We start from the raw sequence: 46,409 nt of genomic DNA, 5'->3' as shown, positions 1-46,409 counted from the left end.
CAGCCCCCCCTGGCCCCACAGGCCCCGACCGCACCGGTACGTCTCGCCCCCGCCCAAGAAAGGCTCAGCCATGACCCAGCACGGCAGCGCACTCAACTTCCGTGACTTCGTAGAGGAGCTGCTCGCGGCGGGTGATGCGGTGGACGTCCGCACACCGGTCAGCCCCACGCTGGAGGCCGCGGCCGTCACGCGGCGCGTCTACGAGACGAAGAGCCCCGCCCCCCTCTTCAGCAACCTGACCGGCAGTGAGCCGGGGTTCCGGATCCTCGGCGCGCCCGCCGGCCTGAGCAGGGTGCAGGGGGGCACCTACGGCCGGCTCGCGGCACATTTCGGCCTGCCGCGCGACACCACGCCGCGTGACCTCCTGGAAAAGCTGATCACCGCCATGCACGCGGACCCGGTGGCCCCCCGGGTGGTGGAGACCGGACCCTGCAAGGAGAACATCCTCACCGGCGACGACGTCGACCTGGAACGGTTCCCCGTCCCGCTGTTGCACGAGCAGGACGGCGGGCGGTACTTCGGGACCTACGGCTTCCACGTGGTGCGCACCCCCGACGAACGCTGGACGAGCTGGTCGGTCAGCCGCACCATGCTCCGCGACCGCACCACGCTGGTCGGCCCGTGCATGCCCCAGCAGCACCTCGGCATGATCCACCGGATGTGGCGCGAGAAGGGCGAGCGCACGCCCTGGGCCATGGTGTTCGGGGCCCCGCCCGCCGCCCTGGCCGCGGCCGGCATGCCGCTGCCCGCCGAGGTGAACGAGGACGGCTACGTCGGCGCTCTCACCGGCAGCCCCGTCGAGGTGGTCCGCACCGAGACCAACGGCCTGTACGTGCCGGCCAACGCCGAGATCGTACTGGAGGGCTACATCAGCCCCGACGAGACCGCCCCCGAGGGGCCGATGGGCGAGTACCACGGCTACCAGTTCGCCGAGAGCAAGCTCCAGCCCGTCTTCCATGTCGAGGCCGTCACCTACCGCGACGACCCGATCCTGCCGATCTGTGTCGCGGGCCTGCCCCCCGAGGAGAACCACACCGTCTGGGGCACCATGATCTCCGCCACCAGCCTGGACCAGCTGCGCTCCAGCGGCCTTCCCGTCGAGATGGCCTGGTGCTCCTACGAGGCCGCGACCTGCTGGATCGTCGTGTCCGTCGACACCCGCCGCCTGGCCGGGACGGGCATGAGCGAACGGCAGCTGTGCGACGCCGTCGCCGACGTCCTCTTCGGCTCGCACACCGGATGGCTGGTGCCGAAGGTCATCCTGGTCGCCGACGACATCGACATCACCGACATCGACCAGGTGGTGTGGGCCATGGCCACCCGCTACCACCCCGGCACCGGCGCATACCTCTACCCGGACACGCCCGGCATCCCCATGGTCCCCTACCTCACCGCCGACGAGACACGCACGGGGCGCGGCGGCAAGTCCGTCATGAGCTGCCTGCAGCCCGAACAGCTCGAAGGCGGCGCCCGGGGTACGGTCGCGGGCTTCCGCCACTCGTACCCCGAGGACATGCGGAAGCGCGTCCTCGAGAACTGGACCGCCTACGGGTTCTCCGCCCCCGGGCCCCGCTGAACGGGTCCGCTGGGCGCCCGGTACCACCGGGCGGTGATGCACCGCCGCCGTGCCCGGCGGGCGGCACAGGGTCCGCCGTCGGATCGTGGCCTCTTCGCAGGTGCCGGAGGCCACGATCCGAAGCGGACCAATCGGCCAGGGTCAGCTCTCCGGCCCGTTTCGATCTCCGCCGCCCGTGCCGCCGCGCGGCAGAGCTGTGCCGCGTAGCGCGTGCCGTCGGCGCCCCGCGCCCGGGTCTCCGCCTGGGCGGCTTGGGCAGGTCGGCGGCTGTCCGGGCCCACGTATGCGTGGTGGCCTCCTGTTGTGCGGGTACCATATGGGAATGGTTTTCATCACCAATGACTGGTGGCCGACGAAAGGCAGGTAAGACCTTGTCCGCCCACTGCCAACTGACCGGTGCTCAGCCGGGCTTCGGCAACACCATCTCGCACTCGCACCGGCGCACGTCGCGCCGTTTCGACCCCAACATCCAGCGCAAGCGCTACTGGCTGCCGAGTGAGGGCCGGTTCGTCCGGCTGACGCTCAGCGCGAAGGGGATCAAGACCGTCGACAGCATCGGCATCGAGGCCGCCGTGGCCCGCATCCGCGCCCGGGGGGTGAAGGTCTGATGGCCAAGAAGAGCAAGATCGCGCAGAACGAGAAGCGGAAGGTGATCGTCGAGCGGTACGCGGCCCGCCGGGCGGAGCTGAAGGAGATCATCCGTCGGCCGTCCTCCACCGACGCCGAGCGCCGGGCGGCGGTGGAAGAGCTCCGGCGGCAGCCGCGTAACGCCAGTGCGACCCGGGTGCGCAACCGGGACAGCGGTGACGGGCGGCCCCGAGGTCACCTGCGGAAGTTCGGCCTGTCACGAGTCCGTATGCGTGAGCAGGCCCATGCCGGCTTTCTTCCCGGGATCACCAAGTCGTCCTGGTAGCTCCGGCGTTCTTACGGTAGACGGGGTCCTGGCCGTGACTCGGCGGAGTCACGGCCAGGACCCCGTCCGGCGCACCCCGCCCTCTGTGTCTCCGGTCGCGGCGCCCCGCGGGGACTCCGGGCCCACCATCGACCCGGACCCCGACGCGGGCCGGGCCGCAGGGCGAGGAGACCCCCTTGGCTCCGTTTCCGGGGGGCAGAGCTCAGCCCCAGGATGTGCCACCGCTACCGCGACTGCCGCGCCGACAGCACCCCGGCGGTACCGGCCCCGGGCCGCGACACGACGCCCCCGCACAGCCCTGTGAAACTCGCACGCCCCGGATCCGTCGCTCATGCGGCGACGGATCCGGGGCCGGTGGTGAAGGCGGGCGCCGGGGACTGTCTCCAGGTGTCGTCGGTGGTGAACGGCCTTCGTCGTCCCGGGGCCACGGGGCTGTCGGTGGCGGGGACTACAGTCGGCGGTGTGACGGATGATGAGCTTCGAGAAATGCTGCTTCCCTTTCGTACGCGGGCAGTTGAAGAGGGGTACCCGTGGGAGGACATAGACCCGCTACCGGCCGAAGAGGTGGACCGGTGGATCGGCCACGTCCGGCCTTGCGCGGTTCTCACCGGTGGCGGAGACGGGCCGGTCGCGGGCAGGTTCGGCGGGCCGCTGCTGCTGCCCGCCCAGGTCCCGGACCCTGAGCACCCGTACCTCGCGTCCGTCGACTTCGCCGCGCTGCCGAAGGACGCGACGGACCTCCCTCTGCCACCCGACGGACGCCTGCTGCTCTTCGCCTCACTCGATGAAACGGACGGCGACGGCAACTGCGGCCAGGCCATCTACATCCCGGCCGGCACACCGGTGGAGGAACGCGACAAGAACACCTGGAACGGCTACCCCGGCGATGACTACTACCAGAAGATCGTCGATTCCTACCCGCAGGGCGAGTTGAGAGCCAGAACCGAACCGGACCTGCCGTATCACTCACTTCCCGGGTTTCCGCACGCTGACGAGCTGGTCACTGTCTGGTGCGACGCCTCTGACAGAAGAGGGCACCTGCAGATCGGCGGATACGCGGACCAGGAGGACTCCGACCCGGACCCGCTGGAAAGAGTCGCGAGCTGCGCCGTCCGCCAGGCGAAGCGGGGGCGTTGGGGCGGCGATGAGCCGGTGTCGGGCGCCGTCGAGGACTGGGTTCTGCTGGCCCACTGGAACCCGCACATCAGTCATCGGGAAGGCGCGGACGTGCAGTGGGGAATCCAGCGCGCGGACCTGGAGGCCCGTCGCTTCGACCGGACCTTCAGCACCGTCTATTGGAATCCCTGACCGGGCCCGGCGGATGGCGTCCCTGGAATGGGTGTAGGCGATCAGGCGTGGGGTGTGCGCCGGGGCGGGCACCCGAGGACCGCTCAACCTTCGACGAGAATCACTCGACCTCCGCTGCGACAGGTCATCCTTCACCCTCGGTGATCAGCGGGCGGGATGAGCGCGGATGAGGAACGCAGCGAGGCCACCGGCGGCTTCGGGCTCGGTGGTGGCGAGGCGGGCCGCGAACATCATCTGGCCGGCGTCGGCGTCGGCGTCGGCGCCGGGGACCAGGTGGACGAGTTCGGCGAGCAGCGCGGCGTGGGCGAGGACCGACGGCGGGAGAAGGCCGGCAGCGGCTTTCGCGGGCGGCCGGGTCGCGATAGTGCCCGGGGTGCGCGGCCAGGGCGCGGGCGAGCCAGGCGTCGACGTCGGCCTGGACGTACCCGCCGGCTTGCCGGGGCAGTTCGTCGCGTGCGGCTTCGTCGCCGTCGCGGGGCTCGGTCTGCTCCAGGGTGCCGAGCTCGCGCAGCGCCTGGAGCTCGTCGACGCGTGCCGCGATCCGGGCGGCTTCGCGCAACTCGGCTTCCCGGGCGGCGGCGGCCGCGGCTTCGGCGGCGAGTTCGGCCCTGACGACGTCGTCGGTGTCCGGGTCGTAGACAGTTCCCGTCGGCGCGGCGGCGAGCATCTGGTCGATGCGTTCCCACTCCGTGAGCTCCACCCGGCCGCGGACGTCGTCGGCCAGGTCCTCGAACCGGGAGACCTGCCGGGCGTGTTGTCGGTGTCGGTCGTCTTGCTGCCGTCGCTCATGACGGTCCCCCTCTCCATCGTGAGATCGATCTGCGCGGTAGGGGTCTTCCGCCCGGCAGTTCCCTGCCCGGGCACCGGATTGGAGGACCCTGACTACGCGGTCGGACTCTGGGTTCTCAGAGCGGGGTTCCTCGCCGACTCCGAGAACGAGGCGGCGGCAGGAAATCGGCGGGAGGGCTGAAGCGCGTAGTGTCCTCACGCTTCCGCTGGAGTCGGCCCTGCTCTCGTGTGAGACGGCGAAGCCGCACTGGAGCACTCCGGTGCGGCTTCGCCGGGAGATCGAACGCGCCGGCGCGCACGATGCGATCGGTGCCTCGTACGGTCCGTGCGCCTGTGACTCTCTCGGGTGCTTGATGTGCGACCGCACCTTGCCCACTCGTCCGTACGAGAGGTGCGTGGTCCTTCCGGCGCGGCCGGTCATGTGTGTGTGGGGGGCGGGAAGTGGCGATCTTCGGCCGAGGTGGTTCTGACCGCTGCCTCTCTGATCCAGGATCGGGTAATTCGGCTGCTCAGCCCTGTGTGCGGAGAGACATGAAAAAGTCGTCGATATCCATGATCTCTTCGTCTGTGAGGGAGGGTGCGTGCCAATCCGTGCTCGCGCCGTGTTCCATGAACGCGGAAGGAAGGCGCGTGCCGTAGGTTTCCACGTACTCGGCTGTGTCGCGCCGCCAGTAATAGGTACCGTCACTGTGAAGGGCGGATCCACCCATGACCGCGAATTTCTGATCCACGACATCCTCAGTGTGTCCCATGAGGGCGATGATCACGGGTGCCGCTCTCAGATATTCCGCTACACGTGCGCGTTCGTGGAGGGGCATCTGACCGGAGAGTGCCTTGATCTCCTCCGCGTTACGGCTGAAGTGGGACTGGCCGGAGATGCTGCCGAACAAGCCGAGGGGGGTGACGTGACACATGCGATGCCCTCCTGGTCGGACTTTGGCGGCGGTGGATGTGGTCACGTTAGCGCACGCGGGGGCGCCCGGAACGCGGTTCAGGGCGCCCCCGCCGGGCTACTGCCGGGCTGTTCCGGGCCGGTTCACCTCGGGTCGCCCAGGCTGCTCTCAGGCCATCCACGGACCTTGCCGGTCCGTGGATCGAGGTCCACCTGATGACCGCTCGCGTTCCTCACTTCCACGCCACCGAGCGCGTCGGAAGGTTCGTCCGCAGCCTTGCATGCGCCGTGGCAGGTCACCAGCTGGCTGGGCCCGCCGTCGTAGTACGGATTCTCTCTGACCAGATCAGCGATTTGCTGGGGGGTGTGATATCTTCCGCCGGCCCAGGTGAATGACGCGGCAGGCGGAACTCCCATGACGGTCGCTCCGGCCGCACCGTGAGGAGAACGACGCCGATTGCGGCCGGGGCCTGTTCCTGCTGGCCGCGCTGACCGATGAACTACAGACCCAGCCCCTGCTCACCGGGAAGCAGGTGTGGATTCTCCTCGGATGCCCCTCGTCGGCGGCGAGTAAAGAAGCGGACCATGGCTGAACGATCACGAAAGATCCGCGGGGAAACACCGGTCCCGTCCTATCAGGAGAGCGCTCATGCAGGCTGTTCCCGCCGTCCAGGCCGATCTTCCCGCATGGCTGCGCCTCGCGGGCGAGGTCGATGATCTGTTCGGCCCATGGTCGACGAACCCCAGTTCCGGGAGACCGTGGAACGCAACATCAAGCGCGGGACCGCCCTGTGCGTACGCGCTACGCCCGACGTGCCCGGCAGCGCGCTCGCCGGCGGGCTGCTGATGTCGGTCCATCCCCCGCTCTACGAGATCAGCTGGCTGGCGGTCGGCGGCGCCTGGCGGGGCCAGGGCATTGGTGGACTACACCTACGACGCCGACGGCAAGGACCCAGCTCCGGCAGGACCGGTTCCTCGACGAGGCCCGCGAGACTGCCGATCCGGTCCGGCTGATGCGACTGTTCGGGATCACCTCCGGCCTGAAGTGGCCCCACTCGAAGATCGGTTGGGGGGAGATTCCGGCTTGAAGTGGCCCCCGGCTTCCGGGCCAAGTCGGCCCCGGCTCATAGTCGGCTCATCGCAGCAGAGGGTGTAGGCGGGGTCTGTCGGTCTTCGAGGTCGCCGGCACGGATTTCAGGATCGGCTGCACTCGTGTCCGCATGCGACGAGACGTGCGCCGTGGAACGAGCTATGCACCTTCGTTGTCGCCGTGCAGGGAATGGATCACGCTTTGCAGGATCCGGAACGCGTCTGACTGCTCGGTCTCGGTCAGGCTGGCCAGCATTCTGGTCTCGACGGACCGGACGGCTGCGCTCGCCTTCTCGAGGCTTCGTCGGCCGCGAGGCGTGAGCCGCGTGGGAAGCACCTTCCCGACAGGTGCCTCCGCAGGCCTGGTCACGTAGCCGTCTCGTTCCAGGGCCTGGAGTAGCACGTTCATCGTCTGCCGCGTCACGAACGCGCCCCGCGCGAGCTCGGAGTTCGACAAGCCCGGTCGTTGCGCCAGCAACTCGAGGCAGGAGTAGTGCGTCACGCTCATCCCGAGCGGCCGCAGCACCTCCTCCATGGCCGCGCGGAGGGCGCTCGACGCTTCTTTGAGCAGGTAGCCCAGTGACGTCTCCAGGTCGACGCCGACACCTTCTTGACTCATGTCAGTATTCTGACATAAGTTCACGCGTGTCAGAAAACTGACATGAAGAGAAGGAGTGCCTCATGCCCGCCACTGGCCCCGACTTCGTCTCGCTCCAAGTGCGCGACCTCGACGCTTCGCAAGCGTTCTACGAGCAGTACCTGGGCCTCGTCCGCTCGCCGGCCGGACCTCCGCACGCCGTCGTCTTCGAGACGAAGCCGATCGCGTTCGCACTCCGCGACGTCATTCCCGGTACCGACCTCGCATCCGTCGCTCAGCCCGGCATCGGTGCCGCGATCTGGCTCCACGCCACCGACGTCCAGGCCATCCACGACGCGCTCGTCGCCGACGGTCACACGATCGTCTCCACACCGATCGACGGCCCCTTCGGTCGGACCTTCACCTTCGCCGACCCCGACGGCTACCAGGTCACGCTCCACGACCGCGCTTGATCGGCCGAACGCCACCGGACGATCATCAGCGGTTGCGCCACGGGCTCGTGCCTGACGGTGCCGCTCTCAGCCACAGGGACTACGCCCGCGGTGCAGGCGCCGACCGCGAGCGCGGCGCGGATCCCGGCGACCACGTCGCGGTGCTGCAGGTGGCGGTGCGGCAACAAGACCTGGACCAGAGCCTTGGTGCCCTGGGACTCGCCGAGCGTGTGCTTGGCCGTGGACCAGAGTGCTTCGTGGGCGGGGGTGAAGGTGCCCTCACGGCGAGCCTGATCGAGTGCCTCGGAGCCGGCCAAGGCGCCGGGCTTGGCCAGCAGGACTTCCAGGAAGTGGTCCAAGACCACCCGTTCAGCGCCCTTGGTGGTCAGGCGGGGGTGGCGGGCGATCTCGGTGCGGCCGTGGACACCACGACCTCGCTCGAGCGCAGGAGAACGTGGACGGTGCGCCCGATGAAGCGGAGGAACCGAGTAGCGGCAGACCCGGGCGGCGACCATGCCATATCGGTCGACCCGCGGGTTCAGCGCCAGGCCGGTCTCGAAGGGGTCCTCGGGCAGGGGCAGCAGGAGCGGGGCTTCACGGGCGAAGTCCTGGCCGATGGTGCGGATCCGCATCCCGATCCGCCGGTCCTCCTCGGCCTCCCCGAAGCCGGCGAAGGCGTCGTTGAGAGACGGTGACTTCCTCCAACTCGGTCAGGTTGCGGCGGGGGTGCTGCTCCCCCAGAGCCCGCAGCAGGGCATCGAGCTCCTGGTCCTCCTGCATCCTTGGATCGGCGGCGGCCTCCAGGGTGTTCGGGCACCACCCGCACCCGACGCACCGGCTGCGGGCATTGGGGTTGAGGGGCGCGGCCCGGCCATCGTTGCGGAAGTACCCACCGACAGCCTCGTCGGCGTCGATGCGCTCGACGTGCGCAACCACCAAGCCGTTCAGCGACAGCTCGTCACCGCGGAGCCGGAACGGGCTGGCCGGCTGGTTCAGCGGGACGATGATCTGCCAAGCCACGTCTGGGTGGGCGGAGACGGCGCGTTCGTGCTGAGTCGGGGACAGCTCGATGCCGGTGACGCGTGCTCCGAGAGCCTGAGCAAGGTGGACGGCGTGGTGGCCGGCTCCGGAGCCGATGTCCAGCGCGCGGCGGGCGGTGACGTCGCCGAGGACTTCCGCTCCTGGCCCGATCCCTTCCCAGGGCGTCCAGCCGAGCCGGTCGGGGACGGGCGGGGTGTAAGCACGGGCCAGTTGGCGCTGGCCATAGACCTGCCAGGCCCGGATGGTTGGTGTCCTCGGCGGGCACGGTTGCCTCCTGGGTGGGCGTGCTGGGGTGTCAGGTGTGTGTGATCAGGAAGGTGGGGCCCTGACCGTGCCGGGCTCGTTCGACGGCGTCGAGGCGGGCGAAGGCGCGCGGCGCCATCAGCTCCTGCCAGGTGGCGAGGTCGTGGACGGCCCACATGTCGTGCTCAGCTGGGTCGAGGCGGATCCGGTCGAGTTGGTCCGCGGTCAGCCGACCCCCGTCGAAGATGAAACCCACCTTGTTCAGCGGCAGGCGCTGCCCGGCGTGCAGGAAGTGCGTCAGGAGCAGCGTCGGCGTGCTCAGACCAAGCTCGAGGCCCGTCTCCTCGACCGTCTCGCGCCGGGCGGTCTGCAGCGGGTCCTCGCCTGGGGCGTCCAGGTTGCCGCCCGGGAACTGCCAGAGCCTCGCGCCGTAGACCGAGCGCAACTGGATGGGCCGGTCGTGCTCATCGCGGATGTACAGGCAGCCGTACACCGTGTGGTGCGGGACGGTCTGCGCGTACTCCTCGGCCGTCATCGGCATGGGGCGCCCTGGTCGGGCAGGGCGATGGTCGAACGCGAAGGCGAGAACGCCGAGCGCTTCCTCGGCCGGCGGATAGATGCTGCGGAGACTGGCGAGCAACTCCCCGGGCAGCCCGTCCGGATCGATACGCGCGGTCTCCTCCGAGCGGAGCAGGTCCTCGAAAGAAGGGTACGGAGTGATCCGCTGCACGATGACGTCGAGTTCCCGCCCGGTGTCCCGGTCGTGGAAGACGACCGTGTCACCAGCGGCGACGGCGCGCTTTCGCGGCTTGGCCACCCTGACCTCGATCGTCTTGCGGCCTGCTTCCACTTGGCGGTAGTACCGCCCGAGCAGGTGCATGTGGTGCTCTTGCGGATCGCCGCGGGGCGCCGGATTCGGGACGGCTCGGATCGTCTGCTGGGTGTCGTCAGGCACACGTGCCTCCGTTCGGTGCTTTCCGTCTGTTGCCGGTCTGACCGTCGAACCGGGCCAGGGTGTGGTGGCCGCGCTCCTGTGTCGGGGCTGCCGGCGGCCGATCCGCTGCCAAGAAGTGCCAGAACTCGGTTCCGTAGTTCGGTGAAGCCGGCGCTCTCCATCGCGTTGAGCAGCAGCGTGCGGTGGTGACGCGCACGGTCGCTGATGTTCATGGCGTGTGTGAAGCAGGCCCCGTGGCTTTCCTCCGGGGAGGCGTTGACGCGGGTGCCGAGGGCGAGTTCGTGGCCGTACTGGTCGACGAGGGTCACGTCCACGGCCGCGCCCGCGGAGTGGGGTGCGACCTCCGGTGGCGACACGTACCGGCTGGCGGCATGGTGCAGCCTCTCGGCGGTCCAGTCGGGGTGGGCGGCGGCCAGCTCGTCCCGGTACTCGGTGAAGTAGCGCTGCTGGAGTGCGAGCGGCCGGTAGCCCTCGATGAACAGGAGGTCGGTGCCGGCGGGCAGGAGCGAGCGGGCGTGCTCCAGGCGGTCCAGGACGCCCTCGCGAGGGATTCCGGTCTCCTCGTGCATCTCCCGCAGCGCTGTCCCGGCCAGGGACTCGTCACAGGGCTCGGCGTGCCCGCCGTTAGGAACAGTTCGCATGTCTCAGTTCCCCTCCTGTCTCACTGGCACCCGGTGGAGACGCCTGAACGATCTACTGCGAACCGTGCGGCAACTGTCTCAGGCGGTTCAGCAGCCGCTGAATGCGATCGGGACCCGCATGCCCGGCCTCCTCCGCCAGCGTCCAGCCGTTCTTCCGCTCCAGCGGCGCGACCAGCCCCCGCATGTACGCCAGAGCAGACTGACGCGGCTTCTCCCGGTTGAACCGGTGCACGAACCGCTCAAGCAGAGCGCTCGGTTCACCCGCCCACAACCTGACACAGCAAGGTCCCCACCCATGACCACACCAACGACCGAGCTGGCCACCAGACACGGCACACACCGTTGCAGTACTAAAGACCTCGTCCCACCGCTGGTAGAGGAAGCCGCCCTCCTCCCACGATGCCTTCCATGCGGCGCGCAGCCGTGCGAGCCGCATGGTGCCGGGCTCGCCGTCCGGTTCGAGGACCGGCCGGTCCGGGGCCGACGACGATCCATCGTTGCGATTGGAGGTGCCGGTAACATCGAGGTCCGCGACCAAGTCGCCCTGCGCATCCACGACGGCGCGTTCTCCGCCATGGACCTCACCGCCCGCCCTCCCCGCAATTCGGAGGAGAGGACGCTGTTGTGCCGTTCCGCGCGTTGCTCCGATCCGCACCGGCCGAGTTCTGCTCCTCCGTGTCGCCGCGGACGCGCTACCTGGAGGGCCGCATCCGTCCGGCGCGCTCCTTCACAGGCCATCCACGTCTGCCGAGAACTGCCGGCGGCTGACGGCCATCTAACTAGGCGCACAACGCAGGGAGTTGACGGTCGGTTCGGCTCGTCTCGGTCTTAAGGAGTTGTACATGAAGTCATGGCGTTCCCGGGTTGCCGCCGCTGTCGCGGTCGGTGTTGCCGCAGTCACCATTCCGCTGACCGCGGGCTCGGCGTCCGCTGCGGCCACCGACCCCGACGGTTTCCGTCTGGTCGGTGGATGGGTCAAGTACCAGTCGTGCATGAATGATGGTCAGGACGGCCTCGGCTCCTATTGGGGGGAGTACCAGTGCCGGTACGTACCCGACGCCGAGGGTGGGTGGTGGGCTCTCTGGGTCCGCTGAGCGGACGCTGACGCGCTGAACGCGGATGAGTCCGGCGGGGCGCGTCGGCCGAGATTCGTGCGGCCTGCCCCGCACGTCGACCGGCCGGAGAGCCCTCCGCGGTGATGTCGCAGGTGTGAGTACCGGCCGACGCCTCTTTGCGTCGGCCGGTACTCACCGGCATGGGCGGCGGCGCGACCGTGCTGCGTCATGCCGGTGCTGTTGGCGGAACTCAACGCGGCCTCACGCCTGGACTGGTCCCACTGCGTGATCGACTCCTCCCACGATCGCGCCGCTGGAACGGAAGAACGGCTGGACGCTGGCGGAGGAGGCCGGGCATGCGGGTCCCGATCGCATTCGGCGGCTGCTGAACCGGATCGAGTGGGACGCCGACGAGGCCCTGGACGACGTACGCGACTACGTCGTGGAACACCTCGGAGACCCAGAGATGCCGTCCTGATCGTCGACGACACCGGCTTCCTCAGCTACGCCTACGACGCCGCCGACCAGCTCACCTCGACCAGCACCGGCACCTCGACCACCACCGGCACCTCGACCACCGCCTACGACCACGACGCCGAGGGCAACCGGACCAAGGCCGGCGCCGACACCTACACCTACGACCTGGCCGGACAGATCTCCACCGCCACCGTCCGGGGCGTCGGCTACGCCTACGACCACGACGCGAGCGGCAACCAGGTCGCCACCCTCAAGGACGGCGCGGTCACCAACCGCACCCAGTGGAACCCCAACGCCCCGCCGCCGATCCTGGCCACCGAGTACGACAGCGCCTGGACCGTCAAGCAGTCCTACCACTACGACCCGCTCGGCCAGCCCACCGCACCGAGACGGGCGCCGGGGCGCTCTTCTACTACCACCACGACACCCAGGGCTCCTCGGTCGACGTCGCCGGAAGCACCGGGACCCTCTACCAGCGCTGGATCTACGACTCGTTCGGCACCCGCGTCCTGAACACCACCACCAGCGGCACGCCCGCGAGCACCCCGTCGTACACCGGCGCCCGGTACGAGACCAGCACCGGCAATCTCGATCCGCACGCCCGCCAGTACGACACCGCCACCGGTCGCTTCACGTGGCCCGATCCGGCCGCCCGGGACCTGTCGACGCCGTACGCTTCCGCGTACGCCTACGCCTACGCCGACAACGTGCCCAGCGTGCGGGTGGCGCAGAGCGCGGCGTCGCATGGCTATTCCGCGGCCGACATCAATCAGATCTACAACCACCTTTTCATCGAAACGCATCAACTCGACGCGAGAATGCTGCGGTTCGACGCGACCCGCGTATCGCCAGGGCCTGGGAACGCCTTCAGAACGGAAATCCACACCCCAGTGATTTCGATCTGCTCGCACATGAACTGTACGAGTCGAACTGGATGCGTCAGCACGGCGACCAGAACTATCGCCGCGCCCATCAGGCGACCCTGGACGCCGGCCACACCTGGGACGAACATGCGCCCGTGGCGGACGGTATAGGGTTCAGGTGATCAGATCCCGGGCGCGAGCGAACTGGTGGGAATCCCCGTGACAGCATCACTGACGTGCAGGAAGATCCACTCTCTGGAAGCGGGATCCGTCTACGCCTGGGAAGCCGCGGAAGGTGTCACCGGAAACATTCTGATCGACCCGGAGGGATCAGTCGCCCGCCCCTGCACGCTGGAGGGGACAACACTCGGTGACATGCTTCTCGACAAAAACATCGGGAATGTGGGAAATCCCGACCCGGACCCGAAACTTCACCGTGCTTTCCTGATCGCGGCATCGGCGATCTTCCAGGAAGGGGAGCGGCAGGGGCGACTGCCTGACAAGATCACGCGTACCTACTGGTAGGCGCCACGTCACCACCCGAGAGGCCGTGCTCTCCCAGAGCCCGGCCTCTCGGCCTTCCACAGGGGGATGTGCTTCGGCTCATGAGAGCGGCGTGGCGGCCCATGCAGGGACCCGGAAACCCCACCCGCAAGCCACCGACCGACTGCCCAGCGCGAGTATCTCTTCAACACGTGGCGGCAGCTCGGGGCTGCAGCAGGAAGCGGGCGCCGATGAACAGCACGAAGAGGTCGGGGACGGCCGCCAAGGTGCAGGCGGTGGCGGTCACGTTAGGGCTCCATCACCGCCGCGGTGATCCTGTGCATGTGTCGGGCTGCGGCGGGGGACGAGCGCCAGCACACTCAGTCCGAACATCAGCACACCCAGGGGCACGTGCAGGGACGGAATGTGGGCGATGCCGAGCAAGACCTGAGCCGAGGCGAGGGCGAGGAAGCCCGAAGCGTGCCAGACGGGCCGCAGCGAACCGCCGCCCGGCTTCCACGCCAGCACCGCCGCGAGCACGTACAGCATGGTCGCGCCGTACATCACACGTGCTCCCACGCTGTGCAGCGTCTCTCCGTAAGTGGAGGTCAGCAGTAGACCGGCGGATACGGCTTGCAGGAATATGGTCAGCGTCTGCAGAGCGCCCGCGGTCCTGAGGAATAGGGAGTGACGACGACCGTTCACCGTCGGTGACACCTGAGTGGCCATCCCACGATCTCCATTTCTGCCCCTGGGGCAGTAGACGTGTGCTGATCTTGGTCGTCGGCCGCATTGCGGATCGCCCTGCACGAGGCAGGCGAAGGGTGGCCGACGAGAGGACAGTCGGCGCGTAGTCGGTCCGCGGCGGCGAGGTGGGAACGGTTCCCCCTCGCGCCGCCTCGCCCAGCCCGTCGTGACCGCGCAGCTGCACCTGTCAGGTCGCTCGTGCCTGCTGGGTGGAATGCAATACCGCGGTCAGGAAGCTACGCACCGTCTCCAGTTCGCCCGTGTCGAAGCCTTCCGCGACCGCCACCACCTCGGCGATCACCGGCCCGAAGAAGGACCAGCCGAGCTCCGTCGCCTTCTCCTCCACCTCCAGCAGCACGCGTCGCCGATCGACGGTGTCCTTGGTGCGCCGGACCAGCTCAAGCCGCTCCAGCCGGTCGACCAGGGCGGTGGTACCGGCCGAGTTGAGGCGCATCTGACGACCGAGCCATCCCGGCGTGGCAGGGATGTCCTCCCGCGCCGAGTCCAGTAGGTGGATCAACGCGCGTACGTCGGTGGGGTGCAGACCGTGACGTGCGGCGAACTCGGCGCCGAGCAGGTCGAACTCCACGGTCACCGCACGCAGCACGTGGACCAGCTCCATCACCGGACTCTGGTCGTTCATTCACACTCCCTGGGACCCATGCGTAATATCTCGCTCACCGAGATTATCGCTCGACGAGAGGAAAGCCCAGTGTCCCGGACCGCTTTCGACCTCGCCTACGACGAACTCCGCGGCCACTGGCCGCACCCCACCGAGGAGCGCGACATCGTCACCCCCTACGGGCGCACCCGGGTCCATGTGTACGGTCCCGCCGATGGCGCCCCGCTGGTGCTGCTGCACGGCGGCTCCGCCACCGGGCTGGTCTGGTTCGCCAACGCACCGGCTCTGGGCCGGCATCACCGCATCCATGCCGTGGATCTCCTGGGCGACGCCGGCCGTACCGACCGGAGCGGCGGCACACCTCTGAAGACCGCCGACGACCTGACCGCGTGGCTGGACTCCCTGCTGGATGGGCTGGGCCTCACCCGTACGCACATGTGCGGCCACTCCTACGGCGCCTGGCTGGCCGTCAGATACGCACTCCACGCACCCCAGCGGGTCAACCGCCTGGCCCTCCTCGACCCCACCCAGGTCTTCACCGGTTTCAGGCCCGGCTACCTGTTGCGCGCACTGCCCCTTCTCCTGCGCCCCAGTCAGGCCCGCGCTGCCGCATTCCTGGCATGGGAGACGGCGGGGACCCACCCGGACAAGTCCTGGCAGCGCCTGTATGCCCTGGCCGCCACCGTTCCCGGCCGCAAGCTGATCACAGGCTCCCGCCCCCGGGTGGCCGACCTTGGTATGCCCGTCCTGGTCCTGCTCGCGGAGCACAGTCGCGCCCACCATGCCGGGAAGGTCGCCGACCGAGCCTGCCGGAAGCTGCCGCAGGGCAAGGTGGTGGTACTGCCCGGAGCCACCCACCACTCGCTGCCCCTTACCGCGCCGCAGCAACTGAACGAACACCTGACGGCGTTCCTGGGCTGATGCGGATCCACTCGGACTGCTGTCATCCATCAGTCGTCTGCTGGATGGTCTTGAGTGTCTGACCTGCTCCGTTCTCGGCCGCCAGATGTTTCGCCGCCCTTGCGGCGGCTCGGTTGCGTGCCCGCTGCTTCACTACGCGGTCCAGCGAGTCGGCAAGCCGTTCGGTGGTGAGGGACCGGAAGGGTATCGGGTCGGTGGCGGCGCCGAGGGCGGCAAGCCGCATTGCCCGAAACGGCTGGTCCGCGGTCACGGGGACGGTGACCGCGGGCACTCCAGCGCGCAGCGCGGCGGCAGAGGTGCCGGCCCCGGCATGGTGGACCACCGCAGCCAGGCGCGGGAACAGCAGTGCGTGCGGTACGTCCCCCATGGTGGGCACGTCGTCCCCGTCGGCGGCGAGTCCGGCACTGCCGGCCTGGAGGATCGGTGTGCCCGTGGCCCCGGTGAGGTGCCAGCCCAGCGGGGCGGTAGTGGTCGACAGCAGGAGCAGGTCCGTGCCCTTGTCCAACGCGTCGGCGAAGCCCTGACCCAGTTCGGTGATGAACGCGGCAGCCGTGCGCATCAGTTCACGTCTGCCTGTGCCGCCGCCGCGCCCACGGGTATGGGCGGGCAGACTGCGGAACTTTAGCCCTGCGTCGCGTGCGAGGGGTGCGAAGGTGTCGGTGGCGGCGAGGGCACCAGGCCCCGCCACTGCTTGAACAGGCTGAATGATCGTTCTACGAGGTTCAGCACGCTCGGGAATCACCGTGCGGATGCCACGGACCGCGAGGTCTGCGCGGACCTGCTTTGAGGAACCTGCGCTTGTAGGTCTCGGTGTCCAGAGTCGGGACCCCGGCTGGCTCGCGCCCGGTGGCAGGAGTACCGCTCTTGCTGCGGCGGGTGGCGGCGCTGGTGTCCGTCTCCGGCCGAGTCGTGTTCGTGGCGTGCAGGTGAGCCCGGTTGATTGTCGAGTCGACCATGACCGTCCAGTCGATCCCATTGATCGAGTCCGCCTGGGCGGTCAGTCGAACCAGAACCATGTCCCAGGTGCCGTCGGCCGCCCACCTGCGATGGCGCTGCCACATCGTCTGCCAGGGACCGAATGCTTCGCGGGGCAGATCTCTCCAGGGAATGCCCGTGCGGTATCGGTAGATGATCCCTTCGATGATGCGACGGTGGTCGGCGGACGGGCGCCCTGCCTTCCCCGCGCGGCGGGGAAGGCAGGGCGGCCAGGCGGGCCCATTGTTCGTCGGTCAGCAGGCGCATGGGCCCGCTCGTGGTCACCGAGGCTGGTAGGCGGTGGCCAGCACGGAGACGGTGACCCGGTCGGGCAGGACGCCGCCGTCATTCAGGTCTGCACGACTCACGTGGCGTGCACTCGGCGTCATCGCAACCAGGTCCAGGGCATCCAGCCTGGTCAAGGACGCGAAGTACTCCACCTGTTCAGTGACGGCGACCTCGAAGAACGGGTGGAGCGCCCGGTGCAGGCGCTGTTCCTTGACCGGGTCGATCGTGACCATCACAGGCACCTGCCCACGCAGCTCGGCCAAGTGCCGCCCGGTGGGTCGGACCACGATCAGCCGGCCGGTCGGGCGCAGTACGCGATGGAACTCGGCCGGGTTGCGCGGGGCGAACACGTCCAACACGACATCGGCCGCCCCGTCGGCCAGTGGGAAGGGCCGGAAGACGTCCCAGGCCACCGCGGCGGCTCGGTCATGGGCACGGGCTGCCAAGCGCAGTGCGCCCACCGATGTGTCCAGCCCCAGACCACGGGCGCCGGGCAACTGGTCGAGTACGCCGGCCAGGTAGTAGCCGGTGCCGCACCCCACGTCCACCACCGTGCCCTGCTCTGACACGGCGTCGGCCGCCAGGCGGGCCCCGACTTCGCGGATGGGCGCGTAGGTGCCGGTGGACAGGAACCGGTCCCGGGCCTTGACCATGGCTGCGTCATCGCTGCTGGTGGCACGGGTGCCCGTCAGCAGGCTGGCATAGCCGTGACGGGCGATATCGAAGGTATGGCCCACCGGGCAACGCAGCGCACCGCACTCGGGGTGCAGGCGGCGCGTTCGGCACGTCGGGCAGCGCAGCAGGTCGAGGGACAGATCGAGGGCAGGGGGAAGCGACACGGGCACGAGGCACTCCTGGCAAGGGGTGAAGGGAAGGGATCATGCCTGCGCGCTCAGAGCGTCACTGCCTCAGGAAGGAACGGGCAGCATCTGGAGGTGATTCACGCAGCAGGCACACCAAGGAGGGCGACGCCGTCCGGCATCGCCCTCAGCGTCTTCCGATCACAGGAAGCAGCAGTGCGGGGTGCTCATGAATGCCACGTCATAAGTCTACGAGCACGACGGAGCCCTCGATGTCTCCGTGCCCAAAAATGGGGAGCAGGTGCAGCAGGGACCACGCGTGTCGGCGGGCCTTCCGCTGCGCCTTCGCGATCAAGGCCAGGGACGTCTCGTCCAGTGCGGCCGGCAACCGGCGGGTCGTGGAGTCCGAGGCGGGCCGCCCGAACAGTCCACGGTGGTGCAGGCCCAGGTGCTCGGCCTCGCTGTCGACGAAGGCGTCCCCGAAGAGGCCCGCGGCTTCGCCGAGGCTGTCGACGCGGGCGTCGTTCGGGTCGTCGTCCGAACGTACAGGTGCGAGGTGACCGTCGGACTCGAGTTACGGTTCGACCCGTTTCCGTAGGAGGCCATCGCCTGGTCCCTCGATCTGCCACACTCTCCGAAACATCGAGGTCCCCTTCCCGACATGTCGGGAAGGGGACCTCGGTCATCCGATGGGCGGCGTCTCGCTGCGCCGCGGTGTCCACATCGTGCTGATGGACGTCGTCGGTGCGCGACACGCGTATCTGTCACGAAGGCTTGACCTCAGCGACTGTTCTTCGACCTGAGTCGGAACAGGTTCGCGTTCTGGACCGTGTAGGTCAGACTCACATAGGCGGATATTGCGCGAGTGGTGAGGAAGACGAACTCGTTGAATCGCCTGTGCTGGCTCAAGACTGTCGCTTCCACGCGAGGATCCGAACTCGAACAGAGCGGGTAACCGTCGGAGTCCGGGTGATATGCGTTGAGAGTGAGGGTGTTTCCCTCTGCCGGACTGTTCACTGCGCCATTTGTCGAATTGAGATACCTTCCGTCCTGGTTGACCGCGTAGAAGCATTTTTCATCGTTCCTGTCACCCGCTGCGAGCAAGGTGAACTCTTCGCTGGGGTCGTTGCTGTCGAGGACCATTTCCAGCGGGACGCCTTCCTCGGGGGAGCCGTTCAGCGGGCGAAGGACTTGACCGGGTGACTCGGTCGAGTCAGTGATCTCATACACCTCCAACGCCTGGTCGGCATCCTGGAAGAACCAGCGCTGGCTCGAGTCCTCGACGTCCCAGTCACGGCCGAACAGCCGTTCCTGACCCGACACCACGACGGATGTGAGTGCCTGGCCGGTGTGATGGTTGACCAGCATCCAGGTGTGATCGTCCCCCTCGACCAGAGCCCAGAGCGATTCGGTTCCGTACCAATGCGTTTTCGTGTAGACCTCCGAGTCGGCCGTGTCGATCTGTCCGAGATAGGCACCGGAGTACACGTGGCGCACACGGTGGTATCCGGGGTACTCGGGATCCGCCTCGATCTCGAAGTTCTGCAGTGGCAGATGATGCGGATCGACCGGTACCGCGACCACCTGACTACCGTCACCACTTTGACCGGAGGGCAGGGCCGACTTCCCGGTCTTGGCGCCGCGAAGTACGATCCTCTTCTTTGTCGGCCTCGGGGGCGGCCTGTCATGCCCGCCGCCAGGCGGTGTTTGACCGGGTTCGTCCTCAACCCGAGCGGCGTTCACGTAGAACGTCGAAAGGCGGTGATCCGAAAGAGATGAATCGTGGACCTGTCGCGCCGCGACGGTGACGGCGTTGGGCATGTCCCTGCCTGCCGTGACCGCATAGTCGTATTGATATTCCCTGTTGGGTCTGTGGTAGGTAGGGGCGGCTGGTCGATGGACGGTGAAGTCACTAGCGAAGATGGAGCCTTCCAGGTTCGACGGGGTGCGGTTGAAATCTCCCATGACGACATAGCGCATCGGAGCTCCGTTCGGACCCGCGGCGCTCATTTGCCGGTTGATATTGCGCAGGATCTGAGGGACGTCCGAGCCATTGGTCTGTGATCCTCCATGCAAGGTCCAGTACACGGTGTCGCCGAGGCGGACTCCCAGCGCAGGGCGACCCGTGGAGACCCCGTTACTGTTCACGGGCCCGGCGGCGACCCATACATGGGTTTGCCCGTCGTCCAAGGGCAGTCGTGAATAGGTGATGATGCCGATGTTGTTTCGACCTGTCGTGCTGATGTCGTTGTGTGTGTGCAGCCAGTACACATACCCTCGAGGCCGGGCCGGTGTTCCCAGCGGCACCTCGAGGACGTCCTCAGACACGCGTTCAGTGCCGGCCGCGTTCCACCGCACATATTGGTTCTGCGGGATTCTGCGCACATTCGGGTTGTACCCACCAGGGTTGTACCGGGGTGGCCTGCCGGCCTCCTGCACGGCAACCAGGCTGAGATTGAACGAGTCCAGCTCCATGAGCTGGACGATGAGGTCGTAAAGGTCGTAGTTCTCGCCCACGAGCCTGCTGGTCGCACCGCGCATGTTCCAGGTACCGACGGTGCGCTGAGCTTGGCGCGGCCGGGGTTCGAGTTCGCCGCCGGTGTTGTCGAGGAACAGGGAATGCCGGTTGCCGACGTCGAGGGGTGCCACTCCCTTCCCCAAGAAGTCCTGGGTCTCCCGGCCGGTCCAGTCCGCGATGACCTGACCGTCCTGGCCCAGGTGCTGGAACTGGTTTGCGTCGTTCGTATTCGAGCCGAACTGGAAGGCAGTACCGGAGCGAGTACCGTACGGCGTGTACGGCTCGAACGGCCCGCCCGCGGTGGCCTGTTTGATCAGTGTGTTGTTGTAGAAGACGTTCCGTGGCCCGGAGGAACCGGCCCACTTGGCCGCCTTGGGACCGGCCGCCCACCAGATGGGGTACCAGGTGCCCTCGTCGATCTGACCGCCTTCACCGCCGCAGTTGGCGCTGCAGCTGGCCGAGCGGTGCTCGTAGGGAGTGCGCACGGTGTTCTGCTCGAACAGGTTGCCCTGTTCCCAGCCGCCGTGCAGGTTGAGGTCGGAGTCGAGGTCGTTGCGGAAAGCCACGTTGCCGCTGGCCGCCCACTGGAAGGTGAAGTGGCGCAGGTTGCGGCTGATGTTGAGCGCCCACAGTGAGTCCCAGACGCGGCTGCCGCGCAGGTAGCCGTTGCCGCCCTTGCCCTTGTTCCAGGCGCCGTCGAAGCTGTTGCGCTCGATCTGCAGATTGCGCGCGACCTCGGTGACGATCGGATGCGAGCCGGTCATCGTCGCCTTGAGCCCGCGCGCCCAGCTGTTGGCGGCCCACTTGAAGACGATGCCGTGCATCGCGTACTCGGGCGCCAGGTTGCCGTAGTTGTGCTTCGCCTGCTCGGGGGTGAGCGAGTACGTGCCGCCGCCCAGCTTCGGCAGCCCGTTCATGTCCTGGGTGAAGGAGAAGTCCTCGAAGCCGACCCCTTCGACGGTGGTCAGCGGAGTGACCTTGCTGGCGTAGGGGGTGGGTCCCAGCGGGGCGGATCCGTCCGAGACGGAGTCGACCGGAAGGTCCCACTCCAACGGGCGGTCCAGCGTGATCGTCTTGGCGACCGTGTCCTTGCCGACGAGCCGGAACATCTGCTGACGCATGTGGAGGGACTCCATCAAGCTCGTGTCAGTGATGCCCTGTTGCTCGTAGAACTTCATGCTGTTGGCCGCGCCGACCCAGACGTAGCCGTTCAGGACGAGCTTGTCCATCTTCGCTTTCGCGTCCAGCTGCACCACGGAATGGCCCTGCCGGGCCGCGTATCCGGGGTCGTCGCCCTGGGCGCCCAGCTTGAGTCCGGAGGCCCAGTGCTGGTTGATGCTGCCTTCGAAGAGGTCCTTGCGGTTGGCCGGGGCCGCCGCCCAGTCGTCCTTGTACCGCTCGGCCATGTCCCGGGTCTGCACCCGGAACAGACCGCGCCCCGGCCATATCCAGCCGCCCTTGCCCACGTCGCTGCCGCTACCGGCCGACATGGCGTCCTGGTCCCAGCGGCCGTTGACCAGCGTGTCGTACCGGGTGTTGACGTCGGGGCGGAACACCAGGCGGGTGCCGTTCTCGCCGGAACCCTTCCCTCTGACGGTCAGGAAGCTGGCGTCGACGTAGATCTGCCGCGACACGTCGAGTTGGCCGGCCGGCAGCTCGATGCGCGAGAGCCGGCCGAGGTTCGCCTGCGGGGAGCAGTCGCTCTTGACGTAGTCGATCGCCCTCTGCAGTCCGGTGGTGTCATCGACTCCGTCGTCGGCGATCACCTTGTACGTGGACGCGAGCTCTCCCGCCGAGATGATGCAGGAGGTCTGCGTTGTCGCACCTGAGTCACCGCCGGGCAGATCCAGGCCACCTCGGTATCCCACGCGCGACCAGTCCGGCAGGCCGGCGGGCGGGCTCGTGCGGTTCTCGTGACTCAGATCCGGCCCGGATGCCCCCGGCCCGGTGGGTGGTGGGTCCTCCTCTGCCGCCGCGACGGCCGGGGCGGCCATGGACGCCACAGGAGTGAGTGCCGATGCCGGGGCGATCCCCGACATCAAGAGTGAAAGCAGCAGGCCTGACGCAAGGCCCGCCGCTGGTCTACCTGGTTTCACGGGAACTCGATTTCTGCGTGCTCGTTTCGTACCTGCACGCGAGGTGGGGGTGAGAAGGGCTCGGGCGGTGCCCGCGCGGCAGATTTCAGAACCCGACCTCTCTTCAGGGAAGTTGGGCTCGGGCGGGCTCGGCGTATCGCCGGATGCCGGACCGTCCTGACATGGGAACGCCGGGTGTGCGTGTCAGGACCGGTCGGGCGCGAAGGAGTGTCGTTGCGGGGCAGAGGCCGCGAGTCTGGACGGCACATGCGGTTCTCTGCCGGCGTCAGGGCTGGAGACGTCGAGATCGTGCCTGCCGCGCTCTCAGGTCTTGGAGAGGAAGGGGGGGATCGCGGCGACGCGGATGTTGTCCGGCTACGCCGCGATCCTGGAGCCGGAACGCTGCTGGGTCCCGTATCCGGGTCCTACCGCTGTGGTTGTTGTACTGGGCTACCGTCGGCCTACCACTGAGGCGTGGGCGGCGTGGGCATGGCCGCGAAGTCGTAGACGCGCTTCCACAGGACCCCGTTCTGGCCGCCGGCCGAACCATTGATGACGTAGTACAAGGTCGTACCGTCGATCACGGCCAGCGGGGTCTTGTCGACGGTGCTTGCGAAGGAGTTCTCCTCGTAGAACCCGCTCCACCCGCCGTCGCGGGAAATGATGTAGCTGCCGATCGTGTTGTCGCGGTCCTCGGAGATGGTGATGACGCCGTAGCCGTTACGGGAGAGCGCGACCGACGGGCCCTGCCTCGAAAACCCGTAGGAGTTCGCGGCAAAGATCTGACGCGGGTTCGTCCATGAGGAACTTCCGTACTGCTGGCGCGACTGGTACACGTAGTTGTTGGTACCCGTGAAGGCGAGAACGACCTGGTTCCAGGGGGCCGGGTCGTCGTTGTTGGTGTCGACCTGGGCGGCAAGGGCCGGCGCGTCCTTGCTCAGCGCGTTCGGAACCAGGCTGGGATTGCTGTAGGTAGCGGTCTGGCCGTTGTAGTACAGCGTCCAGATCTGGTCGTCGGACTGGCTGTTCCAGGCGAGCATGTACGAGTTGTTGGGGAGCGCGGCGACTCCCACGGGCAGAGTGTTGGTGGTGCGGGTGTCGTTGGGGACCCTGGTCCAGTTGGGCAGGGTGGCGGGCAGCTGGTAGCTCGTGGTCAGCTGGATGCGGTGCTGGTAGACGTGGCTTTCCGTGCCGGTGTGGAAGATCCGGAAGTTACCGCGACCACCGTCGTCGGTCCAGATCACCCGCGGGGACGTATACGTCTGCGCGTCGGGCAACTGGTACGCGGGTCCGCTGTTCAGCGAGATGTAGATGTTGTCGTTGTCCCCGCCGCGCCAGGCATGAATGATGTTGTTGCGGTTGTCGCGTGCCTCACTCGTGGTGGATCTGCTGGTGATTTTGCCACCCGCGTAGTTCACCGGCTTCCAGTCACTTCCCTCGCCGGGAAAGCCCCAGACGGCGGATGCCGGCGTCGACAGACCGACGACAGCGGCGGAGGCGGCAAGGAATGCCACTGCCGCCAGCCGGAATCTTTTCAGTCTCTTGAGCACTTCGGCCTCCTGGTTTTCTCGCGGAAATTGCGGATCTTGCCCACGGGCGCATGCCGGAGTGCGGGGCCGCGCCTGGGCGGAGCCCGAACCGTGACGTGGGGTCAGTGGCTGCGACGGGCCCCGTGATGTGCTGGTTGATCACTTCGTGTGACGCCCGCCTCGGCCGCGCCGCATTTCGCTCGCTGCTGACGGGTTGTCATCCATATGACAGAATGGAAATGTTGGATGTGACAGTGATCGTCGTCACTGTCATGTCGAGTGGACCACATCCGCTGAAACGAGATAACCAAAGGTGCGCCCCGTGCCGGGCGGTCTTGTACTCCAGCATGCTTACGAGCGCCGACCTTCCGGCCTCGTGCACGGACTGGCTCCGCGCGTGCGGACGCGACCCGTCACCGCAAAGTCCTCCACGGCGACCGTTTGGTTCTCACGGATCAGCTGCGTGGAGAGCTGGTCGTGGAACTCGCGGCGGGCGTCCGCGACACGGGCATGTGCCCGTGCGACACGGATCCTGGCCTTGTCCCTGTTCCCGCTGCCTTTCTCCCCGTGGGAGAGGTTTTGCCGCACCTTCTTCAGGCTCTTCTCGGCCCGGCGCAGGAAGCGAGGCACTTCTCCTGGGAGAACGTCCCTTGGTAGGGCCTGGTCACCCTGGCGGCCAAGCCACGCAAGGGGCACGACGAGGGCTGGTCGGCACAGTCAAGTGCGCGAACGGGGCGGGGCGTCGACCGGCGCCGCGAATGGCACTCCGACTATGACCGGGCTGAACCAACGCCTGCCCGGCTCGTCGAACGCCACGTCCCACAACTGCTCGTACCGGTGGGCATCAGCCGGGACAGGCAGTCACGCTGCTGATCACCATGGGGGGACAGTCCCGAGCGGCTGGGCACTGAGGCGTCGTTCGCCGCGCTGTGCGGAGTCAGCCCCCCCCCATTGAGTACTCCTCTGGCCGTCGGAGCACATACCGGCTCAACCGCGGCGGCGACCGCCAGACCGACACCGCCCTGCACCGTATCGTCTTCACCCGCCTGCGCCATCGCTGCGGCGATCGTGGCTCTGGCCTCGACTTGCCGTAGAGGGATGTGCGCGAGACGTTCGCTCGGTGGGCGGGGGTGTACGACGCTGACGTGGGCTTTCTCACCTCGAAATCGGGTGTTGGCCTGGTGGACGCGTTCCAGGGCCGCTTCGGTGCTGCGTCGGCGGAGGGATCGGGAACCGTGGTGGAGTTCACGCAGCGTCTTGTTCGGGGCCGTCGCCGTCGACTGTGCACGGTCTGTCGGATGGACGGAGACAGGACACAGCGTCAGCGGACACATCGGCCCCGGAGCGGTGCCCACGACCATGGCAAGTGGGCACCGCTCCATTCCGCTCGGGTTGACAATCAGGGCTACAACGTCAGGGCTGGCCCCCTCACGCCCTGCTCTCGCGTCGGCCCAGCCGCGAAGTGCGGTCAGTAATCCCAGACCGCCGGTACGAAACGGTAGGCGTTGCCGGCGCGTGCCACGTGACAGACGGACGGGAACGGCAGGTGTGTGGCCACCAGTTGCTCGCCGCTCGCCGCCAGCTCTTTCAAGAGGCCGATCCGGACGCGGGTTGATTCCTCGGGGTCGTGTTCGAAGCCGTTGTGCCACTCGGGCTTGTCGAACCCGCACTGGAACACGGCATCGCCGGCGAACGTCAGCCGGTCGCCGCCGGACTCCAGGCGGACGATGCTGTGGCCGGGGGTGTGACCGCCGGTGCGACAGATCGTTACTCCTGGCGCCACCTCGTACTCCTTCTCGAACGTCCGCAGCTGGCTGCGGTATACGTCCAGGAACCGCGAGGCGGTCGTTCGGAGCACCTCCGGCACCGGTGCCGGCATGGCGGTTCGGGAGAAATCAGGCGCTTCCCAGAACTCGGCCTCGGCGGTGGCCAGATGGACGCGCAGGTCCGGGCGCAGTCGGCCCCTCAGTCCGTCGACGAGCAGCCCGCCGATGTGGTCCATGTGCAAGTGGGTGAGCAGCACGTCGGTCACGGATGCGGGATCGATTCCGGCGGCGTCCAGTCGCATGGCCAATTGTCCGGCCCGCGGGAAGCCCGGAAACTCTGCTCCCAGCCCGGAATCAATGAGGATGGTCCGGCCGCCGCTGCGCACCACGGCCACGTTCAGGGGCCAGTCGAGCAGCTCGTGTGGCAGGAACATGTCATCGAGCCAGGCGGTCAGGTCGGTCTTGGCGGCGTTGGTGGCCAGCGTCGCGGGAGGGATCGGCAGTACCCCGTCGCTGATCACCATCACGTCGATGTCACCGACCTTCAGCGCGTAGCGCGATGGAACCAATTCGTCATGCCCGGGTGCATCGGGGCGTGCGACGTTGAGCCGGTTCATGTTGTTCTCCTCTTGAAGAGAGTTGACCGAAGACATCGACGGCGCGATGGGACACACCGTTCAGTCATCACCTAGGACCGAACAGCAGCCCGGTCTGTGACAACCTCCTCATTCCTTCGCCCCAGTGAGCCCGTCGCCGACCTCGTCCGACCCCGAAACGCGTGTCCGGACACGGAAGCCGGCCACATCACCAGCACCCGGCTCTTCCTGGCCCAACGGCCGAAGCCATCGGCGAAGGCGGCAGACGCTGATCCGTACGGACTCCGCGAGCGGCACCCACGGGTCCTGGCGCGCGTGACGAGGCTGATGGCTGTCACCATCTGTGCGAACCCCTTTGGGGCCCTTTGCTCGCTCGGCTTCCGCTCGCTGCCCACCGAGCCGCCCACACCGGCCGACCAGCCGCCACCGCCGCCGCGACGACCTGGCCGTCCCTCGCGTACTGACCTGGCGGCCCCATACGCGACGGGACACTTCCTGCCGATGTCTGTTGTTCCGACCCCGGTCCGAGTGCGCAATGCAGTTCTCCTTCAGCCCGCCGCGGGCGACGGCCATCACCTTCTTCCGGTTGATCCGTCGGCCCTGGCGCCGCAGGACCGCGGTCACGCTCGGGGCGCCGTGGGCGTCACGGGACCCGGCGTGGATCCGCCGATTCTCCCCGGCGAGCTCGTCCTCGGCCTCCCGCCGGACGGCGACGGCCTCACGGCCCGCGAGATACGAGGAGGAGGCCGAGCGCCCCACCTTCAGCACACGGCACAGCAGCGACACGCTGTACCCGCCGAGGTCGCCCTCACCGGCCTTCTCCGCGTCGATGAACGCGTAGCGCGCGGCTGCTTCGTCCTCTGCCGCGCGAAGACGGCCGTCGCTCTTCCCAGCACCTCGATCGTCTGCTCCTGCTCGCGGACCTTCCTCCGCAGCCGCACGAGCTCCTCACGCTCCGCCGTGGGCAGGGCACCGGCGGGCCCCTCCCTCCGGTCGATCTCCGGCTGCTTCACCCAGCCCCGCAGACCCTCCGGACTGACGCCCAGGCCCCGGGCCAATCGTCACCCGTGAGGGTGACCGCCGCTGCAAGCTCCCGCCTCACCGGCGTGCTCTCGTCGGCCTGGTCCATCTGCGCCGGCACGACACGCTGGCGCAGATCGCCACCGGATTCGGCATGTCCGTCGGCACCGCTCACGCCTACGTCACCTCCGTCGTCGGCCACCTGTCCCGCCGGGCGCCCGGCCTGCTGCGCCTCCTGCGGGAGACCGGCCCCGAGTACGTCCTGCTCGACGGAACACTCGCCGAGTGCGACCGGGTGGGCGACAGCCGGGCCGACTTCTCCGTGCGCCCGTCCTCGCCGACCGCGCCTACATCGGAGGCGGCCCCTGGGTGACCACGCCGGTCGGACGCCCGCCCCTCGGAGAGCTCACTCCCACACGGCGGACGGTCAACCGAGCTCTGTCAGCAGCACGGGCACCAGTCGAACGAAGTGTCGCCAGGCTGAAGACCTGGCGGACCTTCCGCCGAGCCCGATGCAGCCCGAACCGGCTCCGGTCGATCGCTGCCGCCGTCCTCACCCTGGAGCGTCAGCGCTGGAAAAGCTCAGTGGCTGCCGCGGCCGGAACCCGCCCGGTCCCCCCGCTGGACCCCTTCAGTCCGGCGCTTTCAGCGGTATACCGTAAGGGCTGACTGTTTGATGAGTCATCTGAGAGGCATTTGACTGATGTTGCCGCGGCAGCATGGGTACTGAGGATCACCCCAGTTCTGACGCCCATACGTACGGCACTACGGGGGGCGTTGATGAGGGATGCGCGCGGACTGATCGTGGCGTGCCAGAGGTGATCGAGCGGGACGAGGAACTGCGCGTCCTGCGCGGAATGCTGGCGAACGCCGCCGACGGACAGGGCACCGCGCTGCCCGTCTACGGAGCCGCCGGTGTCGGCAAGTCGACCCTGCTGCGTGCCGTCCAGGACGATGCCACGCGGCATGGTTTCCGGGTGCTGCGAACCTCGGGAGTGGAGACTGAGCAGTGGCTGCCGTTCGCGGCGCTACAGCTTCTGCTGCAGCCCGCCACCCGGGGCGTCAAGAACCTGCCGGGCCCGCATCAACGGGCTCTGAGCGGCGCGTTCGGTGCCGCGGAGGCCGATCCGCCCATCCACTGCGTCGGACTCGCCGTACTGGAGCTATTGGCCGACGCGGCCGACCGGCAGCCTCTCCTGCTGCTCGCCGACGACCTGCAGTGGGTCGATTCCTCCAGCCGGGACGTGCTCCGGTTCGTCCCCCGGCGTACCAGTGACCTGCCGATCCTGCTCCTCGCCGCCGCCCGGGTCGACTCCGCCGAGGAAGACAGCATGGGTGTCCATCCGGACATCCAGCTGGACCCACTCTCCGTGTGCCGCCGGCTGCTGGTCTCCGACCTGGCGGACGCCGCCGTCGCCGCAGACACGGGGCGCCCCGGCGCGGGAACTGCTCGCCGTCCTGCCGGAGCCGGCACGCGATCTGCCCTCGGAGAGGGTTGCACGCGCCTACACCACCGCGGTGCTGGGCCCGGACGAGACCGCCGAAGAGGACTACGCCACGGCGCTCGCCGCGCTGCCCGCCGACTGGGCGCTGACCAGGGCCGGACTGCACCTCCATCACGGTCGCCGGCTGCGGCGCCGACGCCGCAACGTCGACGCCCGCAGACCCTTGCGTCTCGACCGCGGCGATTTCCAGCGGACCGGGTGTCGATCTCGGCGCCGGAAGCACCAATTCGAGGCAGCCGATGCTCCGTGACCGGAGACGACCCGGGTTCACGACGGAGGTAGATGCGTGTCCATCCTGTTTCAGCAGACGAAGCAGCCACCTTCTCCGCACAGGCCGGTTCTGGGGCGCCGCCGTGAGTGCGAGCTGCTGGACGGGCTGCTGGACGCCGTGCGCGGCGGTGACAGTCGTGTGCTGGTGCTCCGGGGCGAGCCGGGGGTGGGGAAGAGCACGCTGCTCGAGTACACGACGGCCAGGGCACGGGGATTCCAGGTCGTCCGCGTCACGAGTGTGCAGTCGGAGATGGAACTGCCGTACGCGGGGCTGCATCAGCTGTGCGCCTCCATGACGGACCGTCTCGACCGGCTTCCCGCGGTCCAGCGCGATGCCGTCAGCGGCGCCCTGGGGCTGGGATCGGAACGTGCCCCTGACGGCTTCCTCGTCGCCCTCGGTGTCCTCGGGCTGCTGTCCGAGGTGGCCCGGGACCGCCCCCTGCTCTGCGTCGTGGACGACGCCCAGTGGCTGGACCGCGCGTCCATGCAGGCTCTTGCGTTCACGGCGCGACGCCTCCACGCGGAGTCGGTGGCCATCGTCTTCGCGGCCCGGATGCCGGACGACGAGCCGCTGGGTGTACCGGAACCGGTCGGCCTTCCGGAGCTGTTGGTCAAGGGCCTGCCCGATCGGGAGGCGTACGCCTTGCTGCGGTCCGTACTGCCGGGCCCCTGGGACGAGCGTGTCCTCCGGCGTGTCCTCGCCGAGTCGCGGGGCAATCCGCTCGCGCTGCTGGAACTGTCGAAGACGTCGATGCCAGCGGCACTGGCCGGCGGCTTCGGACTGCCGAGCGTTCAGCCCGTCAAAGAACGCATCCAGACGGCCTACGCCAACAGGATCGCCGGGCTCCCGGAAGAGACCCGCGGGTTCCTGCTCGCCGCGGCGGTGGACCCCACAGGGGATCCGGCGCTGCTCTGGCGTGCCGCGAGCAGGCTGAGGATCGACCCAGAGGTCGCCACGGACGCTGTGGCAGCCGGACTCGTCAAGGTCGGGGACCGGGTAGGGTTCTTCCACCCCATGGTGCGCTCGGCCGTCTATTGGTCGGCCTCGCCCGAGGAACGGCGTGGCATGCACCGCACGCTGGCCGAGGTGACGGACCCGGCCGTCGACCCCGATCGCCGCGCCTGGCACGCGGCACACGGCGCCACCGGGCCCGACGAGTCCATCGCGGCGGAACTCGAACGCTCCGCCGGGCGGGCCGAGACGCGGGGCGGGTCCGCCGCCGCGGCCGCGTTCCTGGCCCGTGCGGTGGAACTCACGCCTGATCCCGTCCGGCGCCAGGACCGGGCGCTGGCCGCCGCCCGTGCGACCCATGAGGCGGGCAACCCCGATCTCGCCCTCAAGCTGCTGGCCCTGGCCGAGACGGGCTTCGTGGAGGGGCGCCGGCGCGGTGAGGTGGATCTGGCCCGGGCCCGGATCGCGTTCACCTCGAACCGGGGCAGCGAGGCGCCCGGCCTCCTGCTCAAGGCCGCCGGCCGGCTCGCCGACCATGATGTCGCGCTGGCCCGGGACACGTACCTGGAGGTCGTGAACGCGGCGATCTTCGCCGGGCCGCAGGCGTATGACGACGGCCAGTACGAAGCGGCAAAGGGAGCCCGTCAGTTGCCGGCCACGCAGCCGCCGCGTCCGACGGATCTCCTGCTCGACGGCCTGGCGGTACGCATCATCGACGGCCATGCCGCCGCCGTGCCAGGCCTGCGCCGGGCCCTGCGTGCCTTCAAAGAGCCGGAGCTGTCCCCGGAAGAGGGCCTGCGCTGGCTGTGGCTGATCTGCGTGACCGCCGTGGGGTTGTGGGACCACGACACGATGTCCGTGCTGGCCGACCGTCATCTCGGACTGGCGCGAGAGGCGGGGCAGGCCACGGCGCTGCCGTTCGCGTTGACCATGCGCTGCGTGGTTCACGTCCTCGACGGAGAACTCTCCGAGGGCGCGGCGCTGGCGGAGGAAGTGCAGACGGTCGCGGAGGCGGTGGGGACCGCCGCCCCCATCTACGGGGCACTCTTCGTCGCCGCCTGGCGCGGCCGGGAGAACGAGTGCCTGGAACTGAGCAGACGGGCCGACGAAGGGGTGGAGCATCGCGGCGAAGGGGTGGGACCGGTGGTCAGCCGGTGGGCCCGAGCCCTGCTCTACAACGGCCTGGGGCGGTACGAGGAGGCGGCCGAGGCGGCCGACTTGGCGAGCCGGGAGTACATCCAGTTGGAGATGGGCATCCCGGTGTGGTCACTCGTCGAATACATCGAGGCGGCCTCCAGAGCCGGCCGACCCGGACAGGCCGCCGACGCGCTGGTCCGTCTGACCGAGTTGACGCAGGCGAGCGGTACCGACTGGGCCCGGGGCATCGAAGCCCGTTCCCGCGCCCTGCTCAGCGAGGAAGCGGAGGCGGAGGGCCACTACCTGGAGGCGATCGAGGCGCTCGGCCGCACCCGTGTCCGCGGGGAGTCGGCCCGCGCCCACCTCGTGTACGGCGAATGGCTGCGCCACAGAGGCCGTCGCGACGAGGCCCTGTGTGAACTGCGCCTGGCCCATGACCTGTTCGAGGGCATGGACATGCGTGGCTTCGCGAAACGCGCCGCCGGCGCACTGGCCGCCGCCGGGGAGGCCGTCCGCGGCCGCACCGAGAGCACCGAGAGCGACCTGACGCCCAAGGAGGTGCAGATCGTCAGGCTGGTGCGGGAAGGACTGACCAACACCGAGATCGGAGCACGGCTGTTCGTCAGCCCACGTACCGTGGAATGGCACCTGAGGAAGGTCTTCGGCAAGCTAGGCGTCACCTCGCGCCGGCACCTGTGAGGACGGCTCAGGCGGTGACCGTCGTGCCTTCACGAACCGCGCCGCCCGCCCCGGTCCCGGGGCCGGCCGTCCCCTCACCGGCCGGACGAACGATCCGCGCCTCCCGGGCGGAGGGCGAAGGACGCGTCCGGAAGAAAGGCCTGCCCACCGTCGCTCCGACGGCGCGCATCTCGTGCCAGGCGCGTTCCGCGAAACTCTCGGCCCCGATCCGGCTGAGGAGCGCATGGGAGACACCCAGGTGCTCACGCGCGTCGGCGCGGCGGTTCTCACGGCGCAGCCATTCGCCGTAGAGCAGGTGCGAGCGGGCGTACGTGCTCTTGACATCGGTACGGCCGAGCCGCTCGATCGCCTCCCGGTACAGGGCATCGGCGACAGTGCCCTCGCTCACCTGCGCACGCACCATCGCCGTGGTGCCGAGGGCCCAGTCGGTATGACTGGCCCGCGCCAATACGTCGAGCCGCCGGGCGGTCTCGGCGGCGCGGAACGGCCGTCCACTGCGCACGGCCGCCTCGACCAGTTCGACCATCGACCGGACGGCCAGTCCCAGTTCCGGCGGTTCCCCGGCATCCTGTTCCGCCGCGGCGTACGCCTCCTCGTAACGCCCGAGCCCGTTGTAGAGCACCGCCTTCGCCCACTGGCCGGGGCCGAGCGCCTCGCTCTGCCGGTCTTGAGGCCGGTCCGCGTCCCGGGGCATCGCCTCGATCGCCCGAAGCGTCGCGGTCCGCGGCGATGAGCAGGAGCCGCCGTGTCGCCTGCGGCAGCTCCTGGACGCGCCGACGGAAACCCCGCTCGGTCCGGCCGGGCAGGGGCTGTACGTCGGGGCGTCCGAACCCACCCGCCAGCTCCACCGGCGTCAGCCCGCAGGCCAGTTCGAGCAGAGCGAGTGGGTTTCCGCGGGTCTCGGCGATGACGCGGTCGCGAACCCGCTCGTCGAGACGGCCCGGGATCACGGAGCCCAGCAGAGCGCGTGCATCGCTGTCGCGCAACGGTTCCACTGTGAGGCGGGGGCAGGCCCGCCAGTTCCGATGCGGGGGAGGGCTCGCGCACGGCGAGCACCAGTCCGATCCGCTCGGCCCGCAGACGCCGCGCGACGAAGGCGAGCGTCTGCGCGGACATCGTGTCCAGCCACTGGGCGTCATCGACGAAGCAGAGCAGAGGTTCTTTCGCGGCCACGCCGGCGAGCAGGCCGAGGACCGCGAGACCCACCAGGAAACGGTCCGGCGGCGGCCCGGGGCTCAAGCCGAACGCCGTGGCCCACGGTCCGGCAGCCGTCCGCCCCGGCGAGCCCGTGGTCGAGCAACGCAATCTTTCCGACACCCGCCTCGCCGCCCAGGACGAGGACGGAGCTGTGACCGGCCCGCATCGTCGCAACGAGCTCGTCCAGCGTCGTGCACTCGGCCTGCCGTCCGCGCAGACGCACCCTTGGCCTCTCGCTCACCTCGGTGCCGAGTCCTGGAGCAACGTACATATCACCTTCCCCCTTCTCGCCTTCCTGACGTGGCATCACAGCTGGGCAGTCGGTCGCTTCCCCTTGCGCGCGCGGTCCGGGGTGGCGCCGCGGGGAGTGAACAGTGTTTCCAGTGAGGTGACGTCTCCCGTCCGAGCCGCTGTGACGAACGCTTTGAGCAGTCGCCGGTGTTCCGCCGAGTCGGCGGGCTCCCGCTGCTCCGACAGAAGGTGTCTGCGGGCCCTGCTCACGATCTTCCGTACGTTGACCACACTGAGTTGCAGCATGTCGGCGATGTCCGCGTAGGCGTAGTCGAAGGCTTCCCGGAGGATGTACGCGGCCCGCTCCGAAGGAGCCAGCTTCTCCAGGACGATGAGGAGGGCGACTTCCAGGGACTCGGCCCGCTGGGCGCGGGCCTCGGGGTCGTTACTGGTGTCGATGGGCTCGGGCAGCCAGGGACCGATGTAGGTCTCGCGGCGGACCCGGGCGGACTGGGCCACGTTGATGGCCAGGCGGGTGGTGGCGCTCGACAGGAACGCCGCGGGGCTGACCACCGCCGAACGGTCGGTCTTCTGCCAGCGCAACCAGACTTCCTGGACGACGTCCTCGGCCTCGGCCTGGCTCCCCAGCATGCGGTACGCGATTCCGAAAAGGCGTGGCCGCAGCTCCACGAAGACGGAAACGGCCTCCTCCAGGGTGCCTTCCCCGGGGGACGGGTCGGGATACATGAGCCTGCTGTCTCCGTTCTTGCGGATGGGTGCCTGCGAGGCGCGCGGCCATGTGAGGACGTCGGGCGCACAGGCGAGGACTCGGCTCCGTTCGCTCGCGGCATCCGTCGGTGTGCTTGCCCCCTACGGTCGCCCGACAGGCCCCTCCACGGCGCCCCGGGGGACACCTGGCCCACACCCTGGCCCGGGGGTGCGTACCCCCCGGGGTCAGCACTCCGTAATCAAGCGCTCACAGAACACGACCACTTGGTCAAGAGGGTGAGTGGCCGGGCCAGGGGCCGTGATGCATCATTGGGGCGACCCGAGTCGATCAGGGTCCGGCCCTCTGACCTGCGCGGTGGTGGTGGATGTCGAGCAGCGCTCCCCGGCGCGGCCTGCTGGGCAGGCACCATGAATGCGGGGTGCTGGACCACGTGGTCTCCGACGCCTGGGCGGGTCGCAGCCAAGTGGTGGTCCTCCGGGGCGAACCAGGGGTCGGCAAGACCGCACTGGTGGAGTACGTGACACGGAGCGCATCGGGTTTCCAGGTGTTCCGGGCCGCCGGTGTCGAGTCCGAGATGGAGCTGGCCTTCGCCGGCCTGCACCAGCTGTGCATGCCGATGCTGGGCCGCATCGACCGGCTGCCCGGCCCTCAGCACGACGCCCTTGCCATCGCGTTCGGTCTGCGGGACGGGAGTGCGCCGGATCGGTTCATGGTGGGTCTGGCCGTACTCAGCCTGCTGGCCGATACGGCGGAGGACCGGCCGCTCCTGTGCGTGGTGGACGACGCGCAGTGGCTCGACCGGGTCTCCGCGCAGACTCTGGCCTTCGTCGCCCGTCGACTGCTGGCGGAGCGCGTGGCGTTGGTCTTCGCGGCGCGTCCCTGGGCCTTCGAGGCGGGCGACGATCCGTGGGCGGCGCTGCCGGAGGTCGAGATCGAGGGACTGCGCGACGACGACGCGCGTGCGCTGCTGGAGTCGGTGGTTCCCGGGCGGTTGGACGAACGCGTCCGGGAGCGGATCGTCTCCGAGACCCGGGGCAACCCCCTGGCCCTGCTGGAGCTGACGCGGGGACTGACCACGGTGGAGCTGGCCGGTGGGTTCGGGCGTCCCGACGCCCGGCCGCTGACCAGCCAGATCGAACAGGCCTTCGTGCGGCGTATCGCGTCCCTTCCGGACGGGGCACGGCGCCTGCTGCTGGCTGCGGCCGCGGAATCAGTGGGGGACCTGCCCTTGCTGCGACGGGCCGCGGAGCGGCTCGGGATCGACGCCGAGGCCGAGGGAGAGGCCGAGGAAGCGGGGCTGATCGAGTTCGGTACGCGGGTGCGCTTCCGTCATCCGCTGGTGCGCTCCGCGGCCTACCGTACGGCCTCTCCCTCAGAGCGCCGGACCGCGCACCTTGCGCTGGCCGAGGCGACGGCTCCCGAGTCCGACTCGGACCGGCGGGCCTGGCATCGTGCCCACGCGGCGGTCGAACCCGACGAGGCCGTGGCCGGTGACCTGGAACGATCGGCGGGCCGGGCTCAGGCCCGCGGGGGTATCGCGGCGGCGGCCGCGTTCCTGAGGCGCGCGAGCGAGCTGACGCCCGACCCGGGCAGACGCGGCATGCGGGCGGCGGCCGCGGCGCGCGCCTCTTTCGAGGCAGGGGCTCCCGAGGTGGCGCTCGAACTCACCTCCGCCGCGCGAACGCTTCCGATGGACAAGGCCCAACAGGCCCGGCTGGCCCGGCTCCGCGCCCAGATCGCCTTCGCCCGCCGGCGCGGCGGCGAGGCGCTGCCGCTGCTGCTCGACGCCGCCGCCCGGCTGGAAAGCGTCGACGAGGGCCAGGCGCGTGAGACGTACCTGGAAGCAGTCGGATCGGCGGTCTTCGCCGGCCGTCTCGGCAGACCCGGCGGAGCGCGGGAGGTGGCCGAGGCCGCCCTCGCCGCCCCTGCCGGACCGCGACCGCCCCGGCCTGCGGACATGCTGCTCGACGGCCTGGCGACCTGGTTCGCCGAGAGCCCCGCCGAAGGCGCGTCGCTGCTGCGGCCGGCGCTGCTGGCGTTCCGGCGGGCCGCCGAGCACGATGACGACGACATCGTGCGCTGGCTCTGGCTGACGTGGCTGGCCGCCGGCGACATGTGGGACGACGAGACCTGGCACGCGATGACCACGCATGCCGTCCGGGCGGCCCGCGAGACCGGCGCCCTCAACTTCCTTCCGCTGGCCCTCTCCTACCGCGCAGCCGTCCATGTGCACGCGGGAGAGTTCGACCAGGCGTCCGAGCTGATCGACGAGTCCGACAGTCTTACCGAGGTGACAGGCAACTCGCCCCTCGGGTACGCCCGTCTTCTGCTCACCGCCTGGCGTGGCGACGACGTCCAGGCGGCGGAGCCGATCCAGGCCGGCGCCCGGGAGGCGGCCACCTGGGGAGAGGGCCGGGCCATCGGTCTGGCCCACTATCTGCTCGCGGTGCTCCACAACGGTCTCGGCCGGTACGGGGATGCCCTCGCTGACGCCGAAGCGGCGGCGGCACACGAGGACTTGGCGGTCACCGGTTTCGCCCTCATGGAACTCGTCGAGGCCGGCGTCCGCGGTGACGCCCCGGAAGCGGCCGCGGCGGCGCTGATCCGGCTGGAGGAGCGGGTCGGCGCGAACGGTACGGAGTGGGCCCTCGGCGTCCTGGCCCGGTCCCGAGCGCTGCTCAGCGACGGCCGGACCGCCGACTGGCTGTACCGGGAGGCCGTCGCGCACCTCGGACGCACCCGGGTGACCGTTCATCTGGCCCGCACCCACCTGGTGTACGGCGAATGGCTCAGCCGCGAGAACCGGCGCGCGGACGCGCGTGAACAACTGCGTACGGCGTTCGACATGCTGCACGGTTGTGGAGCGAGGGCCTTCGCGGAGCGCGCGCGTCGCGAACTCGCCGCCCTCGGGGAGTCCGTGCGGAGTCATGAGGCGGGCGTATACGAGGCCCTCACCGCACAGGAAGCTCACATCGCCCGACTGGCCGCCGAGGGCAAGACGAACACGGAAATCGGCGTCGAACTGTTCATCAGCGCACGCACCGTCGAATGGCATCTGCGCAAGGTCTTCACCAAGCTGGAGGTCACTTCGCGCACCAGGCTCCGCGAAGCACTGGGCGGCATCTGACGGTCCTTGTTCCCACCGTCCCTTATGGCTGGTGCACACCTGGACGCGAAGGAGGAGGCCGAGTCCGGCGGACTTACCGGACTCTCCGTACTGAGAGTCTCCCACCACAGGGCGACCCATGCCGCGCGGCCGGGTTTACCGTCGGCCTCGGCGGTGGTCTGGTGACACGGTGCGGAGGATTCAGCCTTCACGTTCCAGCCGGTTCAGGCAGTCCGTGGTCTGCTCGGTGAGCCTGCCGTAGGTTCCCGGATTCCCGGCCCGCGCACCGGCTTCTTCGCCGTCTGCCGCTTCCCCGGCCGCCCTCGCGCCCGGGTCTCCTTCTTCACGGAGCCGGCGGCCTCGGTGGCCACGGCCGCCCCGGTGACGGCACCGTCGTCCGCACCGGCCCCGCGATGGCGGAAGCCGCCTCCGTGACCAGGTCCGTCAGGGTGCCCAACGCCCGCTGCACGGAGCTGAGGTGGGCGACAACGACCGCCAGCTCCCTCTCCAGCGCGTGCTTCTGGATCTCCGGACGGGCCAGATCCTCCCGAAGACTCCCAGCGGTGGTCTCGATGTGGTGCGCCGCGCGAGTCGCAGGGGCCGTGTCTTCCTCTCATGCTCGGACATCCTTCGTAGAGGCGTACTCTTCACCGCGGACGCGCCCGGCCTCGTCCGCCTCCGGGGCGGGAAACGACAGGCGCAGCCGGCGCAGCTTCTCCGAGGTTTCCCGCATGCGCGCGTCGACGGTGTCGAGGGCTGCCCGGAGCAGGTGCGCACGCGCCTCCAGCACGGCGGCCTGCGCCGCTAGGAAGACGCCGGCGGCGGTGCCGTCGGGCTCGTGGCGATCGTGGGTCATCAGACGTCCTTCTTCGGCCGGAGTCGTGGTCGGCGCGCCGGGCTCGCTACCGCACTGACCGGGCGGCCGGGGGAGTTGTGACAGAAGTTGCAGCCCCGGTCCGCGTACCGCCGCCGGGGCCCGTGGCGCAGCCGTCCCCGCAGCCCCGGAACGACGGGCCGGCCGGAAGACGGCGCTGACCTCACCCTCCTCTCCCCAGTACTTCTGCTCCGGGTACGGGGACGACATGGCGGTTTCCCTTCCTGCGGCGGCCCGCGGTCCGTCTCCCGGTCGGCGGCCGGGAGACGGACGGTCGGTGTGCGGTCGACATCCCGGTGGCGGATGTATCAGCCGAACATGCCGGGCTCGTAGCCCCCGGCGGGCTGCCGGTTGATGATGTTGATGCGGTTGTACGCGTTGATGATCGCGATCAGGGAGATCAGCGCGGCGAGCTGGTCCTCGTCGTAGAACTTCGCGGCGTTCGTCCACACCTCGTCCGGGACTCCGCCCGCGCTGTCCGCTATGCGTGTGCCGTGCTCGGTCAGTTCCAGCGCCGCGCGCTCGGCGTCGGTGAAGACCGTGGCCTCGTGCCACGCGGCCACCAGGTTCAGGCGCTGCTGGTCCTCACCCGCGGCGAGGGCGTCCTTGGTGTGCATGTCGATGCAGAAGCCGCAACCGTTGATCTGGCTGGCGCGGATCTTCACCAGTTCCTGGGTGGCGACGGGAACGGCCGCGTGCACGGCGGCGTCGGCCGAGCTCAGGTGCCTCATGACCTTGCCCGCCAGGGCGTTGCCGAAGTAGTTGATACGCGCGTCCATGAAGGAACCTCTCGACAAGGGGGACTCGTTACCATCCACTGACCGAGCCACCCGTCGATCTGTGACACGCGACGCGGGGCCGGCGGCCGTCAGCGGGTCTGGTCGGTGGGACGGATGAGGATCTCGTTGACGGCGACGTGATCGGGCTGGGTGACCGCGTAGAGCACGGCAGCGGCGATGTCGTCCGGGTCGAGGGTCCGCATGGATTCGGCCATGCTGTTCGCCGCGGCTTGCATGGCTGGATCGGTGATGTGGCTGGTCAGCTCGGTCGAGACGAACCCCGGCTCGATGACGACGACCCGTACGCCCTGCTCGGTGACCTCCTGTCGCAGGGCTTCCGAGAAGGCGGTGATGCCGAACTTGGTGGCCGCGTAGGCGCCGCTCGCCGCCGATGAGATGCGTCCCGAAGTGGAGGAGATCTGTACCACGGTGCCCTTGCTCGCGAGCAGATGAGGCAGCGCCGCGTGCACCGTGTACATCGACCCCAGCAGGTTGGTCTCGACCATCCGCGTCCACTCCGTGATGTCCGCGCCCAGGATGGCCCCGCTGAGCATGACGCCCGCGTTGTTCACCACGACATCGAGTGCGCCGAAGCGCTCGACGGTCGCCGCGACAGCGTCGCGCACGGAGCGGGCATCGGTGACATCCATTTCCAGGACGAGCATCTCGCCGGAGGCTTCCCGGGCCAGCGAGGCCAGTCGGTCGGCTCTGCGGCCACCGACGGCCACCCGAGCGCCCGCCTTGGAGAGGGCGCGCGCCGTCGCGCGGCCTATGCCGGACGAAGCGCCCGTGACCAGGACGACCTTGGCGTCAAGAGAAGTGTTCATGTTTCCTCCGGAAGTTGCCGTCGGCACTAAGGTGACCGAGCGGTCATGTTGATGAGCCTAACACTGAAGATGACCCCTCGGTCATCTTCAGTGTTAGGCTTAAGACGAAAGGGCTCAGGACGAAAAGAGGCGGCATGACGGACACGACGCCCGCTTCCGGTCCCAGGGCGGACATGATCCGCAATCGGCGTCTGCTGCTCACGGCGGCGACCGAGGCCTTCGCCGAGGGCGGGGTCGATGTGTCGATGAGTGAGATCGCCCAGCGGGCCGGCCTCGCCAAGGGCACCGTGTTCCGGCACTTCGCGTCGAAGGACGATCTGCTCGCGGCGATCATGCTGCAACTGCTCGGCCGGCTCACCGATCTGGCGGCCCGCCTGCTGGAGGCCGACGACGCGGGCACGGCGCTGCGCGACTTCATGACCGCCGGTGTCGAGGCGCTCGCGGCCGACCAGGCGTTCTGCGACGTGATCGGCCGGCCCTCGCTGCAACACGCGGAGGTACGGGACGCGATCGGCCGCCTCGGAGACGTGGTGGAGGACCTCACGGTACGGGCGAAGGAGCGGGGAGCCGTCCGCGCGGACGTCACGGGGACGGACGTCATGTTGCTTCTCGGCGGTATCCACCAGACAGCGGCCCCCCTGCTGGACACGGACCCGCTGCTCTGGCAGCGCTATCTGGAGCTGACGCTCGACGGACTGCGCGACTCCGGTGCCCGCACCCTGCCGCATCCGCCGCCCGTCCGGCTGCGTCTGTCGGCTCCCTCCACGCCGAGCTGACCCGTCACACCGCCGGCGCGGCCGGACCGTGTCACAGCGGGCGATTCCTCTCGGTCTTGGTGTCAGAAACCGAGAGGAACAGAGGACACCGTGCGGGAGATCCTGATCGTGGGTGGTGGTTACGCGGGTTTCTACACCGCGTGGGGCCTGGAGAAGAGGCTGCGGCGGGGCGAGGCTCGCGTCACCGTGGTCGACCCTCGTCCGTACATGACGTCCCAGCCGTTCCTGCCCGAGGTGCTGGCGGGTTCGGTCGAGGCCCGGCACGCGGCGGAGGCGTCTGCGCCGGACCCGTCCGGTCGCGGGCACGGGGACGGAGATCCGCCACAGCGAACGTGGGGTGACCGTCCGGCCGGAGACCGGGGCCCGACTTCGACCTCTCCTACGACGTACTGGTGGTGACGGCCGGCGCGGTCACCCGCACCTTCCCGATCCCGGGGGTGGTCACCGCCGCCCTCTACGGGCGCGACGTCGTCTCGCTCGCGTCGGTCCAGCGCCCGCGGGACGCCTTCGTCTGCAAAGGCGTGCCCCGCCACGGCGAACGGCTCGACGACGCGGTCGCCCGGTGAGCCGGTTCTGACGACGCGGTCGCCCGGTGAGCCGGTTCTGACGACGGCGACGCAGCGGCGGGTGCCTGTGCAGGCGGTGGCCGCCGTGCGCCTGCCCGCGGACCTCGCGTTGGAAGGCTCCGTGATATCGGAAAGGTGTCACAGTGTCTTCCTCAGCCCGGTCCAGCCGGTACTACGAGTACCGTTCCCCTGTGCATGCGCGTCACGGTGACGGTGGCGTCGCGGTGCCGTTCGAGAGGAGGACGCGGTATGGACCACGTCGGTGACACGGTGCCGATCACTGAGTTGCTCGACGAGCGCCGGCATCTGCTGGAGGTCGCCCACTGGATGCTGGGCAACCGTGTCGCCGCGGAGTCAGTGCTCAACGACGCCTACCAGCGGTGGTACGCGCTCTCCGGTCCGGAGCGGGCGCGGGTGGCGACGCCTCGGGCGTGGCTGGCACAGACCGTCGGCGGGATCTGCCTGGGACGGCTGGCGGTGCCCGACGGGAACGGACCGGCGCCGGACACCGGTGAGCGTGGTGGTGCGGAGCTGCGGGGGGAGGTCGGCGCGGTCCTGGAGGGGGCCCTTGACTCGCTGTCACCCGCCGAAAGGGCGGCGTTCGTGCTCAACGACGTGGCCGGGATGGCGCCATGCACGGTCGCGGGTGTCGTCGGACAGTCCGGGCCGGACAGCGCCGCACTGGTGGACCGGGCACGCAGGAGTCTCCGGGCCCGCCGTGCGGAACCCACACCTCGGCACCGGCAGGACGAGATCGCCGGCTCGGTACGACAGGCGTGCTCCGACGAGGACGCCGACCGGCTGGCGGCGCTGCTGGCTCCCGACGCGACCGTCGTCTACGACGGCGGAGGCAGGATCCGCGCACTGACCCGACCGGTCAACGGCAGCGCCCAGGTCGCCCGCAGCTTGCTGACGCTGCTGGCTCGCCACCCTCGCACCACCTTGGACACCCATTCCGTCAACGGGCGCACCGGCCTGGTCGCCCGCTACGACGACCAGGCCGCCGCCGTCATCACGCTCGACATCGCCGGCTCCCGGGTCGTTCAGGTCTGGGTGATGCTCAACCCCGACAAGCTGCGCTCCTGGAACCAGCCCCGGTCGTGACGCCCAGGCATGCTCTCCGCCTCTCCACAACGTACCTGCACGGTAGCCCGTCATCGTTCACCTGGTGTGGACGCGGGCGCACCGACAGGTTGTTGACAGCCGGGAGCCGGGTCCGGCCGCCCACTGTTGAGCACCGCGCCGCCCGCCGTCACAACTTGGTCGTCTGCGCGGTCATACGGACGAGCCGGACCGACTGGCACACCACGACGGCGAGGAGGAGAGGATGACGTACGTCATCGCACAGCCCGGTGGCCGTATTCACCGTCGGTAAGGAAGAGGCCACTGATGCCGACCTGTGGTTCCCGTTCTGACCGAAGGGACAGACCCTCAGGAAGAGAGCGTGATGGTCGTCGGCGTACCCTTCCACGCCATCCGCGCGTAGGGACACAGTGAGTTGGCCTTCTCCATCAGAGGGGTGGCCACCTCCGTGTCCACACCGGGCCACGTCACCACCAGATCGACGCACAGCAGATAGCCCCCGTCCCCCGGGTCCCGGCCGAAGCACACGGTCGCCGCGACCGAGATGAGGTCAGGATCAAGGGCCTCCTGCCGGGCCAGCAGGCTCAGCGTCCCGTGGAAACACGCGGCGAATCCGGCGGCGAACAATTGCTCGGGGTTGGTGCCCTGGCCGTCACCACCCAGCTCGGAGGGCATGCGCAGATCGAGGTCCAGGACGCCGTCGGCCGAGCGCGCCCGTCCGGACGCCCGTCCGTGCGCGGCCGCACCACCGCTGACGGTCACCGTCGTCTCATAGATGGGCGAGAACGAGTCCCCGTCGAAGTCCTTCTCGGTCGACAAGGTGGGCAACTGAATCCGCTCGGGCACGGGATGACTCCGATGTTGTCACTGCAGGGAGGGTCCGGACTACTGGATGACCGACGAGTCGTCTTGTGCGTGACGCCTACCCGGCGCCGACCCAAGAGAACACTCGACAGCCGGTCAGTCGCCGAGGGACCCGACATAGGGAGAGAGTTTGTCCGGGTTCATCACCCACATGATCCGGTCGATGCCTTCCGTGGACACATCGACGGACAGCAGGGCTACCGCGTTCCCATCGGACGAGACGAGCACCGCGGGCCGGCCGTTCGCCTCGACCCACCGGGTGTCCGCCGACGGCCAGAAGCGTGGTGCGAAGGCCGCGAGATAACGAGACACGTGAGTCCGTCCGACGACCGGGATCCGGGACGCGCCGCGGATCCCGCCGCCGTCCGAGTAGCTGACGACGTCTGCGGTCAGTACGTCCTCCAGCACCGAGAGATCGCCCGTCCGCGCCGCGGAGAGGAACACCTCCAGCAGGCGCCGGTGGGCCGTCGGGCTCACCCGCTCCCGGCGTTCGGCGGACAGGTGCTTGCGGGCCCGGCTCACCAACTGACGGGCGTTGGCCTCGTTCGTCTCCAGCATGTCGGCAACCCGCCCGTAGGGGTAGACGAAGGCTTCTCTCAGCACGTAGGCGGCGCGCTCCACGGGATTCAGCTTCTCCAGGAGCAGCAGCACCGCCAGCTCCAGGGCCTCGGCCCGCTCCGCGCCCAGTTGCGGGTCCTGCCTGGTGTCGACCGGCTCCGGGAGCCAGGGACCGACATAGGCCTCCCGGCGTACGCGTGCCGACTGGGACAGGTTGATCGCAAGTCGGGTGGTCACCGTGGTCAGGAAGGCGGCCGGCTCGTGCACGGTCGTCCGGTCGGTGTTCTGCCACCGCAGCCAGGTCTCCTGCACCACGTCCTCGGCCTCCGCGGTGCTGCCCAGGATGCGGTACGCGATGCCGAAGAGCCGCGGACGCGCGGAGATGAAGTCCTTCGTCGCTTGAGCGAGGGTGTCGCGAGGGGCACCGGCGTGCATGGAACGGTCCCTTCTGACTGGGGCACTGACCATGCTACAAAAGTGGCACACCGATTCACCTGGTGCGTGCACCGTGGCATTCACGACACCCCGCTACGGAGAGGCGATGGTCTTCACCGCGCTGCGCTCGCCGAGGAACTGCGCACCGGCGACGTCGCGGTGGTCGGCTCGCAGGAGTGTCGCCGAGGAAGGCGAGAGCGCCGGGTTCGACGGGGAGTTCTTCCGCCCGTCGGGGATCGGTACCGGAGGGCCGATGGTGCGGCACGTAGGACAGGCGCGGAGCCGATCCTGTGACACCCGCGCTTGTCACAGATCCGCCGCGCGCCTGGTCAACACCGACGTGCGGCGGTGGCTCCCGGCACACGGCCGTCATACGGCTCACGCCTCGTCGACTGTGACTCACGCCATGCCGCAGGCTGTCACAGGCCACTCTCCTGGCCGGTCAGAAGGGCATCACCACGTTCTGTACACAACGAACGTCGAACAAAGGATGCCACGTGACTGCCAACACCACCGACCGGGGTTTCTCCGGTCACGTCGCCATCGTCACGGGTGCGGGTTCCGGTATCGGGCGGGCCACCGCCGTGGCCTTCGCCCAGGCCGGCGCGTATGTGCTCGGAGTCGGCCGCCGGGAGGGCGCCTTGAAGGAGACCGCCGCGGGCCACGACAACATTGCCGTCCTGGCCATCGATGTCTGTGCCGACGGAGCACCCGCCGAGATCGTCTCCCACGCTGTGCAACAGTGGGGACGTGTCGATCACCTGATCAACAACGCCGGCGCCACAGCGGTCATGCCGCTGGCGGAGACCGAGAAGCAGGTCGTCCTCGACCTCCTGGCGCTCAATGTCGTCGCTCCGAGTCTGCTGGCCCACGAAGCCCTGCCGCACCTGCGCAAGACGTCGGGCACGATCATCAATCTCTCCAGCACCTATGGCCATCGCCCGATGGCCGGCGGCGCCCACTACTCGGCGACCAAGGCGGCCATCGAGCAGATGACGCGCAGCTGGGCCCTCGAACTCGCCGGCGAAGGGATCCGCGTCAACTCCGTCGCCCCCGGGCCCACCCGCACGGACGTCATGCTGCACGCCGGCCTCACGCCGGAGGCGGCCAACGACATGTATGCCTACGAGCGCGAGCGCATCCCCACGCATCACATCGCCTCCGCCGACGAGATGGCGCACTGGATCCTGCGCATGGCCGAACCCGCCGGACGCCACGCGACCGGCCAGGTGGTCACCGTCGACGGAGGACTGGAGCTCATCTGACACATCTGGGTGGCGCTCGGCGTCGGTGCGCGGACCTCTCCCGGGCTTCCTGCCGCCGGTCGAACGACCGGCGGCAGGAAGCCCGGGAGAGGCTACTTGCTGAGCCACAGGTCAGGGCCGAACACCTCGTAGTGGATGTCTCTGGGGCTCAGGCCGTGGGCGAGCAGGTCGGTACGGACGGCCTTCATGAAGGACAGCGGGCCGCACAGGAACGCCGTGGTGCCGGGTGCCGGGGCGAGGCGGGTGATGTCGGCCCAGCCCTTGTTGACGTGGTCACCGACGGCGTCCGGGTGATCGGTGTCCTCGTACCACACGTGCAGCGAGGCGTTGGGGAGCCGTCCGACGAGTTCGGAGAGTTCGAGCCGATGGGCGTGGTGGACGGGTGAGCGGTCGGCGTGGACGACGGTCACAGGGCGGTCCGGTGACACGGTGGCCAGGTGCTCCAGCATGGCCAGCATCGGCGTGACACCGATGCCCGCCGAGGCGAGCAGGAGCGGGCTGCCGCCCTCGGGCAGAAGGAGGTCACCGAAGGGCAGGGAGACCTTCAGGGTGTCGCCGGGCCGGGCGTGGGCGTGCAGCCACGACGAAACCTCCCCTTCGGGCACACGGCCGTCGATGGAGCGCTCCCGCTTGACGGTGATGCGCCAGGTCTTGCGGCCGGGAGCCGTGGAGAGACTGTACTGCCGTATCTGGTACGCGCCGTCGGGGAATCCGGCCTGAACGCTGACGTACTGGCCGGGAACGAACGGTTCGGTGGGCGCTCCGTCGGTGCGGCGCAGGACGATGGAAACGGTGTCCAGGGACTCCTCATGGCGTTCGGTGATCTCCATGGTCCGCCAGACGGCGCCGTCCTCGACCTGGGCCTGGGCGTACAGGCGCGCCTCCATGGCGATGAGGGCGTTGGCCATGAGCCAGTAGACCTCGTCCCAGGCGGCTGCCACCGCCGGGGTCACCGCGTCACCGAGGACCTCCGCGACGGCTCCCAGCAGGTGACGGGCGACCAGCGTGTACTGATCCGCGGTGATGCCCAGCGAGGCGTGCTTGTTCGCAATGCGGCCCAGCACCGCGTCGGGGCGCTCGTCAGGATGCTCCACGAGTGCGGTCGCGAAGGCGGCGACCGCGCCGGCGAGGGCCTCGCGCTGGGCGCCGTTGGCCTGGTTCGCGCGGTTGAACAGGCCACGCAGCAGTTCGGGACGCTCCTCGAACATGTGGCGGTAGAACAGCTCGGTGATGCTACCGAGAGAGGCTTCTACAGCGGGGAGGGTGGTGCGGACCACCTGCGCCGACTGACTGGACAGCATGCTGACTCCAAACTGGTACACAAGATGCGTATTTTGGTGTGTG

General features: G+C 69.0%; 37 protein-coding genes and 13 pseudogenes. 23 read left to right on the top strand and 27 right to left on the bottom strand.

Features of this window, described 5'->3' with window-relative positions; all coding sequences use genetic code 11:
* Positions 1-70: 70 nt before the first annotated feature.
* From KUM32_RS06605 to KUM32_RS06585, 5 genes are all read left to right on the top strand, one after another.
* Entirely contained in the window at positions 71-1,576 is a 1,506-nt protein-coding gene (locus KUM32_RS06605; RefSeq protein ID WP_217140835.1) for a UbiD family decarboxylase, read from the top strand.
* Between the two features lie 371 nt (positions 1,577-1,947).
* The gene (gene rpmB / locus KUM32_RS06600; protein ID WP_217140834.1) at positions 1,948-2,184 is read left to right on the top strand and encodes a 50S ribosomal protein L28; all 237 of its coding nucleotides are present in this window, start codon (positions 1,948-1,950) and stop codon (positions 2,182-2,184) included.
* Positions 2,184-2,489 (top strand): 30S ribosomal protein S14, encoded by a 306-nt coding sequence (gene rpsN, locus KUM32_RS06595; RefSeq protein WP_217140833.1) that lies wholly within the window; start codon positions 2,184-2,186, stop codon positions 2,487-2,489. Before rpmB ends, rpsN begins: the two co-directional genes overlap by 1 nt.
* A gap of 387 nt (positions 2,490-2,876) precedes the next feature.
* The gene (locus KUM32_RS06590; protein WP_308408608.1) at positions 2,877-3,797 is read left to right on the top strand and encodes a DUF1963 domain-containing protein; all 921 of its coding nucleotides are present in this window, start codon (positions 2,877-2,879) and stop codon (positions 3,795-3,797) included.
* A gap of 373 nt (positions 3,798-4,170) precedes the next feature.
* Entirely contained in the window at positions 4,171-4,767 is a 597-nt protein-coding gene (locus tag KUM32_RS06585) for a hypothetical protein (RefSeq protein WP_217140832.1), read from the top strand.
* A 328-nt stretch (positions 4,768-5,095) separates the two neighbouring features.
* On the opposite strand, the gene KUM32_RS06580 is transcribed toward KUM32_RS06585, so the two are convergent.
* A complete protein-coding gene (locus KUM32_RS06580; RefSeq protein ID WP_217140831.1) occupies positions 5,096-5,500 on the bottom strand; it encodes a hypothetical protein in 405 nt (134 codons plus the stop codon).
* Between the two features lie 707 nt (positions 5,501-6,207).
* Here KUM32_RS06580 and KUM32_RS06575 point away from each other — a divergent pair.
* Entirely contained in the window at positions 6,208-6,492 is a 285-nt protein-coding gene (locus KUM32_RS06575; protein ID WP_217140830.1) for a hypothetical protein, read from the top strand.
* A gap of 235 nt (positions 6,493-6,727) precedes the next feature.
* Here the strand turns inward: KUM32_RS06575 and KUM32_RS06570 are convergent, their stop codons facing one another.
* Positions 6,728-7,186, bottom strand: coding sequence for a MarR family winged helix-turn-helix transcriptional regulator (locus KUM32_RS06570; RefSeq protein ID WP_217140829.1), 459 nt, complete (start codon positions 7,184-7,186; stop codon positions 6,728-6,730).
* A gap of 62 nt (positions 7,187-7,248) precedes the next feature.
* Here KUM32_RS06570 and KUM32_RS06565 point away from each other — a divergent pair, with 62 nt between their 5' ends.
* Entirely contained in the window at positions 7,249-7,617 is a 369-nt protein-coding gene (locus KUM32_RS06565) for a VOC family protein (RefSeq protein ID WP_217140828.1), read from the top strand.
* Here the strand turns inward: KUM32_RS06565 and KUM32_RS06560 are convergent.
* From KUM32_RS06560 to KUM32_RS06535, 6 genes and pseudogenes are all read right to left on the bottom strand, one after another.
* On the bottom strand, positions 7,587-8,228 hold the full coding sequence (locus KUM32_RS06560; protein ID WP_217140827.1) for a hypothetical protein: 642 nt from the start codon (positions 8,226-8,228) through the stop codon (positions 7,587-7,589). The two genes, KUM32_RS06565 and KUM32_RS06560, sit on opposite strands and share 31 nt — an antisense overlap.
* Entirely contained in the window at positions 8,191-8,616 is a 426-nt protein-coding gene (locus KUM32_RS44935; RefSeq protein ID WP_308408611.1) for a hypothetical protein, read from the bottom strand. Before KUM32_RS44935 ends, KUM32_RS06560 begins: the two co-directional genes overlap by 38 nt.
* Positions 8,614-8,902: pseudogene (locus KUM32_RS44930) on the bottom strand (methyltransferase domain-containing protein); the annotation flags it as partial. The pseudogene KUM32_RS44930 and the gene KUM32_RS44935, both read right to left, overlap by 3 nt.
* Before the next feature lie 30 nt (positions 8,903-8,932).
* Entirely contained in the window at positions 8,933-9,835 is a 903-nt protein-coding gene (locus KUM32_RS06545) for an NUDIX domain-containing protein (RefSeq protein ID WP_308408607.1), read from the bottom strand.
* A gap of 194 nt (positions 9,836-10,029) precedes the next feature.
* Positions 10,030-10,404: pseudogene (locus KUM32_RS45215) on the bottom strand (dipeptidase); the annotation flags it as partial.
* Between the two features lie 151 nt (positions 10,405-10,555).
* A pseudogene (locus KUM32_RS06535) lies at positions 10,556-10,773 on the bottom strand (IS701 family transposase); the annotation flags it as partial.
* A 545-nt stretch (positions 10,774-11,318) separates the two neighbouring features.
* Between KUM32_RS06535 and KUM32_RS06530 the strand changes: the two are divergent.
* The 3 genes and pseudogenes from KUM32_RS06530 to KUM32_RS44925 all read left to right on the top strand — a co-directional run.
* Positions 11,319-11,570: a hypothetical protein gene (locus tag KUM32_RS06530; protein WP_217140826.1), complete on the top strand. Its 252-nt coding sequence runs from the start codon at positions 11,319-11,321 to the stop codon at positions 11,568-11,570.
* A 265-nt stretch (positions 11,571-11,835) separates the two neighbouring features.
* Positions 11,836-12,036, top strand: a pseudogene (locus KUM32_RS06525) (transposase); the annotation flags it as partial.
* Between the two features lie 253 nt (positions 12,037-12,289).
* Positions 12,290-12,655, top strand: a pseudogene (locus KUM32_RS44925) (hypothetical protein); the annotation flags it as partial.
* A gap of 155 nt (positions 12,656-12,810) precedes the next feature.
* Here KUM32_RS44925 and KUM32_RS43285 read toward each other — a convergent pair.
* The gene (locus tag KUM32_RS43285) at positions 12,811-13,020 is read right to left on the bottom strand and encodes a hypothetical protein (RefSeq protein ID WP_254405134.1); all 210 of its coding nucleotides are present in this window, start codon (positions 13,018-13,020) and stop codon (positions 12,811-12,813) included.
* A 70-nt stretch (positions 13,021-13,090) separates the two neighbouring features.
* Between KUM32_RS43285 and KUM32_RS06515 the strand changes: the two genes are divergently transcribed.
* Positions 13,091-13,396, top strand: coding sequence for a hypothetical protein (locus KUM32_RS06515; RefSeq protein ID WP_217140825.1), 306 nt, complete (start codon positions 13,091-13,093; stop codon positions 13,394-13,396).
* A 261-nt stretch (positions 13,397-13,657) separates the two neighbouring features.
* Here KUM32_RS06515 and KUM32_RS06510 read toward each other — a convergent pair whose 3' ends face one another.
* Together KUM32_RS06510 and KUM32_RS06505 are read right to left on the bottom strand one after the other, a co-directional pair.
* Positions 13,658-14,083, bottom strand: a complete 426-nt coding sequence (locus KUM32_RS06510; RefSeq protein ID WP_217140824.1) for a hypothetical protein — start codon at positions 14,081-14,083, stop codon at positions 13,658-13,660.
* Positions 14,084-14,288: 205 nt separating this feature from the next.
* Positions 14,289-14,744, bottom strand: a complete 456-nt coding sequence (locus KUM32_RS06505; RefSeq protein ID WP_254405121.1) for a MarR family winged helix-turn-helix transcriptional regulator — start codon at positions 14,742-14,744, stop codon at positions 14,289-14,291.
* A 69-nt stretch (positions 14,745-14,813) separates the two neighbouring features.
* On the opposite strand from KUM32_RS06505, the gene KUM32_RS06500 reads away from it, so the two are divergent.
* The gene (locus tag KUM32_RS06500; protein ID WP_308408606.1) at positions 14,814-15,644 is read left to right on the top strand and encodes an alpha/beta hydrolase; all 831 of its coding nucleotides are present in this window, start codon (positions 14,814-14,816) and stop codon (positions 15,642-15,644) included.
* A gap of 22 nt (positions 15,645-15,666) precedes the next feature.
* On the opposite strand, the pseudogene KUM32_RS06495 reads toward KUM32_RS06500, so the two are convergent.
* The 3 genes and pseudogenes from KUM32_RS06495 to KUM32_RS06485 all read right to left on the bottom strand — a co-directional run.
* Positions 15,667-16,317: pseudogene (locus KUM32_RS06495) on the bottom strand (glycosyltransferase); the annotation flags it as partial.
* Between the two features lie 2 nt (positions 16,318-16,319).
* Positions 16,320-16,904 (bottom strand): annotated as a pseudogene (locus KUM32_RS06490) (IS5 family transposase); the annotation flags it as partial.
* Positions 16,901-17,752 carry a methyltransferase domain-containing protein gene (locus KUM32_RS06485; protein ID WP_217140822.1) on the bottom strand — a complete coding sequence of 284 codons (852 nt, stop codon included), beginning with the start codon at positions 17,750-17,752 and terminating at the stop codon, positions 16,901-16,903. The pseudogene KUM32_RS06490 and the gene KUM32_RS06485, both read right to left, overlap by 4 nt.
* Positions 17,753-18,140: 388 nt before the next feature.
* Between KUM32_RS06485 and KUM32_RS06480 the strand changes: the two genes are divergently transcribed.
* A complete protein-coding gene (locus KUM32_RS06480) occupies positions 18,141-18,305 on the top strand; it encodes a hypothetical protein (protein WP_217140821.1) in 165 nt (54 codons plus the stop codon).
* A gap of 182 nt (positions 18,306-18,487) precedes the next feature.
* On the opposite strand, the gene KUM32_RS06475 is transcribed toward KUM32_RS06480, so the two are convergent.
* The 3 genes and pseudogenes from KUM32_RS06475 to KUM32_RS06465 all read right to left on the bottom strand — a co-directional run.
* Positions 18,488-22,219: an endonuclease/exonuclease/phosphatase family protein gene (locus KUM32_RS06475; RefSeq protein WP_217140820.1), complete on the bottom strand. Its 3,732-nt coding sequence runs from the start codon at positions 22,217-22,219 to the stop codon at positions 18,488-18,490.
* 542 nt (positions 22,220-22,761) lie between these two features.
* Entirely contained in the window at positions 22,762-23,850 is a 1,089-nt protein-coding gene (locus KUM32_RS06470) for a hypothetical protein (protein ID WP_217140819.1), read from the bottom strand.
* Positions 23,851-24,046: 196 nt separating this feature from the next.
* Positions 24,047-24,456: pseudogene (locus KUM32_RS06465) on the bottom strand (RNA-guided endonuclease InsQ/TnpB family protein); the annotation flags it as partial.
* 255 nt (positions 24,457-24,711) lie between these two features.
* Between KUM32_RS06465 and KUM32_RS43280 the strand changes: the two are divergent.
* A pseudogene (locus tag KUM32_RS43280) lies at positions 24,712-24,881 on the top strand (transposase); the annotation flags it as partial.
* Positions 24,882-25,297: 416 nt separating this feature from the next.
* Here KUM32_RS43280 and KUM32_RS06460 read toward each other — a convergent pair.
* Complete coding sequence (locus tag KUM32_RS06460; RefSeq protein ID WP_217140818.1) at positions 25,298-26,212, bottom strand: MBL fold metallo-hydrolase; 915 nt, start codon at positions 26,210-26,212, stop codon at positions 25,298-25,300.
* Positions 26,213-27,248: 1,036 nt separating this feature from the next.
* Here KUM32_RS06460 and KUM32_RS06450 point away from each other — a divergent pair.
* Positions 27,249-27,784, top strand: a pseudogene (locus KUM32_RS06450) (transposase family protein); the annotation flags it as partial.
* Positions 27,785-27,930: 146 nt separating this feature from the next.
* Positions 27,931-28,443: pseudogene (locus tag KUM32_RS44920) on the top strand (ATP-binding protein); the annotation flags it as partial.
* Here KUM32_RS44920 and KUM32_RS44915 read toward each other — a convergent pair.
* Positions 28,375-28,554, bottom strand: coding sequence for a hypothetical protein (locus KUM32_RS44915; RefSeq protein ID WP_308408610.1), 180 nt, complete (start codon positions 28,552-28,554; stop codon positions 28,375-28,377). The pseudogene KUM32_RS44920 and the gene KUM32_RS44915 overlap by 69 nt on opposite strands.
* Here KUM32_RS44915 and KUM32_RS44910 point away from each other — a divergent pair.
* Together KUM32_RS44910 and KUM32_RS06440 are read left to right on the top strand one after the other, a co-directional pair.
* The gene (locus tag KUM32_RS44910; protein WP_308408609.1) at positions 28,547-28,966 is read left to right on the top strand and encodes a hypothetical protein; all 420 of its coding nucleotides are present in this window, start codon (positions 28,547-28,549) and stop codon (positions 28,964-28,966) included. The two genes, KUM32_RS44915 and KUM32_RS44910, sit on opposite strands and share 8 nt — an antisense overlap.
* Positions 28,967-29,002: 36 nt before the next feature.
* A complete protein-coding gene (locus tag KUM32_RS06440) occupies positions 29,003-31,774 on the top strand; it encodes an AAA family ATPase (protein WP_308408605.1) in 2,772 nt (923 codons plus the stop codon).
* Between the two features lie 7 nt (positions 31,775-31,781).
* Here KUM32_RS06440 and KUM32_RS06435 read toward each other — a convergent pair whose 3' ends face one another.
* Positions 31,782-32,468, bottom strand: coding sequence for a hypothetical protein (locus KUM32_RS06435; protein WP_217140816.1), 687 nt, complete (start codon positions 32,466-32,468; stop codon positions 31,782-31,784).
* 866 nt (positions 32,469-33,334) lie between these two features.
* Positions 33,335-33,949: pseudogene (locus KUM32_RS06430) on the bottom strand (sigma-70 family RNA polymerase sigma factor); the annotation flags it as partial.
* A 347-nt stretch (positions 33,950-34,296) separates the two neighbouring features.
* On the opposite strand from KUM32_RS06430, the gene KUM32_RS06425 reads away from it, so the two are divergent.
* Positions 34,297-37,059 carry a LuxR family transcriptional regulator gene (locus KUM32_RS06425; RefSeq protein ID WP_217140814.1) on the top strand — a complete coding sequence of 921 codons (2,763 nt, stop codon included), beginning with the start codon at positions 34,297-34,299 and terminating at the stop codon, positions 37,057-37,059.
* Between the two features lie 592 nt (positions 37,060-37,651).
* On the opposite strand, the gene KUM32_RS06420 is transcribed toward KUM32_RS06425, so the two are convergent.
* The 3 genes from KUM32_RS06420 to KUM32_RS06410 all read right to left on the bottom strand — a co-directional run bounded on the left by KUM32_RS06420 (position 37,652) and on the right by KUM32_RS06410 (position 39,518).
* Positions 37,652-37,894: a hypothetical protein gene (locus KUM32_RS06420; RefSeq protein WP_217140813.1), complete on the bottom strand. Its 243-nt coding sequence runs from the start codon at positions 37,892-37,894 to the stop codon at positions 37,652-37,654.
* A 326-nt stretch (positions 37,895-38,220) separates the two neighbouring features.
* A complete protein-coding gene (locus KUM32_RS06415) occupies positions 38,221-38,691 on the bottom strand; it encodes a carboxymuconolactone decarboxylase family protein (RefSeq protein ID WP_217140812.1) in 471 nt (156 codons plus the stop codon).
* A gap of 89 nt (positions 38,692-38,780) precedes the next feature.
* The gene (locus tag KUM32_RS06410) at positions 38,781-39,518 is read right to left on the bottom strand and encodes an SDR family NAD(P)-dependent oxidoreductase (RefSeq protein ID WP_217140811.1); all 738 of its coding nucleotides are present in this window, start codon (positions 39,516-39,518) and stop codon (positions 38,781-38,783) included.
* Between the two features lie 134 nt (positions 39,519-39,652).
* Between KUM32_RS06410 and KUM32_RS06405 the strand changes: the two genes are divergently transcribed.
* From KUM32_RS06405 to KUM32_RS06395, 3 genes and pseudogenes are all read left to right on the top strand, one after another.
* Positions 39,653-40,294 (top strand): TetR/AcrR family transcriptional regulator, encoded by a 642-nt coding sequence (locus KUM32_RS06405; RefSeq protein WP_217140810.1) that lies wholly within the window; start codon positions 39,653-39,655, stop codon positions 40,292-40,294.
* Positions 40,295-40,384: 90 nt separating this feature from the next.
* Positions 40,385-40,749, top strand: a pseudogene (locus KUM32_RS06400) (FAD-dependent oxidoreductase); the annotation flags it as partial.
* A 360-nt stretch (positions 40,750-41,109) separates the two neighbouring features.
* Positions 41,110-41,964, top strand: coding sequence for an RNA polymerase subunit sigma (locus KUM32_RS06395; protein ID WP_217140809.1), 855 nt, complete (start codon positions 41,110-41,112; stop codon positions 41,962-41,964).
* Positions 41,965-42,291: 327 nt separating this feature from the next.
* On the opposite strand, the gene KUM32_RS06390 is transcribed toward KUM32_RS06395, so the two are convergent.
* The gene (locus KUM32_RS06390) at positions 42,292-42,789 is read right to left on the bottom strand and encodes an Ohr family peroxiredoxin (RefSeq protein ID WP_217140808.1); all 498 of its coding nucleotides are present in this window, start codon (positions 42,787-42,789) and stop codon (positions 42,292-42,294) included.
* Between the two features lie 114 nt (positions 42,790-42,903).
* Positions 42,904-43,800, bottom strand: a complete 897-nt coding sequence (locus tag KUM32_RS06385) for an RNA polymerase sigma-70 factor (RefSeq protein ID WP_217140807.1) — start codon at positions 43,798-43,800, stop codon at positions 42,904-42,906.
* A gap of 497 nt (positions 43,801-44,297) precedes the next feature.
* Here KUM32_RS06385 and KUM32_RS06380 point away from each other — a divergent pair, with 497 nt between their 5' ends.
* Positions 44,298-45,065, top strand: coding sequence for an SDR family NAD(P)-dependent oxidoreductase (locus tag KUM32_RS06380; protein WP_217140806.1), 768 nt, complete (start codon positions 44,298-44,300; stop codon positions 45,063-45,065).
* Between the two features lie 92 nt (positions 45,066-45,157).
* On the opposite strand, the gene KUM32_RS06375 is transcribed toward KUM32_RS06380, so the two are convergent.
* Positions 45,158-46,366 carry a globin domain-containing protein gene (locus KUM32_RS06375; RefSeq protein WP_217140805.1) on the bottom strand — a complete coding sequence of 403 codons (1,209 nt, stop codon included), beginning with the start codon at positions 46,364-46,366 and terminating at the stop codon, positions 45,158-45,160.
* Positions 46,367-46,409: the final 43 nt, after the last annotated feature.

This window comes from Streptomyces sp. AC627_RSS907, assembly GCF_019049165.1.
The sequence above is the reverse complement of the archived record's forward strand: the minus strand, read 5'-3'. Positions and strand labels throughout refer to the sequence as shown.

Excerpts from the sequence above, each read along its gene's own strand:
- rpsN (WP_217140833.1), top strand. The coding sequence starts at position 2,184 with ATGGCCAAGAAGAGCAAGATCGCGCAGAACGAGAAGCGGAAGGTGATC.
- KUM32_RS06605 (WP_217140835.1), top strand. The coding sequence starts at position 71 with ATGACCCAGCACGGCAGCGCACTCAACTTCCGTGACTTCGTAGAGGAG.
- KUM32_RS06425 (WP_217140814.1), top strand. The coding sequence starts at position 34,297 with ATGTCGAGCAGCGCTCCCCGGCGCGGCCTGCTGGGCAGGCACCATGAA.
- KUM32_RS06375 (WP_217140805.1), bottom strand. The coding sequence starts at position 46,366 with ATGCTGTCCAGTCAGTCGGCGCAGGTGGTCCGCACCACCCTCCCCGCT.
- KUM32_RS06385 (WP_217140807.1), bottom strand. The coding sequence starts at position 43,800 with ATGCACGCCGGTGCCCCTCGCGACACCCTCGCTCAAGCGACGAAGGAC.
- KUM32_RS06510 (WP_217140824.1), bottom strand. The coding sequence starts at position 14,083 with ATGGCCACTCAGGTGTCACCGACGGTGAACGGTCGTCGTCACTCCCTA.
- KUM32_RS06460 (WP_217140818.1), bottom strand. The coding sequence starts at position 26,212 with ATGAACCGGCTCAACGTCGCACGCCCCGATGCACCCGGGCATGACGAA.
- KUM32_RS43285 (WP_254405134.1), bottom strand. The coding sequence starts at position 13,020 with ATGTTCGTCCCAGGTGTGGCCGGCGTCCAGGGTCGCCTGATGGGCGCG.
- KUM32_RS06575 (WP_217140830.1), top strand. The coding sequence starts at position 6,208 with ATGGTCGACGAACCCCAGTTCCGGGAGACCGTGGAACGCAACATCAAG.
- KUM32_RS06565 (WP_217140828.1), top strand. The coding sequence starts at position 7,249 with ATGCCCGCCACTGGCCCCGACTTCGTCTCGCTCCAAGTGCGCGACCTC.
- KUM32_RS06395 (WP_217140809.1), top strand. The coding sequence starts at position 41,110 with ATGGACCACGTCGGTGACACGGTGCCGATCACTGAGTTGCTCGACGAG.
- KUM32_RS06435 (WP_217140816.1), bottom strand. The coding sequence starts at position 32,468 with ATGCCCCGGGACGCGGACCGGCCTCAAGACCGGCAGAGCGAGGCGCTC.
- KUM32_RS06405 (WP_217140810.1), top strand. The coding sequence starts at position 39,653 with ATGACGGACACGACGCCCGCTTCCGGTCCCAGGGCGGACATGATCCGC.
- KUM32_RS06530 (WP_217140826.1), top strand. The coding sequence starts at position 11,319 with ATGAAGTCATGGCGTTCCCGGGTTGCCGCCGCTGTCGCGGTCGGTGTT.
- KUM32_RS06420 (WP_217140813.1), bottom strand. The coding sequence starts at position 37,894 with ATGACCCACGATCGCCACGAGCCCGACGGCACCGCCGCCGGCGTCTTC.
- KUM32_RS06580 (WP_217140831.1), bottom strand. The coding sequence starts at position 5,500 with ATGTGTCACGTCACCCCCCTCGGCTTGTTCGGCAGCATCTCCGGCCAG.
- KUM32_RS44915 (WP_308408610.1), bottom strand. The coding sequence starts at position 28,554 with ATGGACACCCATGCTGTCTTCCTCGGCGGAGTCGACCCGGGCGGCGGC.
- KUM32_RS06475 (WP_217140820.1), bottom strand. The coding sequence starts at position 22,219 with ATGGCCGCCCCGGCCGTCGCGGCGGCAGAGGAGGACCCACCACCCACC.
- KUM32_RS06560 (WP_217140827.1), bottom strand. The coding sequence starts at position 8,228 with ATGCGGATCCGCACCATCGGCCAGGACTTCGCCCGTGAAGCCCCGCTC.
- KUM32_RS06505 (WP_254405121.1), bottom strand. The coding sequence starts at position 14,744 with ATGAACGACCAGAGTCCGGTGATGGAGCTGGTCCACGTGCTGCGTGCG.
- KUM32_RS06415 (WP_217140812.1), bottom strand. The coding sequence starts at position 38,691 with ATGGACGCGCGTATCAACTACTTCGGCAACGCCCTGGCGGGCAAGGTC.
- KUM32_RS06570 (WP_217140829.1), bottom strand. The coding sequence starts at position 7,186 with ATGAGTCAAGAAGGTGTCGGCGTCGACCTGGAGACGTCACTGGGCTAC.
- KUM32_RS06410 (WP_217140811.1), bottom strand. The coding sequence starts at position 39,518 with ATGAACACTTCTCTTGACGCCAAGGTCGTCCTGGTCACGGGCGCTTCG.